This is a genomic window from Microcoleus harperi Pol14_C6 (genome assembly GCF_036701295.1).
Taxonomy (GTDB): domain Bacteria; phylum Cyanobacteriota; class Cyanobacteriia; order Cyanobacteriales; family Microcoleaceae; genus Microcoleus.
The window spans coordinates 1-57,671 of record NZ_JAUBQN010000016.1 but is presented as its reverse complement, the minus strand read 5'-3'; the positions used below and the strand labels follow the sequence as shown (position 1 = coordinate 57,671).

General features: G+C 45.6%; 46 protein-coding genes and 1 tRNA gene (1 of these 47 running past the window's edge). 22 read left to right on the top strand and 25 right to left on the bottom strand.

Annotated elements, in window-relative coordinates; all coding sequences use genetic code 11:
* Window positions 1–839 carry the 5' portion of a GTP cyclohydrolase II gene (locus QUA27_RS13335; RefSeq protein ID WP_333068485.1) on the bottom strand. Its footprint begins 409 nt before the window's first position, so the window shows 839 of its 1,248 coding nt (coding positions 1–839); it begins with the start codon at window positions 837–839; its stop codon lies off the left edge, out of view.
* A gap of 412 nt (window positions 840–1,251) precedes the next feature.
* On the opposite strand from QUA27_RS13335, the gene QUA27_RS13330 reads away from it, so the two are divergent.
* Together QUA27_RS13330 and queC are read left to right on the top strand one after the other, a co-directional pair.
* Window positions 1,252–2,586: a cytosine deaminase gene (locus QUA27_RS13330; protein ID WP_333068484.1), complete on the top strand. Its 1,335-nt coding sequence runs from the start codon at window positions 1,252–1,254 to the stop codon at window positions 2,584–2,586.
* 313 nt (window positions 2,587–2,899) lie between these two features.
* Complete coding sequence (queC, locus tag QUA27_RS13325) at window positions 2,900–3,574, top strand: 7-cyano-7-deazaguanine synthase QueC (RefSeq protein ID WP_333068483.1); 675 nt, start codon at window positions 2,900–2,902, stop codon at window positions 3,572–3,574.
* Window positions 3,575–3,714: 140 nt separating this feature from the next.
* On the opposite strand, the gene QUA27_RS13320 is transcribed toward queC, so the two are convergent.
* Together QUA27_RS13320 and QUA27_RS13315 are read right to left on the bottom strand one after the other, a co-directional pair.
* On the bottom strand, window positions 3,715–5,145 hold the full coding sequence (locus tag QUA27_RS13320) for a hemolysin family protein (RefSeq protein ID WP_333068482.1): 1,431 nt from the start codon (window positions 5,143–5,145) through the stop codon (window positions 3,715–3,717).
* A 116-nt stretch (window positions 5,146–5,261) separates the two neighbouring features.
* On the bottom strand, window positions 5,262–5,954 hold the full coding sequence (locus QUA27_RS13315) for a hypothetical protein (protein WP_333068481.1): 693 nt from the start codon (window positions 5,952–5,954) through the stop codon (window positions 5,262–5,264).
* 184 nt (window positions 5,955–6,138) lie between these two features.
* Between QUA27_RS13315 and QUA27_RS13310 the strand changes: the two genes are divergently transcribed.
* A tRNA-Ile gene (locus QUA27_RS13310) sits at window positions 6,139–6,211 on the top strand.
* A 264-nt stretch (window positions 6,212–6,475) separates the two neighbouring features.
* Here the strand turns inward: QUA27_RS13310 and pyrR are convergent.
* From pyrR to QUA27_RS13290, 4 genes are all read right to left on the bottom strand, one after another.
* Window positions 6,476–7,009: a bifunctional pyr operon transcriptional regulator/uracil phosphoribosyltransferase PyrR gene (gene pyrR, locus QUA27_RS13305; RefSeq protein ID WP_333068480.1), complete on the bottom strand. Its 534-nt coding sequence runs from the start codon at window positions 7,007–7,009 to the stop codon at window positions 6,476–6,478.
* A 266-nt stretch (window positions 7,010–7,275) separates the two neighbouring features.
* Window positions 7,276–8,355 carry an adenosylcobinamide-phosphate synthase CbiB gene (gene cbiB / locus QUA27_RS13300; protein WP_333068479.1) on the bottom strand — a complete coding sequence of 360 codons (1,080 nt, stop codon included), beginning with the start codon at window positions 8,353–8,355 and terminating at the stop codon, window positions 7,276–7,278.
* A gap of 108 nt (window positions 8,356–8,463) precedes the next feature.
* Complete coding sequence (locus tag QUA27_RS13295) at window positions 8,464–8,865, bottom strand: GFA family protein (protein WP_333068478.1); 402 nt, start codon at window positions 8,863–8,865, stop codon at window positions 8,464–8,466.
* Window positions 8,866–8,902: 37 nt separating this feature from the next.
* Window positions 8,903–9,346 carry an Rrf2 family transcriptional regulator gene (locus QUA27_RS13290; protein WP_333068477.1) on the bottom strand — a complete coding sequence of 148 codons (444 nt, stop codon included), beginning with the start codon at window positions 9,344–9,346 and terminating at the stop codon, window positions 8,903–8,905.
* A gap of 265 nt (window positions 9,347–9,611) precedes the next feature.
* Here QUA27_RS13290 and QUA27_RS13285 point away from each other — a divergent pair, with 265 nt between their 5' ends.
* The 3 genes from QUA27_RS13285 (at window position 9,612) to QUA27_RS13275 (ending at window position 14,341) form a co-directional block, all read left to right on the top strand.
* Complete coding sequence (locus tag QUA27_RS13285; RefSeq protein ID WP_015179394.1) at window positions 9,612–10,001, top strand: AbrB/MazE/SpoVT family DNA-binding domain-containing protein; 390 nt, start codon at window positions 9,612–9,614, stop codon at window positions 9,999–10,001.
* A 108-nt stretch (window positions 10,002–10,109) separates the two neighbouring features.
* A complete protein-coding gene (locus QUA27_RS13280; protein ID WP_333068476.1) occupies window positions 10,110–10,286 on the top strand; it encodes a hypothetical protein in 177 nt (58 codons plus the stop codon).
* A 389-nt stretch (window positions 10,287–10,675) separates the two neighbouring features.
* The gene (locus QUA27_RS13275) at window positions 10,676–14,341 is read left to right on the top strand and encodes a PAS domain S-box protein (RefSeq protein ID WP_333068475.1); all 3,666 of its coding nucleotides are present in this window, start codon (window positions 10,676–10,678) and stop codon (window positions 14,339–14,341) included.
* Between the two features lie 509 nt (window positions 14,342–14,850).
* Here QUA27_RS13275 and QUA27_RS13270 read toward each other — a convergent pair.
* Window positions 14,851–15,954, bottom strand: a complete 1,104-nt coding sequence (locus QUA27_RS13270; protein WP_333068474.1) for a site-2 protease family protein — start codon at window positions 15,952–15,954, stop codon at window positions 14,851–14,853.
* A gap of 450 nt (window positions 15,955–16,404) precedes the next feature.
* Between QUA27_RS13270 and QUA27_RS13265 the strand changes: the two genes are divergently transcribed.
* Window positions 16,405–17,478, top strand: coding sequence for a DUF3616 domain-containing protein (locus QUA27_RS13265; protein WP_333068473.1), 1,074 nt, complete (start codon window positions 16,405–16,407; stop codon window positions 17,476–17,478).
* A gap of 80 nt (window positions 17,479–17,558) precedes the next feature.
* Here QUA27_RS13265 and QUA27_RS13260 read toward each other — a convergent pair whose 3' ends face one another.
* The 6 genes from QUA27_RS13260 to QUA27_RS13235 all read right to left on the bottom strand — a co-directional run bounded on the left by QUA27_RS13260 (window position 17,559) and on the right by QUA27_RS13235 (window position 30,459).
* Complete coding sequence (locus QUA27_RS13260) at window positions 17,559–19,196, bottom strand: Ycf46 family AAA ATPase (protein ID WP_333068472.1); 1,638 nt, start codon at window positions 19,194–19,196, stop codon at window positions 17,559–17,561.
* Between the two features lie 187 nt (window positions 19,197–19,383).
* Window positions 19,384–19,668, bottom strand: a complete 285-nt coding sequence (locus QUA27_RS13255; protein WP_333068471.1) for a DUF2470 domain-containing protein — start codon at window positions 19,666–19,668, stop codon at window positions 19,384–19,386.
* Between the two features lie 210 nt (window positions 19,669–19,878).
* A complete protein-coding gene (locus QUA27_RS13250) occupies window positions 19,879–22,056 on the bottom strand; it encodes an SPFH domain-containing protein (protein WP_333068470.1) in 2,178 nt (725 codons plus the stop codon).
* 243 nt (window positions 22,057–22,299) lie between these two features.
* Complete coding sequence (locus QUA27_RS13245) at window positions 22,300–22,929, bottom strand: response regulator (protein ID WP_333068535.1); 630 nt, start codon at window positions 22,927–22,929, stop codon at window positions 22,300–22,302.
* A gap of 85 nt (window positions 22,930–23,014) precedes the next feature.
* Window positions 23,015–24,046, bottom strand: coding sequence for an ATP-binding response regulator (locus tag QUA27_RS13240; protein WP_333068469.1), 1,032 nt, complete (start codon window positions 24,044–24,046; stop codon window positions 23,015–23,017).
* On the bottom strand, window positions 24,043–30,459 hold the full coding sequence (locus tag QUA27_RS13235) for an AAA family ATPase (RefSeq protein ID WP_333068468.1): 6,417 nt from the start codon (window positions 30,457–30,459) through the stop codon (window positions 24,043–24,045). Before QUA27_RS13235 ends, QUA27_RS13240 begins: the two co-directional genes overlap by 4 nt.
* Before the next feature lie 432 nt (window positions 30,460–30,891).
* On the opposite strand from QUA27_RS13235, the gene QUA27_RS13230 reads away from it, so the two are divergent.
* From QUA27_RS13230 to QUA27_RS13215, 4 genes are all read left to right on the top strand, one after another.
* A complete protein-coding gene (locus QUA27_RS13230) occupies window positions 30,892–31,143 on the top strand; it encodes a hypothetical protein (RefSeq protein ID WP_333068467.1) in 252 nt (83 codons plus the stop codon).
* A 76-nt stretch (window positions 31,144–31,219) separates the two neighbouring features.
* Window positions 31,220–31,441, top strand: a complete 222-nt coding sequence (locus tag QUA27_RS13225; protein ID WP_333068466.1) for a hypothetical protein — start codon at window positions 31,220–31,222, stop codon at window positions 31,439–31,441.
* Window positions 31,442–31,505: 64 nt separating this feature from the next.
* Window positions 31,506–31,691 carry a hypothetical protein gene (locus QUA27_RS13220; protein ID WP_333068465.1) on the top strand — a complete coding sequence of 62 codons (186 nt, stop codon included), beginning with the start codon at window positions 31,506–31,508 and terminating at the stop codon, window positions 31,689–31,691.
* A gap of 154 nt (window positions 31,692–31,845) precedes the next feature.
* On the top strand, window positions 31,846–31,986 hold the full coding sequence (locus QUA27_RS13215; protein WP_333068464.1) for a hypothetical protein: 141 nt from the start codon (window positions 31,846–31,848) through the stop codon (window positions 31,984–31,986).
* 103 nt (window positions 31,987–32,089) lie between these two features.
* On the opposite strand, the gene QUA27_RS13210 is transcribed toward QUA27_RS13215, so the two are convergent.
* The 3 genes from QUA27_RS13210 to QUA27_RS13200 all read right to left on the bottom strand — a co-directional run bounded on the left by QUA27_RS13210 (window position 32,090) and on the right by QUA27_RS13200 (window position 39,337).
* On the bottom strand, window positions 32,090–35,041 hold the full coding sequence (locus tag QUA27_RS13210) for an NHLP bacteriocin export ABC transporter permease/ATPase subunit (protein ID WP_333068463.1): 2,952 nt from the start codon (window positions 35,039–35,041) through the stop codon (window positions 32,090–32,092).
* A gap of 154 nt (window positions 35,042–35,195) precedes the next feature.
* Entirely contained in the window at window positions 35,196–37,406 is a 2,211-nt protein-coding gene (locus QUA27_RS13205; RefSeq protein WP_333068462.1) for an NHLP family bacteriocin export ABC transporter peptidase/permease/ATPase subunit, read from the bottom strand.
* Between the two features lie 143 nt (window positions 37,407–37,549).
* Window positions 37,550–39,337 carry an NHLP bacteriocin system secretion protein gene (locus tag QUA27_RS13200; RefSeq protein ID WP_333068461.1) on the bottom strand — a complete coding sequence of 596 codons (1,788 nt, stop codon included), beginning with the start codon at window positions 39,335–39,337 and terminating at the stop codon, window positions 37,550–37,552.
* Window positions 39,338–39,823: 486 nt separating this feature from the next.
* Here QUA27_RS13200 and QUA27_RS13195 point away from each other — a divergent pair, with 486 nt between their 5' ends.
* On the top strand, window positions 39,824–39,958 hold the full coding sequence (locus tag QUA27_RS13195) for a hypothetical protein (RefSeq protein WP_333068460.1): 135 nt from the start codon (window positions 39,824–39,826) through the stop codon (window positions 39,956–39,958).
* Window positions 39,959–40,059: 101 nt separating this feature from the next.
* On the opposite strand, the gene QUA27_RS13190 is transcribed toward QUA27_RS13195, so the two are convergent.
* Window positions 40,060–40,209, bottom strand: a complete 150-nt coding sequence (locus tag QUA27_RS13190) for an isochorismate synthase (RefSeq protein WP_333049849.1) — start codon at window positions 40,207–40,209, stop codon at window positions 40,060–40,062.
* 108 nt (window positions 40,210–40,317) lie between these two features.
* Between QUA27_RS13190 and QUA27_RS13185 the strand changes: the two genes are divergently transcribed.
* The 10 genes from QUA27_RS13185 to QUA27_RS13140 all read left to right on the top strand — a co-directional run bounded on the left by QUA27_RS13185 (window position 40,318) and on the right by QUA27_RS13140 (window position 49,982).
* On the top strand, window positions 40,318–40,512 hold the full coding sequence (locus QUA27_RS13185) for a hypothetical protein (RefSeq protein ID WP_333068459.1): 195 nt from the start codon (window positions 40,318–40,320) through the stop codon (window positions 40,510–40,512).
* Window positions 40,513–40,708: 196 nt separating this feature from the next.
* Window positions 40,709–42,112 (top strand): nicotinate phosphoribosyltransferase, encoded by a 1,404-nt coding sequence (locus tag QUA27_RS13180; protein ID WP_333068458.1) that lies wholly within the window; start codon window positions 40,709–40,711, stop codon window positions 42,110–42,112.
* A gap of 87 nt (window positions 42,113–42,199) precedes the next feature.
* Window positions 42,200–42,799, top strand: coding sequence for a nicotinate-nucleotide adenylyltransferase (locus QUA27_RS13175; RefSeq protein WP_333068457.1), 600 nt, complete (start codon window positions 42,200–42,202; stop codon window positions 42,797–42,799).
* Window positions 42,760–43,509 carry an NUDIX hydrolase gene (locus tag QUA27_RS13170; RefSeq protein ID WP_333068456.1) on the top strand — a complete coding sequence of 250 codons (750 nt, stop codon included), beginning with the start codon at window positions 42,760–42,762 and terminating at the stop codon, window positions 43,507–43,509. Before QUA27_RS13175 ends, QUA27_RS13170 begins: the two co-directional genes overlap by 40 nt.
* Window positions 43,510–43,579: 70 nt before the next feature.
* Window positions 43,580–43,873, top strand: a complete 294-nt coding sequence (locus tag QUA27_RS13165) for an isochorismate lyase (RefSeq protein ID WP_333068455.1) — start codon at window positions 43,580–43,582, stop codon at window positions 43,871–43,873.
* A gap of 87 nt (window positions 43,874–43,960) precedes the next feature.
* Window positions 43,961–45,691, top strand: coding sequence for an NAD+ synthase (locus QUA27_RS13160; protein ID WP_333068454.1), 1,731 nt, complete (start codon window positions 43,961–43,963; stop codon window positions 45,689–45,691).
* 19 nt (window positions 45,692–45,710) lie between these two features.
* On the top strand, window positions 45,711–46,640 hold the full coding sequence (locus QUA27_RS13155) for a DUF192 domain-containing protein (RefSeq protein WP_333068453.1): 930 nt from the start codon (window positions 45,711–45,713) through the stop codon (window positions 46,638–46,640).
* Between the two features lie 43 nt (window positions 46,641–46,683).
* A complete protein-coding gene (gene crn3, locus QUA27_RS13150) occupies window positions 46,684–47,016 on the top strand; it encodes a CRISPR-associated ring nuclease Crn3/Csx3 (RefSeq protein WP_333040230.1) in 333 nt (110 codons plus the stop codon).
* Window positions 47,017–47,384: 368 nt separating this feature from the next.
* Window positions 47,385–49,097 carry a calcium-binding protein gene (locus QUA27_RS13145; protein ID WP_333068451.1) on the top strand — a complete coding sequence of 571 codons (1,713 nt, stop codon included), beginning with the start codon at window positions 47,385–47,387 and terminating at the stop codon, window positions 49,095–49,097.
* A 255-nt stretch (window positions 49,098–49,352) separates the two neighbouring features.
* Complete coding sequence (locus QUA27_RS13140; RefSeq protein WP_333068450.1) at window positions 49,353–49,982, top strand: DUF8692 domain-containing protein; 630 nt, start codon at window positions 49,353–49,355, stop codon at window positions 49,980–49,982.
* A 232-nt stretch (window positions 49,983–50,214) separates the two neighbouring features.
* On the opposite strand, the gene ureC is transcribed toward QUA27_RS13140, so the two are convergent.
* The 7 genes from ureC to QUA27_RS13105 form a co-directional block, all read right to left on the bottom strand.
* Window positions 50,215–51,972 carry an urease subunit alpha gene (ureC, locus tag QUA27_RS13135; protein ID WP_333068449.1) on the bottom strand — a complete coding sequence of 586 codons (1,758 nt, stop codon included), beginning with the start codon at window positions 51,970–51,972 and terminating at the stop codon, window positions 50,215–50,217.
* Window positions 51,973–52,126: 154 nt separating this feature from the next.
* A complete protein-coding gene (locus tag QUA27_RS13130; protein ID WP_333068448.1) occupies window positions 52,127–53,278 on the bottom strand; it encodes a glycosyltransferase family 61 protein in 1,152 nt (383 codons plus the stop codon).
* A gap of 332 nt (window positions 53,279–53,610) precedes the next feature.
* Entirely contained in the window at window positions 53,611–53,928 is a 318-nt protein-coding gene (locus tag QUA27_RS13125; protein ID WP_333068447.1) for an urease subunit beta, read from the bottom strand.
* Window positions 53,929–53,961: 33 nt separating this feature from the next.
* Window positions 53,962–54,264, bottom strand: a complete 303-nt coding sequence (gene ureA, locus QUA27_RS13120) for an urease subunit gamma (RefSeq protein ID WP_006635319.1) — start codon at window positions 54,262–54,264, stop codon at window positions 53,962–53,964.
* Window positions 54,265–54,426: 162 nt separating this feature from the next.
* Window positions 54,427–55,302, bottom strand: coding sequence for an urease accessory protein UreD (locus QUA27_RS13115; protein WP_333068446.1), 876 nt, complete (start codon window positions 55,300–55,302; stop codon window positions 54,427–54,429).
* Window positions 55,303–55,354: 52 nt separating this feature from the next.
* A complete protein-coding gene (locus QUA27_RS13110) occupies window positions 55,355–56,668 on the bottom strand; it encodes a photosystem II assembly protein (RefSeq protein WP_333068445.1) in 1,314 nt (437 codons plus the stop codon).
* On the bottom strand, window positions 56,661–57,584 hold the full coding sequence (locus tag QUA27_RS13105; RefSeq protein WP_333068444.1) for an SPL family radical SAM protein: 924 nt from the start codon (window positions 57,582–57,584) through the stop codon (window positions 56,661–56,663). Before QUA27_RS13105 ends, QUA27_RS13110 begins: the two co-directional genes overlap by 8 nt.
* Window positions 57,585–57,671: the final 87 nt, after the last annotated feature.

Below are 57,671 nucleotides of genomic sequence, written 5' to 3'. Positions count from 1 at the left end.
ATTACCCCAGAACCGCCTGATTGTGCCGTTTGGATGCAAATTTCCATCCCGTGTACCAAATAAGGGCGACAAGTGCAGATATCGGAACTGAAGACATCAGAACCGTTGCATTCATCATGTACCCGTACCGCCAACTGCTTATCCGGGTCAGAAATATTCGCGACATCGCCAATAATATAAACCGTAGTTCCGCCAATTGGTGGCAAGAAAACGTGTAAGTCTGGCCGCGTCACTAAATCCGAGAACATTCCGCCTGTTTGCTCGAACAGGACACGGCGGAGGACGCTTTCTTGAACCCCAATCCGCCGAGCAATTCCCGGCAAATACCAAACCGGGTCGATCGCAATTTTAGTTACTGCTAAATTGCCACCTGCTTTGACTATTTTGCCATCAATTTGCACTCGCCCCTTAGCGATAGCATCTTGCAATTCCGGCATATTAATGTGAGCTTTAGTGACCGCAATTGTCGGGCGAATATCATATCCCTGCTGGATAAATGAAGTATAAACTTCGCTGACTAAACCCCCAAAGGGATCGAGAGAAACAATCAAATTGTGATCGCCCCAACTCGGGTGCGGCCCGATATGTGCGGCCGGAGAGGTGTTGGTAAAATCGGGGCGGTGATCTGCTTGGAGAGCCCCGGAAGCCACTGCTAGCGCGCGATAAACAGAGTAGGAACCCGAATGAGTGCCGATCGCATTCCGGTGAGACGATTTGGTGAGGCTGCCAATCACAGGCCCCCGTTTTAGCGGATCGATTTCTCCCCAGTAAATGGGATGAGGTTTTGTGCCAGATCTGTCGGGATGGGATGTTAAAACTATATGCTTGGGTTTTGACACAGTTTTTTTGGGATATTGCTATGGATGCTGCTGTTAATTGAAAGTGAAATTGCAATTTGAAGCAGTGATTTATGATAGCAAAAGGATTCAGGCTGTGGAAGTATCCGGCATAGCCAAACTCGTGACGCTGATTTTCGCGCTGTCCTGAAAATATAAAAATTTTGCATAAGTGCTTCAGTGATTAGGGCGTAAGTACCAACAGCAAAGCTACCTATTTAATCCAAGTTTCTCTAGCCTTTATATTTTCTTTCTGCATGATATTTGTTTAACTAACCGCAGAGGGCGCAGAGGGCGTAGAGAATCTAGAAAAGAGAGAAAGAGGAAAAGAGAGATATTCACAATTCCTGCAAGGCTTGTTATAGTTACAACTGGTAGCCAGTAATTATCCACAAAATACTAACTCACAAAATTAATGTTGCCAAGTACATCTAATTATTTGCTCAAAAATGGTCGCGTACCCGCGTCTCTTCTAGAGATGAAATCGATCGCGCCCTCAGCTTCTACTGTGGCGACAACGGGGAGTGAGAACAATTTATGTGCGGTGGATATCGAAATTGCAGCGGGTACGATCGCCCAAATCATCCCAGCAGCTACAAAACCTGTATCCTCCTCTGAAAATATCCCGGTTGTAGATTTGCAGGGGGGCTTAATCTGGCCTTGTTTTGTGGATATGCACACCCATTTAGACAAAGGCCACATTTGGGAACGATCGCCCAATCCCGATGGAACTTTTGCCAGCGCGATCGAAGCGGTAGGCGCTGATGCCCAAAAAAACTGGAATGCAGAGGATGTTTACCGGCGGATGCAGTTCGGCCTCAAGTGCAGCTACGCCCACGGAACCAAGGCCATCCGCACTCACATCGACAGCGCCGGGGAACAGGGAACCGTTAGTTTAGAAGTATTTGAAGCGCTGCAAGCCGAATGGGGCGATCGGCTGATCTTGCAAGCAGCTTCCTTGGTTTCCCTCGACTATTACCTGACACCCGCAGGCGAAAAACTAGCCGATCGCATTGCCCAAATCGGCGGCATTCTCGGCGGCGTCGCCTACATGAACCCCGACTTAGACAAACAACTCGATCGAGTTTTTGCCTTAGCCAAAGAACGAAATTTAAACCTCGACTTCCACACCGACGAAAACGACGATCCAGATTCAGTAACATTGCGGGAAGTCGCAAAAACCGCCATCCGCCATGAATTTGGGGGTCAAATAATCGGCGGACACTGCTGTAGTTTAGCCGTACAACCGTCTGATTTAGTAACAGAAACTCTGGAATTAGTCAAGGAAGCAAATATTGGCATTGTCAGCTTGCCGATGTGCAACCTTTACCTGCAAGACCGAGAATCTCAGCATACACCGCGCTGGCGGGGAGTGACACTGCTGCACGAACTCAAAGCAGCAGGAATTCCCGTTGCAGTTGCTAGCGACAATTGTCGCGATCCGTTTTACGGATTTGGCGACCATGATGTTTTGGAAGTTTTTAATATGGCAGTCCGCATCGCTCATTTAGATAGGCCCTATGGAGACTGGCCCTGTGCTGTTACAAAGACTCCAGCCGATTTAATGGGATTGCCGAATTTAGGACGAATTGCAGTGGGTTTACCTGCTGATTTGATTTTGTTTAAGGCGCGGAATTTCAGCGAATTGTTATCTAGACCGCAAGGCGATCGCAAAGTTTTGCGACAGGGCGTTAAAATTGATACAACTTTGCCCGATTACCGCGAACTAGATGACTTGTTACGAATTTAAATCTGACATTTTGCACCAATATCAAGAACAGGCAAGATGCCTGTTCCACAAAAGACGAATTTTCTTTGTACTCGTTACTAGGCTCTGCCTGGTAACGTATAATCTGGAGGCTCTGCCTCCACTTTTCCTGACCGTAATGCGAGGCAGAGCCTCTAGATCTCGGTTCCTAGGCAGAGCCTAGGAACCAGTTAATTTGTAGGTAAGCTGTGCAGTGCCTAAGCTACATTTAGATGTTATACACAACTATTATTATTGTCAATTAGCGACTAATTTGATATAAATATAAAAGCTAATTTTATTCAGGATGTTTTAAGTGAAAGCAGTTATTTTATTGTCGGGAGGGCTAGATTCCTCAACTGTTTTGTATCAAGCCAAAGCCGACGGCTGCGAGTGTTACGCTATTTCCTTTGACTACAAGCAAAGACATCGGCGGGAGTTGGAATCAGCAAGGACGATCGCACTTGCTGCAGGCGTTAAGGCACATCAGATAGTAAACTTTGACCTGACGCTTTGGGGCGGTTCGGCATTGACGGATAATGAGATGGAATTGCCGATCGATCGCAATCTTGCAGAAATGTCTCAAAACATCCCAATTACCTACGTTCCTGCTAGAAATACGATCTTTCTCAGTTTTGCCCTCGCCTACGCAGAAACTCTAGAAGCCGATCGCATTTACATCGGCGTCAACGCTTTAGACTATTCCGGCTATCCCGACTGTCGCCTCGATTACATCCAAGCCATGCAGGAAGTATTTCGGTTAGGAACAAAGCAGGGCAGAGAAGGAAATGCTATTAATATTATCACACCTTTGATTGAACTTAAAAAGACAGAAATTATTCAATTAGGCAACCAATTAGGAGTACCTTGGGAGCAAACTTGGTCTTGCTACGCAGGCGGAGAAAATGCCTGCGGCGTTTGCGATTCTTGTCGGCTGCGGCTGGCGGCTTTTGCGGAATTGGGGTTAAAAGATCCCGTGCCTTACGCTTAAACAGTATTCCGAGCCTGCGGTTGAAATTGCTTCTCCCTAAACTCTCGTTTCTCTCTAAGAGACTAAAGAATAAACGGGGTTGCTAACTCAGATTTGGTATAAAAAGTTGCGCTATTTTGATCGCCCTTTTCATCAAAATCTTAATGAGAAAATTTTCCCACACTACTCAACCCGCTATTCTTTCGCCCTTTCCCCACAACTTCCTCATCGGCTGCTGCAACTTCATCTAAAGTGCGATCGCCCGCCGCCCCTTGCAACAAATGAATTTGAAGTTGATCCAACCGCGGCCCGGACACAGAAACAACCGTAAGTTCCACATTGTCGCCGCGCCAAACTTCCCCCACAGCAGGCATTCTTTGCAACTGATAGCTCAAAAAACCTCCGATTGTCTGATATTCGTCAGTTACTGGCAAATCCAAATTCAATATTTGATTCACATCATCTAAATTTAACTGCGCTTGCACTAAATAAGTGCGATCGTCCAATACTTGCAAAGCAATTTCTTTGCTGTCGGGCGACTCGTAGCTGCGGCCGATAATTTCGGCTATCAAATCCCGCAATGTAACTAACCCGGAAATGCCACCAAATTCATCGACTACGATCGCAATTTCTTCCGACGAGCTCTGCATCAAAGGCAGCAGTTCGCCCAGCAGCATCATCTCCGGCACAAACCTCACCGAATCCATCCAAGGTAAAATTGGCGTGTCGGGAGATAGCAAACCTTCAGCTAGGGGTTTTGCAAGTTGTTTGAAGCCAATAATGCCGATAATGTCGTCTAAAGAATCTCCCGTCACGGGATAGCGGGAATGGTGAGAAATCGCCATTTCGTCGAGCAAAGTTTGAAAGGTTGCTGTCTTGGGAAGTGCGACAATGCTAGGCCTCGGCACCATTACTTCTTCTACCCAAACTTCGCCAAATTCAAACACGTTGTTGAGCAATTCTCGCTTTTCTGCTTCCAAACCGCTGGATTCGCTGGAAGTAGCTATAATTAATTGCAGTTCTTCGGGAGTAACCGGGCGATGCCTTAGATCGTATTCGATGCCCGCAAACCGCAAGAGCGATCGAGTAGATTGATTGAGAAAGGACACAAAGGGCTTGAACACACGGGCAATCAATAAACTCGGAGGCCCTAAAGTTCTCGCTAGCTGTTCGGAATACAGTAAGGCTACAGATTTGGGAAAGAGTTCGCCCAGTACGATTTGCAGGTAAGCTAGCAACAAAAAAGTTACTATTGATATGCTAAAAGAATGGGCGATCGCCGACTTGATGTAAATTGGCAGCGGCAAATAGCCGATCGACATTCGGACTAGCACGGCGATCGTACTTTCCCCAATCCAGCCGAGAGCTAAACTAGAAAGAGTGATTCCCAACTGCATTGTCGAGAGCAATCGCTCGATACTTTTCTGCAAAGATTGCACAGTTAAAGCTGCAACGTCGCCAGCTTCCACTAACTGATTGATGCGCGATCGGCGTACCGTCACCATCGAAAACTCAGCCGCCACAAAAAAAGCATTAATCGCAATCAGCAACAGCACTGACAGCAACCGCGACAGCACCTCTGTCGAACTCATCGCGGGTAAATCAGATATCTCCTGCACTCTCGCCCCTAAAAGTGACACAATGCTCCCTAAAAAAACTTTCTCGATCAAACCTGAGAATCCCTCTGCAGGTTTGGTCTTCTTTTATTTTACTTCGCCACTGGAATGCCAGATATTTGCAACTGAAGTTTTTGACCTGGATAATCTGTCAGCGTCAGCGAAACTTCTTTAGCATTTTCCAGCAAAGCTGTGGGAATACTCACCGTACCGTAAAACACCTGCCCGTTGGGGGGCAGTTCCGACGGCAAATCCTCGGCAGTCGCGCTCAGGGCCCGGCCGCGATCGTCAGTGACGTTCAAGAAACTGTAGAGAAACCTCACAGCTTGCGAGCCTTCATTTTTCATGCTCACGTCTAGCAGCATGGAATTGTTGCGCTGACTGGCCGCGCTCACTTCCAGGGTTATTCCCCCGTCGCGACTGTTGAGGGGAAACTTGGCGCTGGCATTTTGTGCGGCCGGTTTTTTGGCCGCGGCTGGTTTAGAGCTTGCCTTCTCTGTTTTAGTATTTGCCCCGGCCGTTGTTTTTTCTGGATCGCGACCTTCTACCCGTGCTTTGACGGTTGTGAGAATGTCTTTTTCTTTCAAAATGCTCACTTGGTCTTTGCTAGCCACAGTTCCCGGCTTGCCGCTGCCAGCATTGTTGCTGGGACGAACATCGGGTTGAGTCGTTCCTTGCAAGGCTTCGCGACCTATAGTAAATCCCCAAACAGAACTCGTCACGCCTGCTCCAAACATTAGAGCGAGCAGAATTAGAGTCAGCACTACCGTCGAATTCACTGCCATTGCCTATAAGTTTATGCCGAGCCCTAGAAACTGCTTTGTCCGGTCGATCGGCTCCAGCACATTGGCTAACAGGCGATCGGGACTCAGCAGATCTAAAGATTTTGATTTTTGTTCTCTAGTTCTAGCACGGACTGGGAAATTATGTTATACTTCATTTTCAGTTAGATCAAATAAATCGATTTAACGGCAGTTGGCCGAGCGGTTTAGGCAGCGAACTCATAATTCGCCCCAGGCAGGTTCAACTCCTGCACTGCCGATTTTCAATAAATCACGACGCTCCGCGCGCCGGCGAAAAACCAGGTTTCTTCCTAGAGGCTTGCTTACCCAAGCCTCCATTCTTGGAGAAAGCTGGTTTTTTGCGTTGTCAGCGGGCGGAAACGAAGTATTTTGCTCAGTGATGGACGCAAAAAGTGGTTTGACGCGCTACTGACAGCACACCCTACTTAGTTTATTTAGCTGCACTTTGTTTAACAGTCAGTTATGCCCAATCTAAAATCTCAAATCTAAAATCTAAAATCGTATCAACCCTTAATTAACTCCACTCCGTCGCGCCCGTCGAGCTCTTGAACGTAAACCTTAACTTGTTCTTCCTTTGCAGTCGGCAATTTTTTACCCGTAAAATCTGGCTGAATCGGTACTTCTCGGTGACCGCGATCGACTAATACCGCTAACCAAATTTTCTCCGGCCGCCCGTAATCGTTGACCGCATTCAAAGCCGCTCTACTCGTTCTGCCTTTATATATAACGTCATCTACCAACACCACAGTTTTGCCCGTCAAATCGAAAGGAATTTCTGTTTTAGCCGGTGTCCGCATCGCAACTCGATCCAAGTCATCTCGGTAAAAGGTAATATCTAAAGCTCCCACGGGTACTTTGACTTGTTCGAGAACTTCAATTTGATCTGCCAAAATTTGAGCTAAAGGCACTCCTCTACTATGAATCCCCAACAGCACTAACTCCGAGGGATTCCCTGATTTTTCGACAATCTGGGAAGCGACGCGGGTGAGAGTGCGCCTCACTTCATCAGGGGATAAAATTTGGATGATTTTAGTCATGGGTTGCTGCGAGCTAATTGTTGGCTGTTGGCATATCGAACAATTTGAGATTTGAGATTTGAGATTTGAGATTGACTTGACAGATGAATCTGGGGGTTTGAACTCAAGTCAAAACTTTTTTTGCTGCTGTCGGTGGCGGATCTCTGTCTTCTGCAGGACTTACCCCGAACGGATGAAAAGCAGATGCTGCGATTGCTTAGCCGAGGACGAACAATCACAGAAATAAGTTATTTATGCCTCCTGGACTGTTCGGCTGAGGTCATCAGTTAGCGGCTCAAACCTAATAAGGTATAAAAAAGCAATGATAGTCCCAACCAAATCAGAAAGCAATACCGAGTTAATTGCAATGCTTGGCAAATTAGCGGCGCTGTGATAGGGTGAACCGGCTCGCCTAACAGCGGTTTGTGTTTGATAACTCCGCGATAGGAATTAGTACCTCCTAGTTGTATTCCCAAGATGGCGGCGTAAACGCACTCGCTCCAACCGGAATTGGGGCTGGCATCTTTAACAGCATCTCTCTGACAAATCTGCCAAATGTAAATCGGTTTGCCAGATATAAGGGCTAAAGTAATCACTGTTAGCCGGCAAGGAATCCACGTCAGCACGTCTTCTAGTTTGGCGCTAAACCATCCTAAATCTGTGTATGGCGCTTCTTTGTAGCCGATCGTAGAATCTAATGTGCTGGCTGCTTTGTAAGCGATCGCCAAGGGGACTATAGCACTCGCCCACATCGAGTTAGGATCGATCCGCGAACCGGTAACACTTAATAATAGATGCGGCAGAGCGAACCCAAGTAAGGCATAAAATAGCGGTGCTGTCACGCCATCGACTGCATTCTCTGTTACAGTTTCTAACAATGCTCGCAGAATTTCTGGCTCGGATAAGTTTTCGGTATCCCTGCCGACGTAAAGGCTCAACCTTTCTCGCGCCTTGACTAAATCTCCAACATTTAAAGGTGCTAGCACGTCCTCCGCAGCCGCCCTCAAACTGCGACCTGCAAAACAGCTTGCCAGCAAAATGGTTTGTATGGCAATACCTAAAAGAGGATGCACCCAACTAGCAGCTTGGACGATCGACCAACTGACAGTATAACTGCCTACAATCAGCCCGATCGCTAGTATTGTACCAGCACATCGTAGCTGCTGTTTGTGCTGATCGCCAGCGGGACGATCCGCTGCTTCAGGCATTTTGCCTGCGGGATTATTCCATATATTAAAGACAAGTCGAGTATAGCGGTCGATCGCCCAACCCATCGCTTGCACGGGATGTGGCCAACCCCAAGGATCGCCGATCGAATAATCCAACACCGCAGCTAAAATCAAAACAGGAAATTCATGCGGCATCATTATATATTTTGTCAAACTTGATAGTCCATCCGGCCAGGATCGAGCGTCAGGGTAGGGCAGGTTTTAAGTGCTGCTACCTTTGGGCACTTTAATTTTTTAGCAGCAATTTTAACTGCTGAGATTACTTTCGTCGCGGAGCAAGTGTACGTTCTCCTCCCAATTAACACCGTCAAAGGGTAGAATCTCAAAGTGTTTGATGGCATCGCCGTCAAGACAGCGGACGTTGACATCGAATTGATCGGGATGCGATCGGGGGCGATAGAACGAGTGAATGCCGCAAATTCCGCAGAAACTATGTTGAGCAGTTCCTGTATTAAATGTATAGGTGGTCAAAACATCTTGGCCACTGAGCAAGGTAAAACGTTCCGGCGGCACAATGAGGTGCAAAAATCCCTTCTTTTTGCAGATAGAGCAGTTGCAATCTGATGCTTCGTGTTTGTCAACGGCGACACGGAAGCGGACAGCTCCGCAGTGACAGCCCCCAAAGTAAGTAACAAGTGTTGCGTCCATGTGTGATTGCTGGCGATCGAATGAATGAACTTACCATTTAAATGATAAAGCTAGTTTCTTCCCCAAGAGCCGCTTGCCAACTGCGGACATCATAGTATAAGTCTTCGAGGGAAATACTGTACAGCGCTTCGGCAAGTTTTTTGTGCAATCGGTTCCACAAACTGAATGTTACCCAGTCCTCTGCTTGCGTCGCGTCGGGAAAATGTCGAGGTAAAGGTTCAATAGTTTCACCTACAGCCTCTAAGATTTGTCCTAAAGAGATTTGAGCTGGCTGGCGGGCTAATTGATATCCTCCTTGGGCACCCCGAACAGATTGGACTAAACCGGCTCGTCGCATTTCAATCAGCAATTTTTCTAGATACGGAGCGGGTAACTCCTGTCGCTTCGCTATCGATTTCACCGATGTCGGGCCATAGCGAGGTTGCAAACTTAGATCCAGTAATGCTTTGACACTGTAGTGTCCGCGTGTAGTTAACTTCATGGGATTTTAAGAGCGGGGCAAATATTCAGCTAGCTGATAGCTGATAGCTTATGCTACCGAGTTTAGAGATTGCTCGCACCGGCTGCAGCTACTCCTCAAGAAAGACTACAGGTTGTTAAAAATATTTAGATAATAGTGGTTAACAATTGAGCCGATCGGTGTAATATGGTTTTACGACCAGCTATAAAGCTAAAGTTTCTTGGTCAAACCAAAAACCAACCGAGAAAAAATCCGTACACCAGTTGAATATTTCAGGACTCAGTAAATGGCTAAAAAGAAAAATATCGAACCCCTTGAAGGCGAAGATCTGATCAAAAAGGTCAAAGACCTAGAGAACCTTACCAAGGAAGAAAAAGCTAGAGCCTGTGGCTACTACACCGTTACTAAGAACGGCGTAGAACGGGTCAACATGATGAAATTCCTGAATGCGCTGATTGATGCAGAAGGCATTCAGCTAGACGGGAAGCAAAACGGCAATGGACGCGGCGGACGCTCTGCCAGCTATCGGATTAGCGTTCAATCTAACGGCAACTTACTGATTGGAGCTGCCTACACCAAACAGATGGAACTCCAGCCGGGAGATGAATTTGAAATCTCTCTGGGACGCAAGCACATTCACCTGCGCCAAATCGATAGAGAAGAAGAAGAATCCTAGGCTTTTACGACTTGCTTTGACTTCTTGCTTGAACTGGTTGGTTTGGCTTCAAGCATTGACTGCAAGCAGAGAATTGGCTCGGAAATCTTTCTGTGAGCCTAAAACAGTATGGCTTCTATAGATGGCAATGGCTGGACAAAAGCCACTGCCACTACTTTATATTTTCCGAGAATACCTATTCTCGCCCCTCGCTATATCCGTGTGGACAAGCGGGGGATTTTCCGCGTAGCTGTTAAAGAGAAGTTCTGCCACCAATTGTGTACGGGGTTTAACGGATGTAATTGATGGATGTTCTGCTGCCAATTGTGTACGGGATTTAACGGATGTATTTGATGAACTGAAGAGGTTTGAAGGAAGAATTAGGTTTGGTTGAGCTAGGAAATCCACCAAAGCAAGAAAATGGCTGAGGTATTCTCAGCTAACAGTGCGTCATACGAGTTGAAAAAAAGAATGCAACTGTACCCAAGCTCGAAAGCACGAGCTTAATCATTAATTCCCAATTATTTAACCTAAAATTTAAAATCTAAAATCTAAAATTGTATAAGTCTCGTGCTTGCTCCTGATTTGTGTCTGTGTGGGAGGGGTTTGGAGGTCAAGGAAACACCTCGATCCCCCGTAAGTGAAATTACAGGCTGGAACAGTTAAAGTGTTAGGGAGCAATTAGTCATCAGCCTATGCCGTTGCCCCGATTCGCCAGTAAAACTTCTCAACACCAAACAAAAATCTCCCTGCGTCACCTTCTAGTGGCCTCTTTTGTGCTGCAAATCGTCGCAGCAGTCGGGATTGTCGGGTATCTGTCATTTCGCAACGGAGACAAAGCAGTCGAAGAGCTCGCCCAGAACTTGATCGCGGAGACGGGAAAGAGAGTAGAAGAAAAGCTGATTTCTTTTTTTGAACATACCCAGTGGGTAAATCAACTTAACGCTGAAGCGATCGAGCGCGGTGAATTAAATTTACAGTTAGAAAAGCCGCAGCCTCGGGGAGAGAAGTTCCTGTGGCTGCAAATGCGATCGTTTAAAAGCATTCAATGGATATCCTTCGGTGCTGAAAAATCAGGAGAATATCTCGGCATTTGGCGCAACCCCACGGATAACAGCTTGCAAATTGTCGTGGCGAACAAGTCTAGCAAGTCTCAGAGCATATACTACGCTACAGATGGCCTAGGAACTCGCACCGCTAAATTAAAGGTAGAACCCGGAGTCTACGATGCCCGCCTCCGGCCCTGGTACAAAGAAGCTGTCGCAGCTAACAAGCCGATTTGGACGAGCATTTATCAAGGTTTTAGTCCTGGGACTGTTTTTATTGCTGCCAGCCAACCGATTCGCGATCGAAAGGGTAAATTGCTGGGAGTTAGTGCAGTACACTTTTCGCTCTTGGAACTTCAGCAATATCTCCATCGCATCAAGTTTAGCAAAACGGGACAAATTTTTGCGATCGAACGATCGGGCTTGCTGGTTGCCAGTTCTAGTCAAGAATCACCCTTTAGAAAGATGCCGAGAAAGCAGCAACAGCAGCGGGTGAATGTTTTAGACAGCCAAACTCCTGTCATTCGCACCGCAGCTAAATATTTGTATGAACACTTCGAGGGCTTTGGCGACATTAAGCAGCGGCAGCAACTGAAATTTAGCCAAGACGGGCAGGAATATTTTGTGGAAGTGCTGCCGTTTTCTGATGTTTACGGTTTGAACTGGCTGATTGCGATCGCAGTTCCCCAATCCGATTTCATGGGGCAAATTAACAAAAATACGCGCACTACAATTTTACTTTGTTTGGTGGCGCTACTGCTATCGACAATTGCTGGAGTGCTGACAGCTAGGTGGGTAACGCTGCCACTGCTGCGGCTCAACGAAGCAGCTAAAGATATTGCCGCGAGAAAGTTCGATCGCGCTGTTAGTGTCAGTAGGCTTGAGGAAGTCGGCGAATTAGCGCAGTCTTTCAACGAGATGGCAGCTCAACTGAAACAGTCTTTTCAAGCTTTGGCAGAAAGTGAAGAAAAATTTGCCCAACTGGTAGAAAATTTGCCTGTTGGAGTCTCGGCGATGACTCCGGGAGGCGCAGTTATTTTCATGAATTCGGCGGGAGAGCAAATATTGGGCAGGGGAGAAATGCCCGATGCCACCGCACAAGAGCTAGCAGAAGCTTATCAAATTTATATAGCAGCCACTAATCAACTGTACCCGGCCGAGCAAATGCCGTTTGTGCGCGCGTTGAGTGGCTTGGAGGTGATTGTTGAAGATATGGAAATTCGCCGAGACGGGAAAAATATTCGTTTGGAAGTGCGAGCGTTGCCGGTGTTTGACGGTGGGGGGAATATCCTTTATGTTCTGACTGTTTTTAAAGATATTACGGCTCGCAAACACGCAGAGCAAATATTGGCTGACTACAACCGTACCCTAGAGATTGAAGTAGTCGATCGCACGATCGAGCTAGCCTCGATCAATGCCCGCTTGCAGCTCGAAATTGAGGAGCGCAAGCAAGCTGAAAAAATTATCCGTCAAGAGCGCGACTTTAACTTAAAGATTATCGAAAATTCTCCGATTTTTTTTGTGGCGATCGACTCTGAGGGTAAAATCCTGCTGGCGAATAACAGTATGCTGGAAGCTGTGGGCTATACTGCCACAGAAGTTGCAGGTAAAGATTACTTAGCTACATTCGTACCGCCAAGCGATCGAGCCGGGTTACATTCGATTTTTACGGGCGTAACAGCGCGGGAGCAAACGGTTAACGAACATCGCATTCTCACTTCGGACGATCGGACTTTGTTAGTCGAGTGGCACGGCACACCGGTGCTCGACGAAGGTGGCCGCCTGGATTTCTTGTTTGGATTTGGGATTGATATTGGCGATCGCAAACAAGCACAATTAGCCTTGCAAAAAAGCGAAGCTCTGTTTCACAAATTAGCGAACACTGTTCCCGGAGAACTTTACATATTAGTGCAGCATCCCGACGGCTCAGCCAATATCGAGTATATCAGTCCTCTGTGCCGAGAAATTCAAGAATTAGAGCCGGAGGAAATCCAGAACAACTCTGCTTTATTCTACGAACAAATCCACCCGGACGATCGCTCCAGTTACTTCGAGGCACTTGTCAAAAGTGCCACCGATCTAGAACCATTTTCCCACGAGTGGCGGATTGTGACAGCATCGGGAAAACTCAAATGGCTGCAAGGTTATTCTCGACCAGAATTGCGCGAAAATGGAGATATTGTCTGGCACGGCATAATCATTGATACGAGCGATCGCAAACAAGCAGAACAAGAACTCCAACAAGCCAAAGAAGCCGCAGAAGCGGCCAACAAAACTAAAAGCCTCTTTCTCGCCAACATGAGCCACGAATTGCGAACCCCCCTCAACGCCATTCTCGGCTTCGCTCAATTAATGGAACCCAGCCCTAATTTAACTTTGCCGGAAAAAGAAAATATCACAATTATTCGCCGCAGCGGAGAGCACCTGCTTCAACTGATCAATCAAGTCTTAGACTTATCTAAAATTGAAGCTGGGCGCATGACACTCAACGCCAAAATTTTTGACTTGTACCGCTTGCTGGGGGACGTGCAAAATATGTTTCAGCTTCCGGCGACAAATAAAGGATTGCAATTAATTATTGACTGCTCTTCCTATGTACCCCAATACGTGCAAACTGATGAAATTAAGTTGCGAAAAGTGCTGATTAATCTCTTAGATAATGCGATTAAATTTACCCAATTTGGTTCGGTTTTAGTCACAGTATGGCAAAAGCAATTAGGAATAATTAAGCCTATAACAAACGATTTTGTTAATATAGGAGACTCTCAAAAAACTGTTTTTATTTGCTTTGAAATATCCGATACAGGAGTTGGTATTCCCCCGGAACGATTAGAAAGCATATTTGAATTATTGGTGCAAACTTCATCAGAAAAGAAAGTTCAAACAGGTACGGGTTTAGGATTAAACATCAGCCACGAGTTCATAAGATTAATGGGGGGCGAGATTACTGTCGAAAGCGAAGTGGGAGACGGTACAGTCTTCAAGTTTGACATTCAAGTTGTTACCGCAGCGGGTGCTGGTGAAGTCATCAATAAATATGTTGAAGTCAATGATTTATCGCAAAGTTCAAGTATGGTACAAGAAAAAATATCTGATAGTGCTGCAATATTTACGCTGGATTCCAAGCCGAAAGTTTCCCCAGAATGGACGAGCAATCTAAAACAGGCAGTCCGTGAGGCTGACTTCGACTTGATTGCCACAACTATTGAGGAAATCGGCAGAGATAATGATGTTGTTGCGGAAGTTATGATGAATCATCTATATAATTTTGATTATCAAAAAATACTAGATTTGATTGATGAAATTGAGCTGTAGGGTGCGCGGAAGATTAACTTATACAGCCTTGATCAGTAACAGTGCGGTACGGTTGAGAATTGTCAGGTAATCAGTAGACAAGAGTGCCTAAATTTTTGATTGATAGACAAACCGCAGATTAAGGCAGATGAACACAGATTAACGCAGATAATTTCAATATATTCAGGCTATTGGCAATAGATATGGAATTGTTCGCCCGCGTATTTCACGAAAGTTGAGAAAGGCTATATAATAATTATCATTTTTGATGGGCAGCTAATAATTTAGGAATGAGAATTAAATAACCTCCACAATAACAATTAAATTTGTAAGTTATTTAATTCGCGATCCTTAGTCAGTCCGGGACGCAACAACATACCTCAAAAAATCTTTAACTATTGTGACAGTTGCGTGCAGGACTATTTGTGTTTGAGTGTGACTTTTTTGAAGCTATTGTTAACCCCCCCGATCGCCCTTTTGGTAAGGGAAATCGAGGGGGTTAACTCTTATTTGTCAAGTATCTGAGGAGATTAAGCAGGGTTAGCTTCTGCTCGTCTTTGTAGCAGGCGGGCAATTTCCGATTTTTCTACAAGTCCGACGAGTACACCGTTTTCGCGAATGACGGGGAGTTCTTGTACTTTGAGTTGTTCCAGAAGGGTGACTACTTCGAGGAGGGATAATTCTGGTTTGACGGTTGTGGAAAATTCGATCGGCTTGAGGAGTTCTTTAACTACAACTTGGGGCCAGGTTCCGGTAGGAATGGTTTTGAGGTCGTCAAGGTCAATCGCCCCTACCAATTGTCCGGCATCATCTGTTGCCAGGAATCTGCGCCAGGTATGAGCGCTACCGATAACGTAATTGTTGGCAAATTCTCTGAGGGACAAGTCTTGGGAGACGATCGGACTTTCGGGGGTCACAGCATCTGCAGCTGTCAGGCCTGCCAGTTGATTTTGGACTGTGGCATATTGGGCAGATTGACCGGCATTTTGCAGTAAGAACCAACCGATTACTAGATTCCAAATATTGCCGAAGATGCCTGTAGCAATGGCAATCCAACCAATTATTTGACCGACGCGGCTAGCAAAAATTACACCTTTGTAAGGGTTGCCAGTAATTTTCCAGACGATCGCTTTGAGGATGTTGCCGCCGTCGAGGGGCAAACCGGGAATTAAGTTAAATAAGGCTAAAACTAAGTTGATCGAAGCTAAAAGTCCGACGATGGCGGCTGCGGGGCCTGTGAGACCAGCACCGATGCCGATCGCTGTTAACAAACCGGATAACAATAAGCTGACCAACGGGCCGGCAATGGCTACCCAAAATGCTTCTGCGGGGGTTTTAGATTCTCTTTCTAAATTAGCTAGTCCGCCAAACAGAAATAGCGAAATTGATTTCACGCCAATGCCCTGTTTCATGGCTACCCAACTGTGTCCTAATTCGTGGGCTAAGACCGAAGCAAATAACAGTAACGCTGTCAATAATCCCAGCATCCAGGGCGCTACGGGGCCCAATGTGGGAAACAGGGCAGCTAGTGCGCCGCCGTACTGCCAGGTTACTAAACCCAGAACTAAAAACCAAGATGCGTTGACAAAGAAGGGAATCCCAAACAGGTTGCCGACGCGAAATGTACCGTTCATAATGGCTACCTCTGATTTTACGAATGAGAGGTTTTTCTCTCTGTCTCCTTATCGTAACGAAACGTAACGGCGATGTTAATGCTTCAATTAGGGTGTTATCCGTCTGTGGAGGTTCGGTTTGCGGAATTATCACCGCCGACTGCGGTTTGGCCCGCCAGGGGTTAAAAATCCTTATCTCAAAATGGAAGTTCTCGCTATGAGGCTTGAGGAGGATATTTGTTTTTGTTTTCTGTTTTAGTTTTCAATGGGTTTTAACTCCCATCTTGCACCTCTGTTATGAACAGGCTTTCCGGTCTGTTCCACAACTGATGAATTTTCTTTCTTGTGGGGAGTAGGAGTTGGGCTTTTAGCCCGCCCATAAAAGCCTGATTGAGAATGGTGCAACCTATGAGTTTCAAGCAGATTTAGCTATAATGACTTACCCTAAGAATAGTTTAGGTGCTAATAATTATGCCAGAATCTTTTTTGCTAGGTCGGCTGCTGCTGCAATTCAACAGCGAAGCGGCTGATATTATTACAGACTTATCCGCTGTTGTTTTAAGTCCCGACGGCAATTTGTGGCTGGGTTCAGATGAAACGACTTCGATCGAGCGTTTGTCGCCTGTCGCGCCTCATATTTTTGGAGAACATCAAAGATTTGCGATCGCAGATTTTATCGATCTACCTGGAAAATCCGAAATCGATCTTGAAGGAATTGATTTCAGCAGCGATTATCTTTGGCTGGTCGGTTCTCACAGCACAAAACGCAACAAAGCTAAAGGCAAAGACGCAGAGAAAGACCTTAAAAGATTAGCAGAAATCGAGACAGATGTCAACCGTTATTTACTGGCGCGCATTCCTATGAAAGACGGGATTTTGTGCGAGTCAATTTCCCATTCAGACAATCAAAGGGAACAGAAAGTGGGATGCCTTCAGCGGACAGAAACGGGCAATTTGCTGACAGACGCGCTCAAAGATGACACCCACCTCGGTCTATATTTATCTGTGCCGATTCCGAGTAAAGAAAATGGCTTTGATATTGAAGGGTTGGCGGTGCGGGGCGATCGCATTTTGCTCGGTTTGCGGGGGCCGGTACTGCGGGGTTGGGCGATAATTTTAGAGATAGAAGTTGAAGAGGCCCAAGCGGGAGTTTTAAGGCTTAAGGCGATTGGGGAAGGAGGGAAATTGTACAAGAAACATTTTGTTGATTTGAACGGTTTGGGGGTGCGAGAATTGTGCTGGAATGGGGAAGATTTGATTGTTTTAGCCGGGCCGACGATGACGTTATCTGGAGAGATGAGGGTGTGTCGGTTAAAGGGAATTTTAGGGCGATCGGGCGACAGTATTACTGGGCAAAATGGGGGAGATTTGGAGGTATTGTTTGACTTGCCTTTTAAGGTGGGGGCGGACAATGCTGAGGGGTTGTCGCTGTTTCCGTATTTGGGTGGGCAGAATTCGCTGTTAGTGGTTTACGATTCGCCGGATGCGGGGAGAATGGTTGAGGAAAATTCTATTTATGCGGATATTTTTAGGTTGGGTTTGTAGTGAGGAAATTAGTCCGAGCAAGTTTTGGTGAATCAGGAATAAGGACTAAAGTCCTGACTACAAACAGATGCAAAATTAAGTTAATTGTCGCTCGCATCCCTCCGCCGCTGGCTGTAGCGTTTCAATTCATCAATTAAGTGAGTATCGTTAGAAGCTGTTCTCGCGCCCGCTTCCGCCGCCCAGCGCTTCAAATCTTCAATTTGCGATCGCGCGATCGCAGCTAAAGGTACTGTATCCTCGATCGACCTCAAAATATCCTCGGTCATCAAATCCCGGCGCTGTCCGTTGACAAAGGTGCCAAAGGCTCGATACAATCCATCAATTACAACTTGCTCGATTTCTGCACCGCTAAAATTCTCAGCGCGTTTCGCCAAAACCGCCAAATCAAACTCGCGCAATCTAGTTGGTCGCAAACGCTGCAAATGCACTTTAAAGATATCTTGCCGTTCCGATTCAGAGGGCAAATTTAAAAAGAAAATTTCATCAAACCTGCCTTTTCTCAGCAACTCTGCGGGCAAAATCCTGACGTTATTTGCAGTTGCGACAATAAACACCGGACTGGTTTTTTCCTGCATCCAAGTGATCAAACTGCCGAATACCCGCCGCGAAGTTCCCGAATCGCCGTCGCTGCCGCTGATAATGTTGCCGAAGGCTTTATCTATTTCATCGATCCACAAAACGCAAGGTGCGATCGCCTCTGCTAATTGTATCATTTGCCTGACGCGACTTTCGCTTTCCCCGACCACACCGCCAAACAATCTCCCAGTATCCAATCGCAACAGTGGCAAACGCCATTCTGAGGCTATTGTTTTCGCAGATAAAGATTTGCCTGTACCTTGAATTCCTACTAACAAAACGCCTTTCGGATTCGGTATGCCGTAGCGGCGCGCTTCGTCAGTAAAAGCATCTTGCCGCATCTTTACCCACTGTTTCAAATTCTCCAAGCCGCCCACACTTTTCAGGGATTCTCTGGAGTTAAAAAACTCCAAAATTCCCGTTTGGCGAATTGCTTGCTGTTTTTCCTCCAAAACTCCGTCAATATCTGACTCGTTAATTTGCTGTTTTGCAGCCAAAGCTTTAGCTAAAACCCGCCCGATTCTAGCGCGGCTCAAACCCTGACAAGCTTTAACCAACTGTTCTCTTGCTAAACCGCTAACTTGCAACTGTTGTGGTTTTTCCACAACGTGGGAAATTAAACTGTCTATTTCTTGCACGTTGGGCAAAGGAAAATCAATTACTGTTACTTCTTCTTTCAATTCCTCCGGCAATTCCAGCGTGTGAGAAGTAAGAACTATAGTTTTTTTGCTGCGCTTCAAATCTCGCATTAAATTCCGCAATTCTCGCACTACCGCCGCGCTTTTTTCGCTGTATGGATATTTCAAAATTGGGTGCAAATCCCGCAGTACAAATATGGTATATTCTTCAACAGCAGTTTGGCTGACGCGATCGAGCGCCGCCATTACCGAACCTTTCCCAGAACCGTTATCCTCCCAGCCGCGCACAAGATCCCAGAACAACACCCGGCGCGCGGGAGTTACTTGCAGCGCTACTTGGTCAATTACAGCCTCGACCGGTTCCTCCTCCGCGCTGACAATGTACAGCAGCGAATAGCGGGCGCGAATCATCAAATCTAGTCGCTTTACCAGTGCCTCGAAATGGTTATTTTTACTGCCATTGACGACATCTAATTCTTTGGGGTTTGGGTAATTTTCTGTCATTTTAGTGGATATTTTAGAGTAAAATTAAACTTTATTAAATATTTTTTTTGCAGTACGGACTTTAGTCTTTTAAAAAATTAACCTAACTAAAGGTTTTCACTAATAACTTGAGTCCTTAACAACTATTGAACCAGACTAAAGTCCCTACTGCAAACGTTAAAATTATAACAGAATAGTACGCAATTGACTACTTAGCAACTTTTCGAGCTTGTTTCACCATATCAATGAGAGTGTGGTGAGCATCTTCGGCGTCTTTTAAAGTGCGATCGAAATTTACTCTAACAGGCACTGTTTCGTCGTTGACTTTAGCGGTTAAATCCATGCCGTTGGCATCAATAGCGAGCATTTGAGCTTCCGTTGCCTGCGGTTGGTCGCCAAATGCTTGAGCGTACAGCACTACAGCACTAGCGTGGTCTTCGTTCATGTGAGTGCAGATGCGATCGCTAATCTCAGTAGAAAACGGTTCTGACATGGGGAGATTCCTCAGATGCAATATCGATCGATTGTACTGCGATTTGCCACAACCGAGAGAGAGATTGATTGGGAGCAAATAGAATTCGCGTCTACACAAACTTTAGTCCGCCTGGGCAGACTGAAAGAAAAGAGACTAAATCTGGTGTAAGGTGCGCCTAGCGCACCCTACGAATGATGAAATACCATCATTTAACTTGCCAAAAACCACTTAACTAAAAGATCGATCGTCAAACGGCAATTCATCAAACCGCGAATCAATATCAGACTCAGAATTCCCAACAGGGGAATTAGCGCGAGATTCCGGCGGCTTTGCTGAATGCACCTTTGCTACTGGTAACTTTGTCGCAGATTCCAAAACAGTCGGCTCGGATTTCTGTAACTTAACTACAGGTAATTCTCCGCCATTTTCTCCATTTTTGCTCGTTTGATTCCACATCATCATTCCCAGCAAACCATCAACCAAACCGCCACCGCTACCGTTGCCTGTTACCGCCACATCCGGCACAACTCGCACTTTGCGATCGCCTATAATTTGCATTAACTGCAAAGCCGTATAACCGGAACCTCCCAAAGCCACAACACCCGCGCGATAAGCTTCAGCTTGAGCATTTCCCTTCACCCGAATCGACTCAGCTTCGCCTTGAGCTTGTTTAACCTGAGAATTCGCTTTCAACTCAGAAATTTTCACGCCTTGTTCGGATTTCACCATCTCTTGTTGAATCTCAGCCAGCGCCGTTTCCCGCACCAATTGTTGCCGCTGAGTTTGTGCTAATTGCTGCACTTCATAAGTCTTGCACTGTTCCTCAGCAATTTTGCGATCGGTTTGAGTTTGCATCAACTCTGCAGGCGGCAAAATATCCCCGATTAAAGTATCAATTGCCTGCACGTCGTAGGTACGCAAAGCTGCTTTGATATACTCTGCTGCTTCCGCTTGTCTGCCGCTTCTTGCCGAGAGAAAATCTAATACAGAATAAGCTTGAGCCGAATTGCGGAAATAATTCCCGATTGTCGGCTGCAAAACGTGGTCAACTAAATTCTGCATTGAACCGACGCGAGAGATAACTTTCGGAGCATCCAAAGCGCCGACATGAATAATCTGAGCTACTTCTAAATCAAAGGCAAAGCCGTCTTGAGAACGCACGGTTAAAGACGAAAGTTTAGAATCGTAACTGTGCCGTTCTGTTTTCCCCGACCAATTCAATACTATATTAGTAGTCGGCACTAACTCTACTTTTAAAATGCGCGTATTCAGCGGATGTTTCCCCGGATAAAGAGGTGTCACCCACACCCCTTTATTGCCCACATTTACTAAATTTCCATGAGTGAAAGCAGCGCCGCTCACATCTTCCGAGGTTTTGCCGACATAAGAAATAACCGCGCCGACATAGCCGATCGGGATTTCGGTCATCGGCACTTGTTCCACCCCGACAAACCAAGGATTTAAATTCCAAGAACCAGAAAGCAAAACCTGTTCCTGCAAGCCGCGCCGCCCGCCGCCGCTGATAAATTTCTGTGCGTTTTGGAAGTTGTCGTGATTCGGAATAATCGGTCCTGCAATTTCGCCATCTTGGATCGGAACGCCGTCATAAGTTGTCACAACTCCCACTTTATCTGGATCAATTTTGTACAGTTTCAACTGTTCCGGTGTCATCCCGTGTTTGGGAGCATTAGCTGCTGTAATTATCGTAAATAATGCCGTATTTATCCGATAGCTGCCGCCCGTCAGAATGCCGAGTTGGCGACCTTTTTCTCCACCGCTTTTAAGAAATTTGCGAGCATCTTGAAAATTGTCGCATTCTGTGATTTGGCCTAGGATGCGCTGTGGCGGAATCGACTCGCCGGCGGCGGCGATAATTAAAGCAATTTCACCTTGGGGAACCACAGTTAGAGACTCTTTGCGAACGTTGTACTGCAAAGGCCAATAACCCCAGTGCCAACCGGGCGGCAAAGTATCGGCTTGATATCCAGCTTCTCCGTTTAAGGCAATTAAGTCTCCGGGCGGTAAAGACTTGCCGCCGAAGCTAAACTTTTTACTGACAATGCCAACTTCCCGATCGCCAATTACTACCAATCCGCCAAAAAATAATGGCAGCACCAGAATAATTATCATACCGCCGATCGCGATCGGGATAAATCCGCCCGGATCGAGCTGCATTGTCTGCACGGGAACACTGCTGCGTAACTGCCCTAGCTGCAAGCTAGAATCAGGTTTTGCGGCTAGCTGAGTCGAAGTTTGATTTGCAGGGGGGATATTGCTAGCGGCTAATACCGGCGAGGGTTTCAAACTGGTTATTGCACTGAGGGCTAAAGACGCCGAAACAGCGGCTGCAAACTGTTTTAAAACGCGGACTTTGACTTGAGACTTGGACAAAAATGAATAAAGCATTTTTTTGATGAGGGCTAATTTGTCCTAGGAGTTCCACCTTAGCCTTACTAAAAAGTTTTTACATAAAACTTAAGGTCTTATTTATCATTATTTCCCATCATAATAGTCATATAGCAATCATTGCAGGAGTCGTAAACTTTTTACCCCACCCCAACCCTCCCCTTATCAAGGGGAGGGAGTAAGAAATTCACAAATGATGCGAGGATTGCTATTTTTATCAGGAAAAAAATACCGCTCATTAAACTACAGGCTGACAATCCCCCGTTTTAATGCGGAAATCGCGGCCTGCGTGCGATCGCTAACTCCCATCTTGCTCAAAATATTGTTGACGTGAAACTTAACGGTGCTTTCGCTGATGTGCAGAAATTCACTAATCTCGCTGTTGCTTTTACCCGCGACTATGAGGCGGATGACTTCTAATTCGCGATCGCTCAATTCAGGCCCACTCAGGCGATCGGCTAACTTAACACCCACTGCGAGCGGAATGTACTTTTTCCCCTCAAAAACAGCCCGAATTGCTGCTAAAAGCTCATCGGGTTCCGCATCCTTCAGCAGATAGCCCTTAGCACCCGCTTGCAATCCGCGATAGATGTTTTCATCGCCGTCATAAGTCGTCAGCACCACAATCCGGGCGCTGGGAAACTCCGCACAAATCGCAGCAATGGCGGCGACTCCATCCATCACCGGCATCCGCCAATCCATCAGCGTTACATCGGGCTGATGTTGGCGAAACATTGTCACAGCTTCTTCGCCGTTGCTTGCTTGCGCCACAACTTTAACATCTGATTCATGCTCCAGCAGCGCCACTAAACCTTGCCGCACAATATAATGATCGTCGGCAATTAAAACGCGAATAATATTTGATTGGTTAATCATGTTTACCCTGTTAATTTGATAAAAAAAAACTGAACATCTCACTACAAACTTACTATGTATGGTGCGAAATGTGCACCTTACTTTACTGCCGCTCAACTGAAACTATAACTTCTGTTCCGTTTCCGGGCTTGCTGTTTACAATTAGTTGCGCGTTAATGCGATCGGCGCGTTCTCTCATTCCCAATAAACCAAAGCCATTCCTAAAACCGATACTTTCCGTATTAAATCCCTGTCCGTTGTCTTGCACCCGCAAAAGGAAGTTGGATGTTTCGTATACTAACTCAATTTTTATCGCCGTAGCTTTGGCATATTTGAAAGCATTTGTTAATGCTTCTTGCCCGATCCGCAACAGGTTATTTTCTACCTCTAATGGTAGGGAATATGCCGTGCCCACCACTTCAAAAATAGTGCGCGTATCAGTATTTGATGACATTTGTTTAGCAATTTTGTTGAGAGCGCTATACAAATCGCCATCTTCTAACAGTTGCGGGCGCAAAGATTCTACGGATCGCCGCGCCTCAGCAAGTCCAGAACGAGCCAGTTCGCAGACTGTTTTCATGTGTACTTGTGCTTGTTCTGGATTTGCGGCTATTACCCGTTCGGCGGCTCCCAAATGTATGATAATGCCTGCAAAAGTTTGCGCTAAAGTGTCGTGAATTTCCCGCGCCATGCGGTTGCGCTCTTCGAGAATATTTTGGTCTATGAGTTGTTTAGACATCCTACTCAGACGCAATTGATTTTCGACGCGAACTAAAACTTCTTGTTGTTGAAAAGGTTTGGTAATGTAGTCTATTCCCCCCGCAGAAAAGGCTTTTACTTTATCAAAAATTTCTTGCAAAGCGCTGATAAAAATTATTGGAATATTTTGAGTTTTCGGAGTAGATTTGAGCTGCTCGCAGACTTCGTAGCCATCCATGTGAGGCATCATAATATCCAGTAAAATTAAGTCGGGTAAGTTGGCATTGATAAAGTTAAGAGCTAATTTCCCACTGGGAGCTAGGTGAACTTTATACCCAGCGACAGATAGTATGCCGCTTAAAAGTTTTAAGTTCTCAGGACAATCATCAATAACTAAAATACTTTCTTGGTCGGTAAAACTGAGGTTTTTGTTCATGTCTCATCCCTCAATGTGTGTATTAAATTTAGCAACTGTTCGTACTGAAAATTTTTAATGCAAGCTGCGCTTGCCCTAGCTAAGGGCTGATTGATTTCGCGAATTTGACTGATGACTGCTTGCATCTGTTCCACATCGAGGTTGCTAATGGCTTGCTGGAGATTGGCTACTAACTCCGGAGGCAATTCAGAAAAAGCTGTTTTTGTCAATACATTTACTTCATTTTCTGTGAAACTGGGGGCAGCATTTAGTTCTTCAAAAACGAATTGTACCCCGACATGTTTGTGTAGAGCCTCAAATATGTTTGCTTCTCTAAATGGTTTGCGAATAAAATCATCGCACCCGGTAGAAAGAACAATGGCTTTCTCTTCCTCAAAACTACTTGATGTTATGGCAACAATTGCTGTTGATTGACTTTCGATACCCCCGCCGCCGTTAACAAGGGGGGAGCTTGATGATGCTTTGGCTTTAATTTGTTTGGTTGCTTCATACCCATCCATCACCGGCATCCGCATATCCATAAAGATTAAGTGGGGTGAATATTGCTCCCACTTTTCTATTGCTTCTCTCCCATTTTTGGCTTCGTAGACTTCAAAACCGATCGCGGAAAGCAGTTTAACTAGCAATTGGCGGTTGTCAAAAGCGTCGTCTGCAATGAGAATTCGATAGCGAGGTTGATTGGGTGCGATCGCAATAACTCGTCTAGTTGGCTGTTCCCGTTGGCGATCGGCACTTTCAACTGCATTAACTTTAATGTCAAATTTGAAGATAGTACCGCCTCCCGCACGAGAACTGACTGTCATTTCACCTCCCATTAACTGCACAAAAGAACGTGCGATCGTTAAACCTAATCCTGTTCCTTGTTGCGATTCTTCCCCCGTTTTGGTTTGCACAAAAGCTTCAAAAAGCTTGTCTAATTCACTAACATCAATTCCCGCTCCCGTGTCTTCTATCTCAAAGCTGATTTGCCGACCAAAATCCTGATTTTTAATTTTCACATAAATGCCACCTTCTGATGTGAATTTAATCGCGTTAGAAATCAAGTTAATCAAGATTTGGCGCAATTTAATTTCATCAGTTTGCACATATTGGGGAACGTCTGACATCCGCTCTACTAATAACTGCAATCCCTTATTTTCAGCCGGAAGTTGGAACATATCTTCGATGTCATCCAGTAAGCGGTGGAGGTCAAAATTGGTCTCGTTGAGAGTCGTGCGTCCCGCTTCTATTTTGGACAAATCTAATACTTGGTTAATCAGTTCGAGCAAATGCTCTCCGCTGCGGGTGATAATACCCAGGTGTTCTTGCTGTTCCTGCAATAGGTTAGAAGAACGATTCAACAGTTGGGAAAAACCCAGAATTGCATTGAGGGGAGTCCGCAATTCGTGGCTCATATTTGCGAGGAATCTACTTTTGGCTCGGTTGGCTTCTTGTGCGGCGTCTTCGGCTCGTTGTCGCTCGATAATTTCCCGCTGGAGTTCGAGAGTGCGATCGCTCACTTGCTGTTCTAAAGTGCGGTTGTAATCAGCTAAAACTTTTTCGGCTTGTTTGCGCTCGGTGATATCTTGAAATGTGGCGATCGCATAATTAATCTTGCCAGTTTCATCCACAATTGGCGTGCTGCAAACTTCCAAGGAAACAATCTTATCAGGTCGGTGGAACTCGATATCATCTACTTTGACCGTTTCACCCGCCAAAGAACGCACGATTGGCATTTGTGCGGTGGGATATAACTCGTTAGTTCCCGCGAGATAAAGTTGACAAGCTTCTGCTAATTTCTCAGTATTTGCTTCGGGTATTGTGGGAATGGCACTTAGTTGATGTGCTGTCTGATTTGCATAGGTAATTTGTCCGGTGGTGTCATGCACGGCTACCCCGATCGGCATAGCATCGATAAATTGAGTCAGGCGGCTTTCGCGTTCCTTGACTTGGGCGTAGAGTTGAGCGTTCGTAATGGCGATCGCCGCTTGTCCCGATAACAATTGTAAGACTTCCAGGCGATCGGGAGTAAAAGCTTGGGCGGTGAGGTTATTTTCTAGATAAACGATCGCACTCAGTTGACCTTGATTCATCAAAGCCGTGCACAAAATAGATTTGGGCCGGCGCGTTTTGATGTAAGGTTCGTTAGTAAATTGTCCTTCCCGGGTAGCATCGTTGAGCACTAAATTTTCTTTAGTGCGAGCAACATAATTGATAACTGCTTCGCAAAGTTCCGGGCGATTTTCAATCGGAATGGACGGCAATACTTTTATTCGATCGTTATGTAGCGCCACTTCAGCTTTGACCAGCAACTTACCTTGCTCTTCTAAAATCAAATAACCTGTTTGTGCGCCCACATTTTCAATCAAAATCTTCATCAGTTTTGACAGTAAATTATCCAGCATAATTTCGCCGGAAATTGCCTCGGAAGCTTTCATTACGGTCGCGATATCTAAGGAAGAACTAGGACGGCTGTCGCTGGTTGATGTCGTACTTGAAATGGCTTTAATTGTCGGTCGATCGAGCCTCAATAATTGCGGATATCGGGTTTCTAAATCTTTGACTTTTGCCACCGCACCCCACAGTTGATAGCAGTAACGAGCTTCCTGCATATAAGCTTTAGCTGTTAGTTCTTTCCCCCTAGATAAGTAGAACTTGGCGGCGAGTTCGTAAGCGAGGGCGGCTTCATGGATATACTCGTGTTCTTTGGCTAGGGAAATCGCGCGATCGTAATAGTCGATCGCTTGTTTATCTTTCCCTTGAATTCGACAAATTTCCGCTTCTACTACATTGTATTTATGTAAATAAATTGACAGATTGTGTTCCGCCCATTTCTTGATTTTCTTTTGATTGACTTTAGCTTGCCTTAAAATTTGCCTCTGCTGTTTATTCGGAGCATTTTCATAACAAGCAAGCTGAATCAATGACTCAAGAAAATGAAAGTAAAAATACTGAAGCGTTCCCAGCGAAACTTCTATATAGTCTTTCACTTTTACTGCATAATTTGCCGCTCCCGAATAATCTTCAAATAAGTAGCAAATAATTATTTTAAAAAAATAAAAAATGAATAAATAAAGCTGGTCTTCTGCTTCGATAGCCTGAGAAATCATCCTCTGCTCATTCCCTTCATCCCCGCTTAAATCGCAAGGACGATCGGAGTCTCCTAATAAATTCACAACCGTTTGATAAAATGGTTGGAATTGAAAAGCAACTTGTTCTTCCTTCAATTTCACCACCTCATTTCTGTAAGTTGTGATTTCACGTTTGACTCGGGACAAGTCACAGCCAGCTAGATACAAGTAACCGCAATAGGTGTGAGCAGCAGCACAAGCAAATTGTAAATCTCCCGATTCTAACCCGCTCTTATAAGCCTCTAAGAAACCGGGTAATATTTGTTTCACAGGTGCTTTCCAATGCTTCAGAAAATCGTGAATGGGGTGAATGACTTGGGCTTTAAACTGTTTGTTTTTAGATTGCTCCAAAAGCTTCAATGCAAGTTCCCCAAATTGATAACCCCGTTCAATTTCACCTAGAAAACCACCCAGGATAGAGCCGTACATTCCATAGGCAGGGATAGATTCAGCACAGTTGCCATATTTCACCGATAAACTTACCTGTTTATAGGCAATAATCGGCATCAGTTTGGGCATTGCAATTGAGGCTGGAACCATGAGAGTGGGGAGAAGACGCAAAGCAGCGAGTTTGTAGGGGTCGCTCATCGGTGGGAGGTTTGCTAAATCTTCAATGCGTTTCCCTGCTAAAACCCACTTACTTACCAGTAATTCCTTTAAACTCGTCAAATCATTCGGGTTAGTCGGGAGTTTTACTCCTAACTCTTCCAATAATTGTCCCCCAAGTTTTAAGGCTTCCAGGGGTTTCTGTTGGGCATTGATTGCCCAAATATTGCATTCAATGACTTTGACTCTATCTAGTACAGTTTTGGCATGGTGGATTACCCAGCTAGTTAACATTTCCATTTGCACCAAATCATCGCAAAAGTAAGCAGCTTCTGTTGCTTCTTGATGCAATTCTAAGCTCAATTTCTCAGACATCAACTTGCCGTCTTCTTCTTCAAGTAATTTTATTCCGGTTTGTAAGTAGTTAAAAGCGGGCTGATAAGCAGCTACTCCTTTCGCTTTTTTGCCGGCTATCAAATTTAACTCAGCAAGTCGATCTCGCTCGGTACTGTCTGTCATGAGCGAACGCGCAAAGTTCAGTTGATTAACAATATCAAATATTTTTTTTTCCCGCTGTTCGGAAGGAGTATTTTGCAGCAGAATTTGCCCGATTTGTTTGTGGAAGATTGGCTTATCCTGTTCGGCAATTAGCGAATAAGCCGCTTGCTGAATTCTGTCATGAACAAATTTGTATTCTAGCGATTGGCTGGTGGGTAATTTACCGGCAATTTCTAATTCCACATCTCCCATATTCCCCAGCAACACGACTAAATTTTCCGCAACTGCTGCATATAAATCATTCGCTGTTTCTCGGAGCGATTTTTTACAAATGGAAGCTAGGGTTTTGACATCAAATTGATTGCCAATGCAGGCGGCTATTTTTAAAGTTTCCTGCGTATTCTCCGGCAGTTGTTGAATCTTGCTCGACATCAATTCGACAACATTATCAGTGAATCGCCGGCCTTTAATTTCCCCTAAATCCCATTTCCACCCCCCCTGTGTTTCCCGTTGGTAAGGGGGGATTAGGGGGGTAAAGTCAAATTGTAACAGCCCTTCAGTATAAAGCGCTTTGAGAAATTCATTCATAAAGAAAGGATTGCCACCTGTTTTCAACAGCACTAACTCAGCAAGGGCTGTGACTCTTTCCTCGCGGCAATTCAGCGCATCGGAAATCAATTGAGTGACGGTGGCTAAATCTAAAGGCGACAGAAAAATGCGCTCGACCTTGGCTCCCTTTTGGATAATTTCTTCAATTGTCAAGCTTAACGGATGAGCGGGAGAAACTTCGTTATCTCGATACGCGCCAATTAGAAATAAACCAGGTTTCCTACCGCTCATTAACAGTTCGATTAACTTGAGAGAAGCGCCATCAGCCCACTGCAAATCGTCTATAAATACAGTCAGAGGATGTTCTGGTTTAATAAAGACTGTAATGAAATTCTGAAACACTAAATTAAAGCGATTTTGGCTCTCGCTCGCTCCTACTTCTGGTACGGCTGGTTGCTTGCCTATTATTAACTCTACTTCGGAAATTACATCAATTATGACTTGACCGTTTATCCCTAAAGCTGTTAATAATTTTTGCCGCCACTCTTGGAGTTTTGCTTCACTTTCAGCTAACAGTTGCTTGACTAATTCTCGCAGGGCGCTGACAACAGCACTGTAGGGAATATTCCGCTGATATTGGTCGAATTTGCCGGAAATAAAATAGCCGCGGTTTTGAGTAATCGGTTTATAGAGTTCTTGCACGATCGCGCTTTTGCCAATGCCAGAATAACCCGCAATCATAAACATTTGGCTTTGGTCGGAAGCTCGATCGAAAGCAGTTAAAATAGTGGCAATTTCTCGCTCTCTGCCGTAAAGTTTTTGAGGTATTTGAAACTTATTTGAAATATCTTGACAAGCTAAGGGAAAACTTGATATGGTATTATTGCTGTGCAATTCATTCAAACAAGATTCTAAGTCGGCTTTAATTCCCAAAGCACTTTGATAGCGTTCTTCAGCATTTTTCGCCAGCAACTTCATCACAATATCCGAAATAATTTTCGGAATTTCGGGATTAACCTCAGATGGAGATAAAGGCTGTTTTGCGAGATGGCTGTGTACTAATTCCAGCACATCATCAGTGTCAAAAGGCAGTTGGTATGTCAGCAGTTCGTAAAAGGTAGCGCCCAGGGAATAAAAATCCGTGCGGTAATCTAAACTGCGGTTCATTCTGCCGGTTTGTTCCGGCGACATATAAGCAAGAGTTCCCTCTAAAATGTTGGGATTTTTTATGGTGTAATTCTCCCGCGTCAACTGCGTGGAAATGCCAAAGTCGATGATTTTGAGTTCCCCACTAGCTGGATGGAAGACAATATTTGAAGGGTTAATGTCTTTGTGAATGATGTGGGCGCTGTGAATTTCTTGTAAACTTTCAGTGGTGGCGATCGCAATTCGCAAGAATTCGGCAATACTAAATTTTTGCTGCTGCATCAAAATTTTCAAGGATTCGCCGCCAAAATCCTCGACAAACATCACCAGCGTGTTTTGATATGGCTGCAAATCATAGGCTTTTATACAGCCGCTCAGGTTCAGAGATTGTGTAATTTTATACTCTGTGCGATAGCGGGCGAGTTCTTGGGGTGTGGGATAATTTTCTTTGAGGATTTTGAGGACAACGGGCTGATTGTCGGGCTGTCGCAATCCTCGGTAAACTAGGGAATTTGCGCTTTCGTAGATTTGACGTGTGACTTCAACGCCAGGAAGAGTCAGCATATTCACCCTGCGGTCAACGGTGCGTTGAAGATAGCATAAATATGCTGCTCACACAAGAGGTGAGGCAATTTTAGATTTGAGATTTTAGATTTTAGATTTTCAGCGCAGGGGTTGTCAGAAACCGGGTTTTTTAACGAAATATTTGCTTAAAATCCTGAATCTCGGTTAAAAAACCAGGTTTTTTTAGACTTAACGCGCAACTTTTGTAAATTTAACTCAACAGCTTCGAGTATATACTTACGTGCGAGATTCGATGCCCAGCCAAAAGTTCAGTTAATCTCCTAAACTAAAGTTTAGGTAAAACAGGTCTTTTTTTATAGGTGCAAAACTGACCTCTTAGCTAGCGACTTCGGCGGGGTAATTTTATAAACTAAATTTACGCAAAGACCAGCACTAGGTTAGCTGGGAAAAACAAATAAAGGAGCAAATCTCATGTCTTTTGAATTTGAAGGCGTCAATCAGTTTTCCGTAGAAGTTGAGCAAGATTCTACCGTGCAAGAGCAACAGTCGCCAGTCAATTCTGTTGCTGAAGAATTGGACGATACGGAATTAGATGCGATCGCAGGCGGTCTTACGTTTTTCAATTGGAGTAGGCTCCAGTGGTACGGTCCGACCGAGAGAATTTCGACCGAGGATTTTGCTAGCGATTTTGCTAGCCACATAGCGGGTAAAAAGGCTGGATAGCAGCCAACTTTGCTAGGAGTTGGTTCGATCGCTTTTGGAAGCAAAATTCACTAATTATCGAAGGAGAAAACATCTGATGGAAAGTAACAATCGATTTTTGCAAGAAGTACCCTCTGAGTCGTCCGCAATCACAGCAGCCGCACCGGAAAACTCAACCAGTGGAGAATTGAACGACTCGGAACTCGATGCGATCGCGGGCGGTATGCGTACTATCACAGTCAGCGGGGAAAAGCCAAATTTTGGCCGGGGCCCCTCTATGAGCTTAATTGAAGCAATGCAGTCCTATTTCGGGAAATGAGCTGCTTGTAACTAGAAGCGATCGCGCTTCTGCTGAGTTTCAACATCTAAGGAGGAAACATCTGATGGAAAGCAACGATCAATTTTCGCAAGAATTACCGTCTGAGTTGTCCCAAATCGCAGCATCAGAACCGGAAAATTCAACTAATCAAGAATTGGACGAATTGGAATTAGATGCGATCGCGGGCGGCCTTTTCTTTTGGGGCGATCCTGAAAAAGCGGGCCGCTATAATCACATTTGGGGCGATTGAAGCAGCGACGCGCGCTTTCGGCAAGCGGCAATGAGCAAATCATAATTGCCAAAAGCCGCTCGATAATGGATAAAATTCGCGAAGCAATCGCAGAGTATGCGATTGCTTTTCAGTTGCACAATGACACATATAACAATCCCAACCTACAGAAAATATGGATGCGATACAGCCAGTTTACCTGATGCAGCAAGCCCCCGATATGGGTAACACAAGAATATTTAGCGTTGGCTTAGTTATCGCCTGCTTGCTATTGTTAATTTTGTTGTGGTTGCCCGATTTACTAACAAAAGAATAATTAAATATGCCAAGAAACCCGGTTTCTGACTCGCGACAGGACCAAGAAACCCGGTTTCTTGGAGAAACCCGGTTTCTGAATGGCGGCGTTTTACGTTTAATCCCTACTCCAACTGCCGCGCCACCAATCGAGCAAACAATCCTCCCTGTTTTACCAATTCATCAAACGAGCCAACTTCCACTAAACGGCCGGCCTCAATTACATAAATGCGATCGGCATTCCGAATCGTACTCAGGCGGTGGGCGATGACAACTCGCGTCACATTCAACTTATCCAAACTCTCAGTAACGATCGCCTGCGTGCGGTTGTCCAAAGCACTCGTAGCTTCATCCATCAAGATCACCTTTGGTTTGACAACCATCGCGCGCGCAATTAACAATCTCTGCCGCTGTCCTCCCGAAAGATTCGTGCCGCCCTCGCTGACAACCGTGTGCATTCCCATCGGCATTTGTTCGATATCAGCGGCTAAACCGGCCATTTGGGCGGCTTCCCAAGCTTCCTCCTGCGTTACCATCGCCCCGCAGGTAATATTGTCAAACATCGAACCAGCATTAATTCTGCCATTTTGCAGCACTACTCCTAACTGCCGCCGCACAGCTTGAACGTCGAGGCCTGCTAAATCTTGATTGTCGTAATAAACAGTGCCGCTTTGTGCTATTTCAAATCCCAATAATAGCCGAAATAAAGTTGATTTGCCACTACCAGACGGCCCGACGATCGCGATAAATTCCCCCGGTTGAATATTGATGCTGACATCATCTAAAATTGGGGGGCCGTCCTCCCGGTAGCGGAAAGTCGCCCTATCGACAGTAATTTGACCTTGCAAGCGGCCGGGATCGGCTTTTGTCGGGTCAGATTCCGGGATGCCCTGGACGATTGGTTTGGCGCGCTCCCACAGCGGTACAATTCCTAAAATATCAGTTAGAGTATTGCTCAAATCTGTGACGCCGGAAAGAAAGGTTCCGAAGGCGGAATTAAAAGCAAGAAACGTCCCCATATTCAGTCCGCCGCCTTCTGTTTGAGGACTTTGGATAAACTGAATTGCAAACCAAAACATCAGAATAGAACTGACTAACGGCAGCGCTTCGTTAAACACAGAAACGCTGTCGTCAATTCGTTTAATTCCTGTTCTTAGTTTAATTTGCTGGCTGTATTTTTTCGCCCAAGCTGCAAAGGCTCGCCCTTCTGCAGCCGCTACCCGCAACTTTGATACTCCGTTAATTAGTTCTACAGTCAGCCCGTTAATGTCGCCTTCTCCTGTTTCCATCTGCCGCTCTTTTGGGATTAAGAGCAAGCTGGATGTGACTGTTACTATAACCGCCAGAAAAGTTAAACCAATTCCGACTAAAGTCAGCGGCAGGCTGTAAACAAACATCAGCCCCAAATTCAACAGGGAAAATATGGCGCTCAAAAGTGTCCGCTGCGTCGCGCCGCTGAGTTGGGCGCGAATTTGATTAACTGCTAATAAGCGAGTCAGCAAGTCGCCAGAAGAATAGCTGCGAAAAAACGCAGGTTTTAATCTCAGCAATCGATCCCAAACTGCCGGCTGGAGAGTGCCGCTGGCAGCATTTTCGATCCGCAGCGTCAGAATTGTTTGGGCCATGCTAAATACAGCCCGTCCGATCGCCGCAACTAACAATACCAGCCCTAACTGCCACAGTAACAAACGATCGCTGTCAGGAATAGCATCATTGACCAAAATCGAGGTAGCTTGTGGCGTCACCATCCCCAGCAGCGTTCCCAATATCCCCAGCCCGAAAGCAATGATAATATCTTTTTCGTAGCCCTTCGTCCCGAACCGAAACAGTTCCGCAGCGTTGCGAACTAATAGCGGGAGAGGCCGGTAAAACATGAGAGTTTCTGGCGACAACTCTTGGGCTACTGCTTTAGTTACCCGTTTGCGAGTGCGATCGATCGGGTCGAACAAAGTATAACGATATCCCTTACCGGGCAACAAAGCTACAGGACGGTTGCCGAACTTAGTATAAGCCAAGAGCGGGCCGCAGTTCTGCCGCCACCAATCCCCAGCCAGGAGGACGCGGCGGGTGCGAAATTGGGACGATCGCGCGATCGCCTCCATCGGATCTTTAACTCGGCTGAAATCTTCGGAACCCGCCGGCGGATTGACAGTTATACCTTGTGCCTTACCTACAGCCCCAGCAGCGATTAACAGCGGCGTTCCTTCCTCAGACACCTCAGTTTTTCGGGGATGCAAAACCTCGGTTAACTCTCCCAAAGCTGTCTCGGCTACTTGGCGGTTTAGCTGTTCGCGTTCCTGAAACCGGCGGAATTCCTCTGCTTTTTGTTGGGAAACCAGCAAGTTCAAGCAGCAGCAGAAATACTCGTGCAGCAAAGCTAAACTCGGGCGCAGCCAGTCGGCATTTTCCACCTCTGCTGTTGAGAAAATTTGCACCTCAACTTCCCCGGATGCCACCAGCAGCATATTCCCACCCAGGGGAAACGCTGGGGAAGCGGAATTTAACTTCAATTCCCCGACACTCGCATCACCCGACGAGACGCGCACCCAGACAACTGTTCCCGGGGGCGATCGCAGCAGTTGGCCTGTTTCCAGCGATAGATACTGCCAAGCTGATGCTAAAACCACTGTTTCCGGCGAAACGATTTCCTCGCGCGATCGGGCGATTTCTCCCAAACGCTGCATCCAGCCATCCAAAAGTGATCTCGCGTTGCCCTCACCAGCAGCAACTAAAGCGCAAAAATCTGCGATCGCGATCGATTGCAATTCAGTTTCTGCGATCGCGATCGCCAGAAGTCCCCAACCTGGTTTTAAATTTTCTCCCCCCCCTTCTCCTTCTCCCCCCCTTAGCAAGGGGGGGTTGGGGGGGGTAGCTGCGCCGAACAAAGCCTCGCGGGAACTGACGCTGAACAGATAATAGCGGTTTCCCGCAGGCTTCTCACTTTGTATCTGGGCTGCAAAAACTGCGATCGCGCCCGATCGAACAATCCATACCCGATGCGGGTCATTCAGCAGCAGCGGTTCATTTCCTTTAATTCGGTGCAGTTTCTTAACAGGATTGATAAGGTTTTTAGTCATTCAGATTTGACCTTTAATTAAGTGGATTTATATCATCTCCGGTAAATTGCCCATAATTCCTGTAGGGGCGGGTTCACCCTGATCAGAAATAGAGACTAGAGAACCCGTAAACTCGCCCCGGCTGCGATCGCGGTTAATCGACTATTTCTGCTGTTTATTGTTCGTTCCCAACCAAACGAGCATAAGCACCACCCAGCTTTTGCAACTCCTCATGAGTGCCTCTCTGAACTACTTTCCCCCCTGCTAGCATAATAATTTCATCGCAATCCCGAATCGTGCTCAAACGGTGAGCAACCACAATACAAGAAGTACCGCGACGCCTCAAATTGCGATCGATAATTAACTCTGTTTCAGCATCCAGAGCACTCGTTGCTTCATCCAGCACCAAGACCGCCGGATTTCTTACTAACGCCCTGGCAATTTCCAAACGTTGCCGCTGTCCGCCGCTCATATTTGTCCCCCCTTCATTGAGTTGAGCATCGTATCCTCCCGGCATATTCAAAATAAGTTCGTGAATTGCCGCATCAATGCACGCTTGCACTAAATCAGATTCCGGTACTGTCGGGTCCCAAAGCGTCAGATTTTCCCGAACAGTCCCGGCAAATAGAAATATCTCTTGTTCGACCATTGCCAGCGAATTTGCTAGGATAGAACGGGGAATCAAATTGCGGGGAACCCCGTCAAATAAAATTTCGCCATTCATTGGTTCGTAAAGGCCGGTCACAAGTTTGGCAATAGTAGATTTACCCGAACCGCTGCCCCCCACTAACGCTACGCGCTGACCCGGTTTTACGGTTAAGTTCAAGTTGTCTATTAGCGGCGCTTCCAAGCGGCTGTAGCCAAAACTGACACCGCGCAATTCAATCCAGCCCTGCAAATGAAAAGAATCTGGTGCAAGGGCGGCGCTGCTGTTTTTACTATTAAAAGAATCGCGGTCTGCTTCTGGATCGATCGGGTTTTGCAGAACGTCATCAAGTCGGTTTAAATCGGCTTCTAATTCTTGCAGAGTGCTGCCAAAATTGACTAGATTGTTGACTGGTCGCAGGAATTGCTGAGTGAGACTTTGATAGGCAATTAACATCCCGATACTCAAACCGCCGTTCATCACCCGCAAGCCCCCGACAACTAAGATAGCAGTTGCAGCTAATGCCGTTAAAAATGCTGGTAATATTGACAATATTTGAGTTGGCAAAGCCAATTCTTGCTGGGCGTTGCTCATTTTGGCATAGTAGCCGGCAAACTTAGAAAATAAATCGAATTCTAAACCGCTAGCTTTGACAGTTTCAATAGATTGAATGCCTGCGATCGCAGCACCGCCCACCTTACCTGTTTCCTGAGCTAATCTGGTGTTAGCATCGACGCGGCTGCGGGATAAAGATTGCAGTGCTAAAAAGTTTAAAGCGGCAAAAACAGCGGCAACACTGGTCAATACCCAGTCGTACATAACCATAATTATTGCATAGAAAACCATCATCACCGCGTCGAGCGCAGTTGCAGCAAGTTTCCCCGATAAAATTTCAGCAACCTTGTCATTAACTTGGCAGCGGCTGCTAATTTCACCTGCAAACCGCTGGGCGTAAAACCCCACAGGCAAGCGCAAAGTATGCCAGAGAAACTGTCCCGACATCGAAATCGCAAGCTTGTTTGCCAGCCGCCGCAAATAGAAAAGGCGCATCCGCGCTAGCAGCCCTTGAATAGCGGCGGCAAACAGCATTCCCAATATTAAAGGACGCAGCCATTCGTGACGGTTTTCGACGAGAATTTCATCTACAAAAATTTGAGTAAATGCCGCGCCAGCCAAACGCGGAACAGTCAGTAATAAACCAGCAATTAAACAAAATGCGATCGCCCAACGGGAATTTTGCAATCGGGAATCTAAAGCACTGGCAATACTCGGTTTTTTGCCGCCCTTTTTAAACTCTGGCCCAGGTTCAAAAGTCAAAACAACGCCAGTGTAAGCAGACTTAAATTCTTCTAGAGAAACAGTCCTCGGCCCCGATGCGGGGTCGTTGAGGTAAACGCGCTTTTTCTTCATCCCCTCAACCACCAAAAAGTGATTGAAATTCCAAAAAACAATAAAAGGTGGCGGTACAGTTTTCAACTCTTCAACAGTTCTTTTAAACCCTTTAGCATCTAAGCCGTAAATTCGGGCTGCTTTAAGGATATTAGAAGCTTTACTGCCATCGCGAGAAACGCCGCACTCGCTCCGCAATTGAGCTAAAGGTACCGGGTGTTCGCAGTAACTCAAAATAATTCCTAAAGCAGCAGCACCGCACTCTACTGCTTCCATTTGTAAGATGGTGGGAGTACGAACTCGCCTTAAGTTGCAGGGTGTAAAAAACTTGTCAATCCAGGGAAGTTTCATTGCTTATTAACGGGTAATTAGTAAATGAACAAGACTGACGCACCGGGGCCTAGAAACCGGGTTTTTTTACGAAAATACTTCGTGAGGGCGAGCAGATTAGGTAAAAAACCCGGTTTCTGACTACCCATGCGTCAGTCCTGTTGTTAGTAAACTCCTGTCAAAGACCGAAAAATAGGAATCACGTAAGACATCGGCGCTAACTGCCCGATTTGAACCCGAACTAGCGCCGTAGTACCGGGAGAAATCTTGAGAGGAGGCCCGTTCGAGGAAGACCATTTGTAACCGCTGATAGTGTTCGGATCTGGTTGCAATTCGACAAAGATTTGCACGGGAGCACCGCCGCCAGCGATGCTTTTTGCGATGCTGTCAGCCAAATTTTCATTGCCGATAATTGACGACATATCTTGATTAGTAACCGGAAAAGGAGAAACTTGGGTTACTTTGCCTACAATGCCACCGTAGCGTTCCCGCTTGACGACGCTAGGGGTAACTTGTACAGTCATTCCCGGTTTAATTTGCTTGCCGTCTCTGTCAGCAAAATAAACAAGACTGACCATTTTTTCGCGATTATTCTCAGATTCAACTGTCCCGATTCTTGTACCGATGTTCAGCATTTGACCTGCAACGGCGCTAACTTCTAAGACGCGACCTTCATATTGGCTGGTAATTTTGCTGTCGGCGGTCAACTGATTCTGCAAGTGGGCAATCTTGCGTTTAACTTCCTGAATTTGATTTGTTTGGGCGATCGACTTCTCTAAATCTTGTTGAGCTAGTTTTACAGCTTGGGTTTCTATGTCTTTAATCTTAGTTTTTATTTCATCAATTTTGTTCAGGTTTTGCCGATAATCTCGTTCTGCGTTACTTTTCTGAACTTTAAGTTCTTGGAGGTTGTTTTTAATTTCGTTAAGGCGGTTGAGATTTTGCAGGTACTCTCGTTCGGTATTGGTAGCTTCTACCTTGAGTTGCTGCCGGCTGTTTTTGATGTCGTCAATTTTATTGAGATTTTGCAGGAATTCGCGATCGCTATTGGTTTTCTGAACGTCGAGTTCCTTTAACTGCGTTTCAATATCCGCCAGTTGCATCTGAGAGTCCGCGAATTCCTGTCTCGCTTGCAGCATTACATCCTCGCTAATCGCCCTCTCTTGTTCGTAAAGAACGCGGCGAGTTTCAAACCGCTGCTGTAAAGTTTCTACCAAAGAAGTGATGTGCTGTTTTCGCTGCAAAAGACTGTCGCGTTTTTTGGCGATCGCGGCCAGAGTTTGCTGCCGCAATATCGGCGCAACTTGTTCTCGCCGCAAACTTTCTTCCAAACTTTGGCGTTTTTCTGCTAAGGCTGTCAGAGTTTGCTGCCGCAGTACCGGCGCAATTTGTTCTCGGCGCAAACTTTCTTCCAAACTTTGGCGTTTTTGCTCTAATGCCGCCATACTTTGCTGGTGCAGTATCGGTGCAACTGACTCCCTATTCAAGCTTTCTTGAAGGTCTTTTTGCTGCTGTTCGAGGGTTTTTAATTCCAGCGCCATCTGCTGTTTTTGCAGCTTATTAGTATCTTGCTTTTGCCCTTGCAGTTGGGCTAATTGGGCTTTTTCTTGTTCTAGCTGCTGCTGGAGGTTGAGTTTATTTATTCTGCCGATTTCTTGACCCCGTTTAACAACATCTCCCGGCTTGATATTCAGCTTTAGCAATTGACCGGAACTAGCAGCTTGAAATTGCACGACGCGGCGGGGCAGAAGCAACACGCCTTGACCGGAAACAGTCAGCGGAATTCGCCCGATCGCACTCCAAACCCCCGCAGCAGCAACTAAACAGCCAATTGCAGTTAGTGGCAGCCACGATCGAGGACTAACCACCTGCATCATTTCGTCGAGGCGTTCCGGTGAAGATAAGCGATCGATCGCTTCGGTAGTGAAAAGTTTGTTTTGTTTTACCTGCATCAGCTATTCCTTTCGAGAGTGCGATCGCGCTGTCAGCAGGGGTGTATTTGAAGGGGAAATTCTTTGCAAGTCAATTGAGGCACAAACAATTTCCCAACAAACGTTCAAAGCTTCCGTGCAATTACTTGAATCTTCTCACTCCTGTTTGCAGCTTGCCTGTAAAATTACTGTACGACAATTAACCCCGGCAAGACCCTAACCAGCAGTAGAGTTTTCAGCTAACAAAAAGACCAGCTTGCAGCCGATATTCCGATGGGGGAATGACCCGAACTTTCGGCTAGGTATCGCCCGCAGCCAGTGCCTACACATTTTAACCAGTTAAGCTAAAAACACTTTTGTCAAGGAGTAGAATTACTCTAAGGTATCGAAGTAGCAACTTAAAATGTGGTGTGATTTGTTCCAGGAGGTTTTCATTCAGTTGACAGTTGACAGTTGATAGTTGACAGTTGATATCGACCTCTACCTGGAAGGAAGAGGATTGGAGTAATGAATAGTCTTCTTTTAATTTCTCCCTGCAAGGGTTCCGGCTTTAAACCAATTTTTTCTGGTAATTGGTGCTTGGTAATTGTAGCTGGGGTAGAAGGAAGAGAAACGCCACATACAATTACTATTAACAGTTAAAATTACAACTCAAAAGCTAACAGTCAACAGTTAATTGTTAACTGTTGACTGTTAAACTGAATGCCTGTGCCGAACTCGCTAGAAAATGCCTGAATGGCTGTTCATTCTCTCGATTTAGAACTTTTGGAGAGCTTACCCTCAAAAGGTTGAACTCCGCTATTTGGATAGTTGTCATCGCTGGGGCTAAAAATCCGCACCGCTGCTTCCGAGACGTAACGCATCGCGTTTGCCAAAGATTTAGAAAGATTCATAGAATCTGCCTCTCTTGTCTGGGTTCTGATACTTTTAATATTACTCTGATTTTTGGGCTGTGGATGAGTTTAGCAATATTTATTTGAATTACTTATTGGTCTGCAACATTGAAGCAAGCTGAAGGTTTTAGGAATTACGCATTTTTGGACGATCGACCTTTTGCTGCTAGATTTTTCCTTGCTCAACTCAATCAGTGGCGATCGCAATCCCGATGCTCAGAAACCCGGTTTTCTACATCTTTCCAAGGGCTGGAACCACATATGTTCGTAAAAAATCGGGAACGCTTGAGTGTTTGTGCTTAATTCCTGAGTTTGTTAAAGCAAGTATTTATATTGATTGTACCATAATATTAATGTATAAATTAACCTAAATCCGGTATTAAAGGGCATAATCAGCGAATTTTTCCGACAATATCTGCAATCTTTATCAAAATTTTACAAAAAGATATGGTATTATTCACTATAATTAAAAAAAAGAAGTTTGTCCGGGGTTTTTCTTATGGAAACTGCGACAGAAAGCCTGCAGCTCACAGGTTTTGAAGAAATCTTAGAAGACCGGGAACTAACGGTTTCTTCAGCAGATTACAGCCTTTTGACCGATCTCTACCAGCTAACGATGGCCGCTTGTTATGTCGGGGAAGAGATCGACGGGCGGGTCGCGAGTTTTGAATTATTCGCGCGCAGGCTGCCAGAGGGTTTTGGCTACGCGATCGCGATGGGTTTGGCCCAAGTTATCGATTATTTAGAAAAATTTCGGTTTTCGCCGGCGCAAATTGAGGCTTTGCAGTCCACGGGGATTTTTGCTGGTGCCCCTGATCGATTTTGGACTTTACTCGCCACAGCCCGTTTTACTGGCGATGTTTGGGCGGTGCCGGAGGGGACGGCGGTGTTTGCCAACGAGCCTCTGCTGCGAATTGAGGCTCCTCTGTGGCAGGCTCAGTTGGTGGAAACTTATTTGTTGAATGCGATAAATTATCAAACTTTGATTGCGACGCGGGCGGCCAGACTGCGGGATGCGGCGGGTCCGGAGGCTAAGTTGCTGGAATTCGGGACGCGCAGGGCTTTTGGGCCTCAAGCTGCTGTGTGGGCGGCTAGGGCGGCTCTGGCTGCGGGGTTCGACGGAACTTCTAATGTTTTGGCTGCTTTGAAGTTGGGCCGCAAACCTGTCGGTACGATCGCCCATGCTTTGGTAATGGCTGTGGCTGCCCTCGAAGGCAGCGAGAATCAGGCGTTTGCAGCATTTCACCGCTATTTTCCGGGGGCGCCGCTGCTGATCGATACTTACGATACTGTGGCGGCGGCGCGGATGTTGGCCGATCGAGTCAACAGCGGTGAAATGCAGTTGGAAGGCGTGCGGCTGGATTCGGGCGATTTGGCGGTGCTGTCTCGGGAAGTTCGATCGATCCTTCCGGGCGTTCCAATTTTTGCTAGCGGCGATTTGGACGATCGAGAAATTGCTAAATTAAAAAGTAGCGGTGCTTGCATTGACGGTTACGGTTTGGGAACCAAGTTGGTCAGCGGTTCCCCTGTGAACGGTGTTTATAAGTTGGTGGAAATTGACGGAATTCCGGTGATGAAAGAGGCAAGCGCCAAGGTAACATATCCAGGAAGAAAGCAAATTTTTAGACATATTGAAAATGGACAAATTCTCGGAGATTGTTTGGGATTGTCGGGAGAAACTATTCACAATTGCGATTCTTACTTACCATTAATGGAGTTGGTTGTCAAGGATGGCAAACGAGTCCAGAACCCGGAAAGTTTGGAGGAGATAGCCAAACGAACTGCTGCTTCAGTTGCCAGTCTTCGACCCGAAACTCGCCAACTTGACAACCCGATTTCGCCGTCGGTGGAAATTTCTACCGATTTGCAGAGTCTCACCCAAAAAACGAAAAAGAGTCAGTAGTCGTTAGTCATTAGTCAGTAGTCATCAATCAACGCCGTCAACAGTCAACAATTCCCCATTAACTATTAACGATATTACCGATTACCTATGCAGAAGATTGCTCTTTTTGGAACCAGTGCCGATCCGCCCACAGCGGGACATAAAACAATTCTGAGTTGGCTTTCCCAACATTTTGATTGGGTAGCAGTTTGGGCGTCGGACAATCCTTTTAAGTCGCACCAAACTTCTCTAGAGCACCGATCGGCAATGCTGCTGTTAATGATTCAAGAAATTAATTCGCCCAGACACAATCTTTGCTTGCATCCAGAACTCAGCAGTCCGAGGACGGTGGAAACTGTGGAACAAGCAAGATTGCTGTGGCCTAATGCAGATTTGACGCTGGTAATAGGTTCCGACTTGGTGGGGCAACTGTCTCGCTGGTATAAATTTGAAGAATTGTTAAAAAAAGTGGAGTTGCTGATAGTACCGCGACCCGGTTATCCGTCAGAACAATTAGATTTGTGGCAGTTGAGGCGCATGGGTGCAGAGGTGGCGATCGCATCTTTGAGTGCTCCCAATGTTTCTTCTACTTCCTATCGGGAAACAGGAGACAGGGAAGCTCTGACTCCGACCATCGAAGATTACATCAATAGGGAGCATTTGTACGCATGGCACGAGGCACGAGAAAGGGCGAAGGTTGCTCATTAGCTGACTTTAAAGTAGGAGTAGATAATGTGATTTTCTCCGTCGATGCCGTGCAGAACCGCTTGTTGGTGCTGTTGGTAATGCGGCAAGACGAACCGTTTATCGATTCTTGGAGTCTTCCCGGTACTTTGGTGCGTCAGGGCGAGTCTCTTGAAAATGCGGCTTACCGGATTTTGTCTGAGAAAATTCGGGTAAAAAATTTGTATCTGGAGCAATTGTATACTTTCGGAGAACCGGGGCGCGATCCTCGAGAATATACCAGGGGCGATCGCTATCTTTCGGTGAGTTATTTTGCTTTGGTTCGCTTTGAGGAAGCTGAGTTAATTGCTGGGAGTGTCGTGGCGGGTGTGGGCCACCGCGTCGGCGGCATTGCTTGGTATCCCGTGCAACAAGTTCCACAGCTTGCCTTCGATCACAATCAAATTCTCGAATACGGATACCGGCGACTGCGTAACAAACTTGAATACAGTCCGGTAGCTTTTGAAGTTTTGCCGGAACTTTTTACTTTGAGCGATTTGTATCAGCTTTATACAACTATTTTGGGGGAAAGTTTTTCGGATTATTCTAATTTTAGATCTCGATTGTTAAAATTGGGTTTTTTGTGCGATACCGGTGTTAAGGTTTCGCGCGGGGCCGGTCGCCCTGCTAGTTTGTACCGCTTTGATGCGGCCGCTTTTGCTCCTTTCAAAAATAAGCCTCTGGTGTTTATTTAGCTGTTCCTTGGATGACATTCGGGGATCGATTTAGTAACATTAGAATAGAAGCTATTAAGGAGTGCAGACGATGAAAGACCCTGATGAATGCGCTAATATTCACGAAGTTCGGGAGGAAATTGATATTATCGATCGAGAAGTGATCGAGGCTTTGAGCAAGAGATTTCAATACGTCATCGCGGCAGCAAGGTTCAAAACGAGTGAAGCTAGCGTTCGATCGTCGGATCGCTTTCAGGCTATGTTACAGCAGCGGCGCGAGTGGGCTAAAGAATCGGGTTTGAATCCTGATGTGGTTGAAAATATTTACCGGGATTTGGTAAATTATTATATTGAGGAAGAGTTGAAACATTACAAATCTAAGTGATTTTTCGCTACATTCAAATCTAGGACTATAGGAAAGTGAGTCCGCGCGGGCGGATTGTTAGCAATACTTATTAAGTGATTTGGTGATATGAAAATTGCGATCGCACAACTCAATCCTACTATTGGTGATATCTTGGGCAACTCCAACCTAATTCTGGAGGCTGCGAAACAAGCTGAGGTTGAAGGCGCAAACTTATTGCTAACACCGGAACTTTCCCTGATCGGTTATCCGCCGCGCGATTTGTTAATCAATCCGAGTTTCATTGCAGATGCAGGTACACAGTTGCAGCAACTGGCGCAAGCTTTGCCACGAAAGTTGGCAGTTATAGTAGGCACAGCCTTACCTAATGCTAATGCTGTTAAACTCGGCGGAAAATCATTGTTTAATAGCGCTGTTTTGTTGCAAAATGGCGCCGTCAAACAAGTTTTTCATAAACGCTTGTTGCCTACTTATGATGTATTTGATGAAGATAGATATTTTGAACCTGGAGAAAACAGCAATTACTTTTCTATTGGCGAAGTCAAAATCGGCGTGACAATTTGTGAAGATTTGTGGAACAATGAAGAGTTTTGGGGTAAACGCAGTTATGCGGGAGATCCTGTTTCCGATCTGGCAAAATTGGGCGTAGATTTAGTGGTGAATTTGTCGGCATCGCCTTACTGTGCGGGGAAGCGGGGAGTGCGATCGGCGATGTTGCAGCACAGCGTCATCCGCTGCGGGATACCGATTATTTACGCTAATCAGGTAGGGGGAAATGACGATATTATTTTTGATGGCAGCAGTTTTGCTGTGAATCGAAAGGGTGATTTGATTCAGGTATTAGCTTCTTTTGAAACGGATTTTGCGGTGCTGGAATATGACGCCACTAAACACGATTTAGTTGGCAGCAATCAGGCAAGTGCAGCAGAAAGTGAGGCTGTGCAGTTGAGTTTTTATCCTCCCGAGGGAGATGCAGAAATTTGGGCTGCTTTGGTTTTGGGAGTACGAGATTATGTTCGCAAGTGCGGTTTTTCTAAGGTTGTACTCGGTTTGAGTGGGGGGATAGATTCGGCTTTGGTGGCGGCGCTCGCCAGTTGCGCGATCGGGCCCGAAAATGTTCTAGGGGTGCTGATGCCTTCTCCTTATAGTTCGGATCATTCGGTTAATGATGCTTTGGAATTAGCCCGCAATCTGGGCATCGCGATCGAACTATTGCCGATCGGCGATTTGATGAAAACTTACGATCGCACTCTCGCCGATTTGTTTGTGAATACAACTTTCGGGATTGCTGAGGAAAATATTCAATCGCGGATTCGAGGCAATCTGTTGATGGCAATTTCTAATAAGTTCGGACATTTGCTGCTTTCCACGGGCAATAAGTCGGAAATGGCGGTGGGTTACTGCACTCTCTACGGTGATATGAATGGGGGATTGGCGGTGATTTCTGATGTCCCGAAAACTCGCGTGTATTCGCTTTGTAGGTGGCTGAATTCTGGGAGTGAGAAGATTAAAAATCAGGCTGACTTGGGAAAGGAAATTATTCCGGTTAATATTATTACTAAGCCGCCGAGTGCTGAACTGAAACCGGGTCAAATAGACCAAGATTCTTTGCCGGATTACGATGTTTTGGATGACATCTTGCAGCGGTTGATAGAAAATCACGAATCGGTCCAACAAATTGTCGCTGCAGGACACGATGAAGCCGTGGTTAAACGTGTAGTAAAATTAGTGAGGCAAGCGGAGTTTAAACGGCGGCAAGCAGCCCCGGGTTTGAAAATTAGCGATCGAGCTTTTGGTACCGGTTGGCGGATGCCGATCGCCAAATCTTCATTTTATTAAACGCATCATTAAAGGCAAAATGGTTAACATCGACGGTAGTTTCGGCTTCGATTTTCTCCTGGGAACTCTCAGCAACGATACGATTAGAGGATTTGCGGGTAATGATACTGTTCAAGGTTTGGGGGGAAACGACCGGATTTTTGGCGATCGGGAAAATGATTTGCTAGCAGGAAATGAAGGCACTGATACGCTGTCTGGCGGTCAGGGAAGCGATACAATCTATGGAGGACAAGAGTCGGATTGGATGTTTGGCGATCGGGGTCACGATTTGCTAATAGGCGCCGAAGGCAGGGATATCTTGACAGGAGGCGCGGGGGAGGATTTATTTGTGATGGAAAAAACATCCGCCGCATCTACTATTACTGAAGCCGATATAATTACAGATTTTGGCAACGGCAATGATAAAATTCTCTTGACAGACGGCATGAACTTTAGCGATTTAGATCTTTCTGTTTCCGACAACCAAACTATTATGAAAGATAAAAAGTCTGGTAATTATTTAGGAGTTGTTTCGGGAAATTATAATCTGACTGAATCCAACTTTATTTCGCTGTTTGGCGGACTAGATAGGGGTCAGCTTTTGCCAATTTCGGTTAACACGATTATAGCCGATCGCGCGATCGGACTGGAAGTGGCGCAAACTCCCCAAGAACAAGCCACAGGTTTAATGTTTCGGACAGAATTACCGGAGGACAGAGGAATGTTTTTCCCGATCGAACCAGCGCGAAACGTGCGTTTTTGGATGAAAAACGTGTTTATTGAGCTCGATATGGTTTTTCTGCGGGAAGGCGTAGTGCAGGCGATAATTCCTAACGTACCGCCGTGTTTGAGCGAAACCTGCCCCAACTACGGCCCGGATGTTCCCGTTGACGGAGTGATCGAACTAAGAGGCGGAAGGGCGGCCCAATTGGGACTCAAAGTTGGCGATCGGATTCCCAATTTACCCTAAAAGGTATATGATTTTATCGCAGCCTTCAACATTTGTGCATCCAATGAATCCTATTGAATTAAAAATAATTCCCCATCAAACTCAAGACGGTTTAGCTTACCAACATTTGCGCTTGCGTATTACTACTCAAGACGGTATCATCACGCCAAATGATTTACAAGGTTTGAAACTTCCTCAAGACGTTCAATTGAGTCAAGGAATTGTCATTGAAGGTAGAGGAGCAATTTGGCTGTACGGGTATTTAGTACACGAATGTCATCCTGCGGCTTGGGTTGGATGTTACGATCCGCGATTAGAAGGTGCCGTGGTAGTAGCGACGCACAAGCACGAGGTATCAGTTGGACAGGTATTAAAATTGAGTTTACCGAGCGATTAAAACTCTCCTGAGTTTGAGGTGATAATAAATAAAAATAAAACTTGCTTTGGTGGGGGCATTTTACCTGTGTTAGCGACAAGCTAACTACTGTTTCCACCACAAATCCAGGAGAGTCGCGATTAAATTAGAGCGTGTTGAGTAAATGGTCCGAACTATTGTGCACCAGAATATCCAGCTATGAATGCCACTCCAGAAATGCCAGTCTTGAACAGGCAGGATGCCTGTGCCACAATAATATAATTTTTGGAGAAGTCTATTCAGAAACATTAGTCGATCGCCATACAAGCGCGCGAATCTGTTTTGTCAGAAGCTTCGGGCGATCGAACACTCGTGAATTTACCAAATTTGCAATTTTAGTGTGAGGACTTATGACTATTACTCGCGTCTCGGTTGACTCAGCAGGCAATCAGGCGAACCGCTTCTCCAACAATTCCTCCATCTCAGCCGATGGGCGGTTTGTAGCATTTCAATCTAATGCCTTCAACCTCGTACCCGGGGATACGAACGGTAGCAGCGACATCTTCGTGCGGGACACGCTCACCAATACCACCACCCGCGTCTCAGTAGACTCAGCAGGCAATCCGGGGAACAGCGACTCCTTCTCTCCCTCCATCTCAGCCGACGGGCGGTTTGTAGTATTTCAATCTAGTGCCTTCAACCTCGTGCCGGGGGATACTAACAATCTCTATGACATCTTCGTGCGGGACTTGTCAACCAATACAACTACCCGCGTCTCAGTAGACTCAGCAGGCAATCCGGGGAACGGTAGCGTCAGCTATTCCTCCATCTCAGGCGACGGAAGGTTTGTAGCGTTTGATTCTAATGCCACCAACTTCGTGCCGGGGGATACTAACAATCAACCGGACATCTTTGTGCGGGACTTGTCAACCAACACCACCACCCGCGTCTCTGTAGACTTAGCAGGCAATCAGGCAAACGACTTTTCCCTATTCCCCTCCATCTCCGCCGACGGGCGGTTTGTGGCGTTTACTTCTTATGCAACCAACCTTGTGCCGGGGAATACTAACAATGCTGGCGACATCTTCGTGCGGGACTTGTCAACCAACACCACCATCCGCGTCTCTGTAGACTCAGCAGGCAATCCGGGGAACAGCAGCTCCCGCTATCCCTCCATCTCAGGCGACGGGCGGTTTGTGGTTTTTAACTCTGATGCCTCCAACCTCGTGCCGGGAGACACGAACAATGCTCAGGATGTCTTCGTGCGGGACTTGTTAACCAATACCACCACCCGCGTCTCTGTAGACTCAGCAGGTAATCAGGGGGACAAAACCTCCTTCGCTGCTCCCTCCATCTCAGCCGACGGGCGGTTTGTGGCGTTTAACTCTGATGCTTCCAACCTGGTGCCGGGGGATACTAACAATCAAACCGACATCTTCGTGCGGGACTTGTTAACCAATACCACCACCCGCGTCTCTGTAGACTCAGCAGGCAATCAGGGGAACAGCTTCTCCGCCGACATCTCCGCCATCCCGGCGAACGGACCGAAAGTCTCGGCGAACGGACAGAAAGGGTCGTTTGAATCTAGTGCCTCCAACCTCGTGCCGGGGGATACCAACAATACCGCCGACATCTTTGTTTCTGACATCGGCAACACTTCAGGCGGCAGCAATAACCCTCCAAACGCCATCAACGGCACGAACGGCAACGACAACCTGACAGGCACTCCCGGCAACGACACCATCAACGGTGTGGCAGGCGATGACGTTCTGACTGGTTTGCGGGGCAACGATATCATCAATGGTGGCGACGGCAGCGATAACCTGTCTGGGGGCAAAGGTTTTGACACCCTCAACGGCGGTTTGGGCAACGATAATCTAGTCGGCGGCGCGGGCAACGATGTATTTGTTTTAGGTGCGGGATTGGGAGTTGATACCATCTTTGATTTCGCCAACTCTCAAGATACCTTTCAATTAATCAATGGCTTGACCTTCGGACAGCTATCAATTTCCCCTGGAACTAACGGCACATTAATTAGACAAGCGGGCAGCGGTGAAGTTTTAGCTGCTTTGACAGGCGTTGCTCCGAACCTCATTGGCCCTGAAGATTTCCTCTCTGTTTAGATATCTGCCGATTCTCAATTGCCTACTGTAGAAACACAGCACGGCGCTTCGTCCTTTTACCGAATATTTCACCTTTACTCAAAGAACGCGATCGGGACTTATGCACTCCGACAGAGAAACCGGTTTTTTTACCGAATTTGCGGGTCACAACGCAGTATTTTCGTAAAAAACCCGGTTTCTGAACCCCCGTGCACAAGCCCTAGCAAAAAATGGTTTGACGCGCAATATACTGTTGTTGGCTTTTAGTTATTAATTATGGCAAATTACAGAACTGTATTGTTGTTCAATAGTTTAACTTTAGTGCTGGTTGGGCTAGTGACGGCGTGTCTGAGTTTATTTGGTTCTTCGGTAAAAGGGTTATTTTTGCCTCCTTGCTCTGCCACGTATCCGGGTGCAGGTTTCTTTTTTTTAGCGTTTCAAATGTTATTTTATTTATCGGTAATGGTGTGCGCTTTTACCTTTGGATTGCTGAGAATTATTCAACCAGAGCGCCCAGAAAATCGATTTATTTTATATTCGGCACTGTTTGCAGGTTGCTTTCTGTTCAATGAAGTTTTTCGCACCCACGTTCATCTGGGACGTGCGGGTTTCCCGAAAGTGACAATTGTCATATTTTACGCCGTGCTGGCTGTTACATACGGATTAGCTTTTCCGAGACAAATTCGCTCGACTCCCTATGCTTTACTGCTGAGTGGCGTTGGTTTGTTATTTGTTGCCTTTTTTGCAGAAGCGTTGCCGTTACAAAACGAGATTGTTTCGAGCTTGCTGGAGGGAATACCGAAGCTGTTGAGCGGAATTAATATTGCACTTTATTTTTGGTTTGTGTGTCAGGGTTTGATAGTGCGATCGCTCAATTTTTATAACACGAAATCAAATCCAGAATGAAGTAAGATGAATATTTGCTGTTGGGTGGGGGCGGGTTTTTGAGATTGTCTGTTTTTGGTAAATTTTGTTGGTAAAACGCGCCTCTACATGATTGTTTAATCGGTTAAAAATGAGATATTGCACCATTGTCAATTAGCCTTTTATTAACAGGCAAGATGCCTGTCCCACAAGAAAATTTATATTTTGTGGAACAGGCATCTTGCCTGTTGCTGAAAATGGTGCAAGATATCAGTTAAAACAAAAAGTACCGCTGCGCCATTGGCAAAACTGTTGCCGGTTCGCAAGTTAACAATTCCCCATCCGCCCTGACTTCATAAGTTTCTGGATCGACTTCCATTTGTGGCAAATAATCGTTGAGTTTCATGTCTCTTTTGCTAATTTGTCGCGTCCCGGAAACTGCTACAGCGGGCTTTTGCAAACCGAGCTGTGCGACAATATCTCGATCTCGCGCCACCTGACTTACAAACGTCAGACAAGTCGCCCCAATCGCACCGCCAAAACTACCGAACATCGGCCGCATATGCACCGGCTGCGGCGTCGGAATGCTGGCGTTAGCATCTCCCATCTGCCCGTAGGCGATCGCCCCTCCTTTAATTACCAGTTCCGGTTTCACCCCAAAAAAAGCCGGCCGCCACAAACATAAATCCGCCAATTTCCCCTCTTCCACCGAACCGACATACTGACTAATTCCGTGAGTAATCGCCGGATTAATCGTATATTTTGCAATGTACCGCTTCACCCGAAAATTGTCATTTTCTCCCCCTGGGGAACGGGCATCTTGCCCGTCTAAATTACCTGTGGAACGGGCATCTTGCCCGTTCAAAATTCCCCTTTGAACTTTCATTTTATGTGCCGTTTGCCAAGTCCGAATAATCACCTCTCCCACTCTTCCCATCGCCTGAGAATCAGAAGAAATCATGCTAAACGCACCTAAATCGTGGAGAATATCCTCAGCAGCAATAGTTTCCCTTCTAATTCTCGATTCCGCAAAAGCCACATCTTCAGGAATGCCTCGATCCAAATGGTGGCAAACCATCAACATATCTAAATGTTCTTCTAAAGTATTGACAGTGTAAGGGCGAGTCGGGTTAGTTGATGAAGGCAAAACATTAGCTTTGCCGCACACTTTAATAATATCCGGTGCGTGTCCGCCACCCGCACCTTCGGTGTGGTAAGTATGAATAGCTCGATTCTTAAAAGCTGCAATTGTAGCTTCCACAAATCCCGCTTCATTGAGAGTATCCGTGTGAATTGCAACTTGGACATCGTACTCGTCAGCGACACTCAAACAAGTATCGATCGTTGCTGGTGTAGTTCCCCAATCTTCGTGGAGTTTCAAACCCATTGCACCTGCTAATATTTGTTCAATTAATCCTTGGGGTTGACTGGTATTTCCTTTACCTAAAAATCCTAGATTTACGGGGAAAGCGTCAGCAGCTTGCAGCATTCTGTACATATGCCAAGGCCCGGGAGTGCACGTTGTGGCGTTTGTACCCGTTGCCGGGCCAGTGCCACCGCCGATCATTGTCGTGATGCCGGAGGCGATCGCCACTTCAATTTGTTGCGGGCAAATAAAATGAATGTGAGTGTCAATTCCCCCAGCGGTGAGAATCATTCCTTCACCAGCAATGACTTCAGTACCGGGCCCGATAATAATATCTACCCTATCTTGAATATAAGGATTTCCTGCTTTACCAATTTTGTAAATTTTGCCGTCTTTAATGCCGACATCGGCTTTAACAATTCCCCACCAGTCTAATATTAAAGCATTAGTAATCACCGTATCAACAGCGCCGTCTGCATTAGAAATAGGCGACTGTCCCATGCCGTCGCGAATGACTTTGCCACCGCCAAACTTAACTTCATCCCCGTAGGTTGTGAAGTCTTTTTCAACTTCTATGAATAATTCGGTATCGGCTAACCGGACGCGATCGCCCACAGTCGGCCCGAAGGTTTCCGCGTAGGCGCGGCGATCCATTCTGTAACTCATGCTCGCTCCTAATATTAATAAATTTTTAGTTAGCAGTTGAGACCCACTTGAATTATAGTATGTGACGAGTTCCTCAATCTGCAACAGTCAAAAAAATACAACATTAGGCAAGCTTTAAAACCCCGATATGCCTCTATTTTTGCAAATCGAAAATCTAAACTGCTATCAAGGGGCAACTTTCCTCCAGCATTTTAGGGATTTCCCTTTTCAAAATCTCCACATCCACCGTCATATCCATGCCAATGAAACTCCAATCTTCAGCTACATTGTTGTCATCAACCATACGAGAGTATTCTAATCCCAATAACTGGCAAATGTAATAAAAATATGGCGGAGTGTACCCTCCATAAAAGAATTCCAATACTTTCGTTCCCGGCTGACACCACAGCAAATTTGTAAAACCAGCCCCGTGAGGGCCGACAACCACCGCCGCTTCTGCAAACAGACGAATTTGTTCATCAACAGTGCGCGAGATATCTTCCAAAATTTCAAAATCAAATTCTTTCAAAACCTCTCGCACTTGTACTTCATTTTTAACCTGGCGCCGGCCGCTTCTAGACAGATAAAGTTTTCTATAAGGCTTTACCTTTTCCTGAAGACAGAATTTTTTCCGCAAAAGCTCTATATCGTAAGGACTGGGAAAATACCAGTCTTGATTGTTTCCCACCACCAGACTTTCTGCATGATATCCCGTATTTCTAGCCCGAGTGTCGATTAGTGAACTTTCAGGAATACCGAGTTTGGTCATAAAGCCCAACTCAAAATCTGTATGTCGTAAAGGATAACAAATTTTAGCTTCTTGCCAAATTTCCTTACCTAAAGCCTCCTCAATTCGACAAAGTTTAGCCAGCACAAAAATCACATAATCATAATAACTACACCACAAATGCGACCAAGGAGCAACTACCAGCGGATAGGTAATTTGGTTAGGTTTGTAAGGCCATTCCAGAATGCCCGCACCGCTAATCCGAAAATCCAAGTCTAAAAGCAACTTGTTATTCAGCAGCGTGTTGCCCGACGTACAAATAGTTAGAGAATTTATTTTTTGATTGAGGCAAATTTTCCAAACATAATCTGGGTCAAAAGATACGGTTTTTTCCGTGGCAAAAAACCGAGAAGGCACTTTGTTTGCCGAGGTTAATGCGGGTATATTGATAGGTTGGTGCTGCTTTTTGTAAACGATGCTGTCATCTAACAATTTGATGCTGGTGCGCCGATCTAACGGGGTTCTCCAGACACGCCTTGATGTTGCCAGCAAGCTCTGCTTCAATGTCTGTTTGATCTGGTCAACTAATTTTGGGTTCATCACGCACTTTTGCTGTATATGTTTGCAGTTTTAACAACCACGGTATACCGCAAACTGCTGATTTTAACTCGCTCAAAAGTCAGAGATTGAACTAACAAAAGAAAGGCAGAAGGGACTCATACAGAAGGCAGAGAAAAAGTTGTGAGATGGCTTTGTCACTCTTTAGGTATAGGGCGGGAAGTGATACCATGTTAGATTGGGGATTGCGGATAGCTTATTACTCTCATGGTGTGGATATTCCCTACAGTTGCATTCTTTTTGGCAACAGGCAGAACTTTGAAGTTAAAAAGTTTCTAATTCCAAAATCAACAATGGTGAATTACCTTATGCTTTCATACTTCAGCATCCAGATGACCGTCCACTTTTCCATTAAAGCCATAGACTTGACGACTACCAACAAACGGCACTAATTGAACCTCCCTTTCATCTCCCGGTTCAAACCTAACTGCTGTACCTGCGGGGATATCCAACCGCATTCCTTTTGCTTGTTCTCGATAAAATTCTAAGGCTTCGTTTGCCTCGTAAAAGTGATAGTGTGAACCAATTTGAATGGGTCGATCGCCTTTATTTCCTACCAGCAACCGCACCGTTGGGCGACCTGAATTTAATTCTATTTCGCCTGCTGAAACAATCATTTCTCCTGGAATCATCTTTTCTTCCTATGAGTATCTGTGGTTGATTTTTTAACGGATCGGATCGTGCACTGTTACCAACTTAGTTCCATCGGGGAAAGTCGCCTCCACCTGGACTTCATGCACCATTTCTGCTATCCCTTCCATCACATCTTCCCGCGTCAGGAGAGTTGTTCCATAACTCATTAAATCGGCGACGGTGAGGCCATCTCTGGCTCCTTCTAAAATGGCTGCGGAAATGTATGCTAGTGCTTCTGGATAGTTTAATTTTAAACCTCTTTGTTTCCGGCGCTCTGCTACCAGGGCGGCGGTGAAAATCAGCAGTTTGTCTTTTTCTTGGGGGGTGAGTTGCATTTTTATTCTTGTAAGTGCGATCGCATTATTTGATTATCATATCTTTTACGGTTTTTTGTGAATGATTTAACCGCAAAGGGCACAGAGGGCGCAGAGTCAGAGAAGAGAGAGATGAATAATCGAGTTAGGAGGCAAACTATACATTGAAACTCAAAGATCATCCTATTTTATCCAAACTCTGGGCAAACAGCAAGGGCGTTCTGAAAAAGATAAGCGCAGCAAGTGCCAAATGCTGACAAACCAGTCTCTCGCTGCGGTGGTGGATGAACCGCGATATCGGCACAGCAAACCGTTAGGAATACGAGTGACGCCGACGGTGGAATTACCAGGATAAATTGTTGCCTCAGATGGCAAATCTCGCACTTTTTCCACGAACTCTGTGGTGACGGGTTCGCCTACCCAAGCAAGGGTGGCGACTACGGGTTTTCCTCCGAGGCCGTGAGGGCTTTCGAGCATTTTTTCTCCACCTTTGAGCAATTGTCTGTCAATCCATAAAGGGCTGTTTTGTTGCCAGACTTCGGTGTGCGATATCCATTCTCCAGACAAGAACTTTTCGCCCCTAGCACTGCGTCCCAATCTGGTAATTTCCCACAGTAAAATCCTCGCTGTTGGTGCTAATTCTACCCGCAAATTTTGCCGATATATTGCGCCGTCAAAAACTATTGTTTCCTGTGGCAGCCATTCTAAATTAGCATCGGCTTCTAGTTTGATGTCGATATTTTGTTGTGATTCTAGTCCGCTGCTGCGATAGATTTTACCAGCGGCGGCGCTGGTAATCAAGGCTTTGGCGTTGGGTTGGAGGTGAAAATGGCTGGAAAGTCGATCGCCCCCAACAACTCCCCCAGCCGTGTGCAAAATGACGCTGTGGCAAATCTCTTTCCCTTCAGGATAAAACGGACGCTGCACCTTCAGCGGCGCTTGCATTTGATTGTGAATAATTTGAGTTGCGCCGCTGCGGTTAGCGTAGACTAAATCTAGGTGGCCGTGCCATCCAGTTTGAATGTTATTTGTAGGTATGTCAGTCAAGTTTTGAATCACAGTTTTTTATAATTAAATGTTAAATTGGAAACTTTTTATTGAGAAATATATATCATTTTTGTGCCACTATTATATAGTCATTAAGTGCATAGTTGGAGTCATAATGTAACTTAAAGTGCTGGCGTAAAAGTGGACTGATAAATTCCTTTGGAGGTAAATTTTCTCTAGCAAACTTTGGATAATTAGGATGGGATGTCCTCCTACCAGTTGAACTTAAATATTTATACCAAACTAAGTTTAAGCCCAGTTTATCAATAAATTGTTGTACTACACTTAGCTCTTGTTGGCAATCATCAACTCGACGAAGATTGTATGGTATCAGCAACTTCTTTTCTTGAATAATTAGCAAAGCGTAACCCGAATCATTCAAGCTGTTTGTAAATATATCCTGGTAAATCTGAAGGGATTTTTCTCTTCTCTCCTCATCCTTAAAAAAACAGTGAGAAATCACTATAAAATCAAAGAAATTTTTCGGCAGTCTTTTAGATTGATTTTCCACATCAAAGATACTAGAAGTGTCAAAGCGAAAGTAAGCATTCATCGCCTGGGGTTCCATGTACTGCCGCCAAAACTGGAGTCCACGGTATTGAAAAGCTTTTTGCTGTTCCAGAGAGTAGTAGGATATGTGCATTGGCGGCCTTGAAAAAAAGGCGCTACTGCTTTGCAGCAACAAACCGAGTCCGTAAGCAACAGTACCCGGCCCCGCCGCTATATCAAGGATATTAACTTTAGTTGGTAATAATCCAGCCTTGTAAATCAGGAACCAAGCTAGATATGTACAATAGACGTTATCGAGGAAATATCTCATTAAATAGATGTGAGGACTTAGTTCAAAACTGTATTGAGGATCTTGTCCTTCTTTCAGCTTTTGTATGTCCTCAACAGCTTGTTGAAGTAAAGAATCAACATTTGTTTTTTGACGGCTCAAGTTATTAAGGTCGTTCTTGATGAAGCCAGCCAAATGTTTTTCAAAATCTGTAAATATATTGTCATCAATGCCAGTGCATTGAATCATACTTTCATCGCAGTATATCAATTTGAAAGATTTTGAAATATGTTCAATGAACTTTGTGTCGGGAAACAAGGTTAATTTATCAACCCGCGCCAGCGAATCGTCAAGTTGCCCGAAGCTTAGTTGCATTTCTAATTCTTCTAAATGGTGATCGGCTTCTTTGATGCGGTCATTTTTTTTCTGCAATAACTTCTCAAGCTGTAGGCGCTCTTTAAATAGTTTCTGCTGCCATGAGAGTTTTGCACCGGAATTTTCTATTTTTTTTAAAAGTTGTTTGGCAAATCGATTATTTTGACTCTTCACGGCTTCGTTAAACTTATGGGAACGCCACCAATTTACTAGCGGACTACTCATAGCCAAATCCCTCTTTACCTTCCATAATCTCAACCCCCGGAAGCATCGCAACTAATTTATTTTTAAACTTGCGATAACTCTGTTGTTCGCTATTGTACCACCAAGCGTACTTTTGTTTAAGAGCTAATGCTTCCTCGCGAGTTGACGCAATTAGCGATCGCCCGTTGCTGGCATGAAAATCCTGAATTACCACCCGATCTACAACTTCCAGCTTGCTAATAAAATTAGCTTCATCTTCCGGTAAGGTAGGGAGGAGTGGCGTCACAGTTATAGAAAATCTGACTTCGCAATTTTCTCGGTAAGGAAAGCTGTATCTCAGTTTTTCAATAGCTTTGATCCTAGCAGGAATACTAGGCGATTTTGGTTCAAAATCTTTCCTAACTTTTTCGCTACCAGTGGGAATGCTCATGTTAACTCGCAATCGCTGAAATTGCTGTAAAATATCGATATCTCTAGTTATCATAGGACTGCGAGTTTGGATAACTAATGTCGGTTGATAGGGAATCATCACTTCTAACAAGTGCCTAGTTAATTGTTCTTTAGATTCAATGGGCTGATATGGATCGGTGACACTACTCATGTAAATGCTAGGTGAGCGATCGGGTTGTTTTTTGTACCATCTTTGCAACTCTTTATTTAGAATTTCCGCTGCATTTTGCTTAATGATTATCCAATTCCCCCAATCCTGCCGCATCTGTGAATTAGGGCTAAAAGCAGCAGCATAACAATAGCTGCATCCATACTGACAGCCACGATAGGGATTCAGCGTAAAATCGTAAGCATTGATAAATCCAGTAGCTTTGTTAAGCACTGACTGTGCATTTTGTCCATACACTTTAGCACTTCCGAAATTCTCCCGGACTGCAAAAGTATGTTTTTCTCCTACAGAATATTTTTTGGACTGATACTTTACCATGATTTAACCTCAGGACTTACGCAACTGGCACAATCTGCGTCAAGCGATCGCCGAGGCAAGGTGGCCTTCTAGGAGGCACGATTGGTG

Bases quoted from the DNA above. Each gene is read 5' to 3' on its own strand.
- QUA27_RS13320 (WP_333068482.1), bottom strand. From the start codon at position 5,145: ATGAGTTCGACAGAGGTGCTGTCGCGGTTGCTGTCAGTGCTGTTGCTG.
- QUA27_RS13210 (WP_333068463.1), bottom strand. From the start codon at position 35,041: ATGACTAAAAACCTTATCAATCCTGTTAAGAAACTGCACCGAATTAAA.
- QUA27_RS13285 (WP_015179394.1), top strand. From the start codon at position 9,612: ATGGCTAAAAAGAAAAATATCGAACCCCTTGAAGGCGAAGATCTGATC.
- QUA27_RS13195 (WP_333068460.1), top strand. From the start codon at position 39,824: ATGAATAGTCTTCTTTTAATTTCTCCCTGCAAGGGTTCCGGCTTTAAA.
- QUA27_RS13270 (WP_333068474.1), bottom strand. From the start codon at position 15,954: ATGAACGGTACATTTCGCGTCGGCAACCTGTTTGGGATTCCCTTCTTT.
- QUA27_RS13165 (WP_333068455.1), top strand. From the start codon at position 43,580: ATGAAAGACCCTGATGAATGCGCTAATATTCACGAAGTTCGGGAGGAA.
- QUA27_RS13220 (WP_333068465.1), top strand. From the start codon at position 31,506: ATGGAAAGCAACGATCAATTTTCGCAAGAATTACCGTCTGAGTTGTCC.
- QUA27_RS13265 (WP_333068473.1), top strand. From the start codon at position 16,405: ATGCCAGAATCTTTTTTGCTAGGTCGGCTGCTGCTGCAATTCAACAGC.
- QUA27_RS13275 (WP_333068475.1), top strand. From the start codon at position 10,676: ATGCCGTTGCCCCGATTCGCCAGTAAAACTTCTCAACACCAAACAAAA.
- QUA27_RS13200 (WP_333068461.1), bottom strand. From the start codon at position 39,337: ATGCAGGTAAAACAAAACAAACTTTTCACTACCGAAGCGATCGATCGC.
- QUA27_RS13240 (WP_333068469.1), bottom strand. From the start codon at position 24,046: ATGAACAAAAACCTCAGTTTTACCGACCAAGAAAGTATTTTAGTTATT.
- QUA27_RS13295 (WP_333068478.1), bottom strand. From the start codon at position 8,865: ATGGACGCAACACTTGTTACTTACTTTGGGGGCTGTCACTGCGGAGCT.
- QUA27_RS13190 (WP_333049849.1), bottom strand. From the start codon at position 40,209: ATGAATCTTTCTAAATCTTTGGCAAACGCGATGCGTTACGTCTCGGAA.
- QUA27_RS13330 (WP_333068484.1), top strand. From the start codon at position 1,252: ATGTTGCCAAGTACATCTAATTATTTGCTCAAAAATGGTCGCGTACCC.
- QUA27_RS13230 (WP_333068467.1), top strand. From the start codon at position 30,892: ATGTCTTTTGAATTTGAAGGCGTCAATCAGTTTTCCGTAGAAGTTGAG.
- QUA27_RS13145 (WP_333068451.1), top strand. From the start codon at position 47,385: ATGACTATTACTCGCGTCTCGGTTGACTCAGCAGGCAATCAGGCGAAC.
- QUA27_RS13130 (WP_333068448.1), bottom strand. From the start codon at position 53,278: ATGAACCCAAAATTAGTTGACCAGATCAAACAGACATTGAAGCAGAGC.
- QUA27_RS13225 (WP_333068466.1), top strand. From the start codon at position 31,220: ATGGAAAGTAACAATCGATTTTTGCAAGAAGTACCCTCTGAGTCGTCC.
- QUA27_RS13315 (WP_333068481.1), bottom strand. From the start codon at position 5,954: ATGGCAGTGAATTCGACGGTAGTGCTGACTCTAATTCTGCTCGCTCTA.
- QUA27_RS13290 (WP_333068477.1), bottom strand. From the start codon at position 9,346: ATGAAGTTAACTACACGCGGACACTACAGTGTCAAAGCATTACTGGAT.
- QUA27_RS13180 (WP_333068458.1), top strand. From the start codon at position 40,709: ATGGAAACTGCGACAGAAAGCCTGCAGCTCACAGGTTTTGAAGAAATC.
- QUA27_RS13280 (WP_333068476.1), top strand. From the start codon at position 10,110: ATGGCTTCTATAGATGGCAATGGCTGGACAAAAGCCACTGCCACTACT.
- QUA27_RS13250 (WP_333068470.1), bottom strand. From the start codon at position 22,056: ATGCTTTATTCATTTTTGTCCAAGTCTCAAGTCAAAGTCCGCGTTTTA.
- QUA27_RS13155 (WP_333068453.1), top strand. From the start codon at position 45,711: ATGGTTAACATCGACGGTAGTTTCGGCTTCGATTTTCTCCTGGGAACT.
- QUA27_RS13235 (WP_333068468.1), bottom strand. From the start codon at position 30,459: ATGCTGACTCTTCCTGGCGTTGAAGTCACACGTCAAATCTACGAAAGC.
- crn3 (WP_333040230.1), top strand. From the start codon at position 46,684: ATGAATCCTATTGAATTAAAAATAATTCCCCATCAAACTCAAGACGGT.
- QUA27_RS13160 (WP_333068454.1), top strand. From the start codon at position 43,961: ATGAAAATTGCGATCGCACAACTCAATCCTACTATTGGTGATATCTTG.
- QUA27_RS13125 (WP_333068447.1), bottom strand. From the start codon at position 53,928: ATGATTCCAGGAGAAATGATTGTTTCAGCAGGCGAAATAGAATTAAAT.
- pyrR (WP_333068480.1), bottom strand. From the start codon at position 7,009: ATGACTAAAATCATCCAAATTTTATCCCCTGATGAAGTGAGGCGCACT.
- QUA27_RS13215 (WP_333068464.1), top strand. From the start codon at position 31,846: ATGGATGCGATACAGCCAGTTTACCTGATGCAGCAAGCCCCCGATATG.
- QUA27_RS13110 (WP_333068445.1), bottom strand. From the start codon at position 56,668: ATGAGTAGTCCGCTAGTAAATTGGTGGCGTTCCCATAAGTTTAACGAA.
- QUA27_RS13105 (WP_333068444.1), bottom strand. From the start codon at position 57,584: ATGGTAAAGTATCAGTCCAAAAAATATTCTGTAGGAGAAAAACATACT.
- QUA27_RS13170 (WP_333068456.1), top strand. From the start codon at position 42,760: ATGGCACGAGGCACGAGAAAGGGCGAAGGTTGCTCATTAGCTGACTTT.
- QUA27_RS13255 (WP_333068471.1), bottom strand. From the start codon at position 19,668: ATGTCAGAACCGTTTTCTACTGAGATTAGCGATCGCATCTGCACTCAC.
- ureC (WP_333068449.1), bottom strand. From the start codon at position 51,972: ATGAGTTACAGAATGGATCGCCGCGCCTACGCGGAAACCTTCGGGCCG.
- QUA27_RS13260 (WP_333068472.1), bottom strand. From the start codon at position 19,196: ATGACAGAAAATTACCCAAACCCCAAAGAATTAGATGTCGTCAATGGC.
- cbiB (WP_333068479.1), bottom strand. From the start codon at position 8,355: ATGATGCCGCATGAATTTCCTGTTTTGATTTTAGCTGCGGTGTTGGAT.
- ureA (WP_006635319.1), bottom strand. From the start codon at position 54,264: ATGCAACTCACCCCCCAAGAAAAAGACAAACTGCTGATTTTCACCGCC.
- QUA27_RS13205 (WP_333068462.1), bottom strand. From the start codon at position 37,406: ATGAAACTTCCCTGGATTGACAAGTTTTTTACACCCTGCAACTTAAGG.
- QUA27_RS13175 (WP_333068457.1), top strand. From the start codon at position 42,200: ATGCAGAAGATTGCTCTTTTTGGAACCAGTGCCGATCCGCCCACAGCG.
- QUA27_RS13140 (WP_333068450.1), top strand. From the start codon at position 49,353: ATGGCAAATTACAGAACTGTATTGTTGTTCAATAGTTTAACTTTAGTG.